We start from the raw sequence: 46031 nt of genomic DNA, 5'->3' as shown, positions 1-46031 counted from the left end.
CTCGAGCTTGGGTTACCGTCCGCCGGCACCTGCCGCCGTGCCGTGGCCGGCTGCGCCACCCCAACCCGCTTCGCCGGCCACCTCAAACGTCGCCAGCAAGCCCACCATGCATTAGATTTGAACCGGGCCACCTAATGGGGGCAGGCCAATTACTCCGCTGGGATATCGTGACCTTTGAACGCATGGGGCCAATCCATTTTGGGATGACCCCATCGGAAGTGAGCGGTCTGGTCGGTTCACCAGACCGGAGCAGACGAGGTTTGACGAGCGCCTCCTTCACGGAATTCAGGGAAAAGAAAGCTCCCATTGTTCGCTATCGGGATGGGCGCGTCAGCGAACTCGAAGGGTTCTACGATCTTCCGAAGGTGTCGTTTCGCGGCATCCGCATTTTCGAGGAGGACGGCGCTGACGTGCTGCGAAAACTTGAAGCGCTGAATGGGTCTGCGGAAATTTCCGTTGGCATCGTTCTGTTCGATACACTGGGCGTTACGACCGGACGCATGGACGAAGAGGCGAGAACGGATCATTCCATCACTGCTTTCGCTGGCGGGCTATGGGATGAAAAGAGATCGAAGTTTTCGAAGATATCGTTCTAGCATCACATTTGAGCGTTTTGCTTGATATGGGAGGCGTTGATGATGTTTGGGAAGCAGCAAAAGACAGCGATGGGAATGTATATTATCCTGATATCGGTGAGAAGCTAGAGTGGGATATGAGCAAATCTCGTCCGGACAATGGGGCACAAACCTAGAAATTAGTACCACACATCACACCGAGACTATATGAAGGATAGAATAAATAAACAGGAATCCTTGCAGCGATATCGCAGTCCTGATAACTATCAACCGGGATCGGTGAATGCGAACTGAGGTCATCGCTACGAGGCGGATTAATGAAAATGACTGATTTGTTTGCAGATTTACGCACCAATCCATCCTTTCATGTAGCATCAATCAACGATGCTGAGCAGATCAGCCAGGATAATCGTAGCTTTCTTCAAGAGTCTATTGCGTATAGGCCGGAGTTCGCAATGGAGATATTACGTCTCGATGTTGATATAAATCATCAAGACGATAATTTTCAGACCGTCCTACAATATGCAGTTTCGAGAGGGATGTATGAATTGGCCACCGCCATCATTGATCGCGAGGCTGATATCAATCTCATCGATCGCTATGGAAACGATGCGCTTTGGACTGCGGTACTTAATCCGCGCCCGAGCTTGGATTTGATCGCGCTTCTTATCCAGAAAGGCGCAGATCCCCATCGGAAAAACAAGGCGGGCCGTTCAGCCGCCGATATGGCTGTCACGAAAAACGCTACCGCAATGCAACAACTCTTCGGTCTGCAATAATTGAACTTGTCCTGATTTCCAGGCATTCGTGCTTCCAGAAGGGTAGCTCATGGTCTGGGAAATCCACCCATATATAGGGTTGAGCGATCTGACATTCGACTTGAATGTCAGTACCGTAGTGGCCAAACTTGGCCAGCCTTCGCAACAACGGCGCATGCCGAGCGGACGAATCCGGTTCATGTTTGGTTCCGATAAACCCGCAATCGTTTTCGAAGATGAGCGTCTGGTGGAGATTGCAACGGTTCCTGACTTGTCAGATCCGTTAATGCTCGGAACGACATCGATTTACGAGAAGTCTCCACGCGAGATAATTACAGAGATTTCCAAGTTGGATAAGGACGTTTATCAGAAGAATGGATTTCTGGTCTGCTTCAATCTTGGCATAGCGCTGACGGGATTTCACGACGACGATCCCAACCAGAAAGCAGTTGTGATGTTCAGAAAGGGCTTTCACTGGGCAAATCAAATCTCAGAAATGGAAAAATTTTCACCCGACTAGACTGAGTCGCGATTTCGTTCTTGGGATGACTACCGAGCGATTACTGGGCTGGGATATCGTGACATTCGAACGCATGGGGCCAATTCATTTTGGGATGACTTGGATGATGTAGGAGGCGGCCCGCTGGATCGCAGGCGCACGCCAAAGCCGCGCAGTTCGTTGTCCCAGGCGAACGCCTCGCGCTCGGGGTCAGCGCGAAGGGCATCGACGGCACGCCTGGTGAGTTTGGGCATCGCTCCCTCCCTACTTCCCGGAACGCAATGATACGCTACCGGTAAGCGAAAAGAACGCAGACAAGGGAAAGCTGTGGCGTGCCGTGGCGTGGACTGGCGTAGGCAAAACCCATACAATATCGGCCTTACACGCACCACAGCGCACCCGATCGCAAGGCCGCCGCAGCGGTGCTATCTCTTGCCAAGGTTGGGGTCGTGGTTTCGAATCCCATCGCCCGCTCTAAAAACTTCCCAATTCAGTAGTGTATTTGATGCGGTCCTGCGGGGACGTTTTCCTGTTTTCCTTCCGAAGTCCTTTCAATAGGTATCAACGGACGGCGCGCTTTGCCGATCCTTGGGCTTGGGATGCGGCACTCGGGCGGCATCGCCAATGGTGCCCCATCCCTTCCTGTCGGAAGATCGAGGGTTTCGAACGAGGCCGCGCCGCGTTTCCGACTGTCGTCAGCCAGCCATTCTGCGTTTCCCGCCAAGTCCGGCGGGATAACGACAACCAAGCGCAGGTGCTTGTGGTCGTCCAGGGTTAAGGACATGTGCTCGGCTCGTCGCCATTTCGAGGCGGCTGAAGGCGCTGATTCGTATTCCGGGATGAGCGCTCAGGATATCGCCGGCGCCGCCATTGACACCGCCCATGGGGCAAATCACTGGTGAGTTGATTTCAATCGGGGCGGGCATGCGAACGGCGAATACCGACTTGTCGATGCCAAGTGCGCTGAAGCCCGAAGTCGAAGGGATATATCGCGTTTTGGCTTGCGCGGTGACCGGTCCGGTTGAGCGGAGCCCCGTCGCACTTCGTTTCAGTGATGCCGGACGACCGAGAACCCCGACCATTGGGGCGCTTCGGGGGTTCGGGCATGCGCGTCGCGCCGAGGACTGCCCGGCCACGATGCCGTACAAGATCGGCGAGGAGACCTGACGACGATGGGCGGTCTTGCCACCGGTTCCCCTTTCTTTCTCTACCCGCTGGCGGCAGGCCTCCTGCTGGGGCTCCTTCAGATCGTGCTTTACTTCGTCGGGCACTTTCCGTTCTCGGACGCGATCGAGCAGGCCTTGGAGGGCACGGCGGTCGGGGAAGCCTTCGATTGGCTGAATTTCGGCAAGGTGCCCTTCGCGATCCTCCTGATGCTTCTTTGCGTGACGTTCGGGGCCGCCGGTATCGCTTTGACCCACCTCCTGCCGTTTCTGCCGGCCTGGAGCCTTTCCGTCGGCGCGGCCCCCGCCGCCATCGTTGTCACGAAACTCGCGGGCGACGCGATGGCCCGCCTTCTTCCCAAGGACGAGACCTACGCCGTTTCCGCCGAGGAGTTTGTCGGCTTGGAAGGTTCGGTCACGCTCGGCCCCCTCGACGACGGCCCCGCCGGCAATGTCGCGGTCCGGGATCGCCACGGGGAAGTGCATACGCTGCGGGCCCGTCCCGTCGATCCCGGAACGGTGATCGCGCAGGGAAGCCACGTCGTCGTCGTGGCCCGCGACGACACCCATAAAGGCCGCGTCTTTCTCGTCATGCCCTTCGCGACCTGACATCCCAATCGCATTCGACATCCCCGCGTCATCGAGTTCCCAAGGATCGAAGCCATGGAAAGCATCATCGGACTGGCCATCTGGGCGGGGATCGCCCTCCTCGTCCTGGCGGCGATCGGCTTCACCCTGGCGCGGCTTTATCGAAGGGCCGAGCGCGACGAAGCGTTCGTGCGCACGGGCGTCGGCGGCCGCAAGGTCGTGAAGGACGGGGGCGCGGTGGTGCTGCCGATCGTCCATGCCCTGGCGCGGGTGAAGCTCAACACCGTCAAGCTCGCCGTCGACCGCCGCCGCGAGGATGCGCTCATCACCAAGGACCGCATGCGCGTCGATATCCGCGCGGAGTTCTACGTTCGCGTCGACGGCAGCGACGAGGGCATCGCGCTCGCCGCGCAAACGCTCGGCGACAGGGTCAACGACCCTTCCGCCATTCAGGATCTCGTGGAAGCCAAGCTGGTGGACGCGCTGCGCTCGGTCGCCGCTCTCAATACGCTCGACGAATTGCACGAGAACCGCGCCGCCTTCGTGAAGGCGGTGCAGGACGCGGTGGAAACGGACCTGCGCTCCAACGGCCTCGAACTCGAAACCGTCAGCCTCACCGGGCTCGACCAGACGGCCAAGGAATATTTCAACGAAACGAATGCCTTCGACGCGGTGGGCCTCGCCCGCCTGACCGAAATCACCGAAGCGCGCCGCAAGCAGCGCAACGAGATCACGAGGCTCACCGAAGTCGCTATCGCCGAGCAGGATCTGGAAGCCTCGCGCAGGAGGTTCGCGCTCAACCAGCAGGAGGAGGAAGCGCGCCTGAACCAGGAGCGCGACATCGCCAACAAGGAAGCGGCGACGCGCGCCGAACGGGCAAGGGCCGAGGAAACGGCCAAGCAGGCCGAGCAGGAAGCGGCGATCGATCGCGAGCGCCAGATCTCCGAGCGCACCGCCGAGGCCAACAAGACCAAGGAGGAAGCGCGCATCGTTTCCGAGCGCCAGGTCGAGATCGCGCGGCAGGACAAGGCCGTCGCCATCGCCCGCAAGAGCGAGGAAACCTCGCGCGCCGAGGCCCAGGCCCGCGACGCCGAAGCCCTGGCGGTGGCGGCGACCGAAAAGGTTCAGACCGCCCGCGATCGCGAGATCGCCGATCGCGCCAGAACCATCGCCGTGATCAAGGCGCAGGAGCGGGCGGAAGCCGATGCCGTGTCCATCACGGTCGGCGCGGATGCCGAGAAGAAGGCCGCCGAGGACCGGGCCGAAGCGGTTCTGACGGCGGCGCGCGCCGATGCCGACGCCACGAAGATCCGCGCCGAAGCCATCCAGGCGGAAGGCGAAGCCGAGGCCGCCTCCATTCGCGCCAAGAACGAGGCGAACGCGATGATTCCGCAAGCCTTCGTGGAGTTCGAGCTGATGCAGGCCCGCATCCGCATGCTGCCCGAAGCCTTGAAGGCCTTGATGGAGCCGACGAGCCGCATCGAAAGCATCCGCGTCGTGGATACGTCCGGCTTTTCCGCGGGGCGGGGGGCGGCCGAGAACGGCAACCCGTCCGGGCCGGGAAACCTCGCCGATCAGCTCTTGAGCTTCTCGGGCAACAAGCCGCTGGTCGACGCCATCCTGAAGGAAGCAGGGCTTCCCGGCGCCGGCGGCAACCTCAAGGACTTGTTGAGCACCCCGGCTCCGACCGGCGTCGCCAAGCCGGCGGACGCGAACTGAAGCGACCGGGAGCGGCGATCCGCGCCGCTCACATGCCGTTGCGCATGGCGAGTTCCGGGCGGAAGAGGTTGGAGCCCCAGGCCCGGGCGCGCTGCATTTCCGGGAACGGATCGGCCGGCTCTTCCCAGCGCGACGGACCTGCCAGCATCGGCAGGATGCGCGACATGATCTTGCCGGTGGTCGGCACCGCGTTCCAGCCCGAGGTGCGGAAGCCGTAGGTTTCCTTCAAGGGCTTGGGCTCGTCCAGCACCGTCATGAAGAGGTAGCGCGGGTCGTGGGCCGGCGCGATGCCCATGAAGGCGGTGAGCACGGTCCCTGAGTCGTAGCGCCCGTTCACCACCTTTTCCGAGGTGCCGGTCTTTCCGCCGATGAAATAGCCGTCGATATTGGCTTTCGAGGCCGAGCCGACCTTGGCGTTGAGGCGCATCAGGTAGCGCAGCGCCTCGCTGGTGCGCGGCGTCACCACGCCTTCCGCGACCGTGCGTTCGGCGACCCTCGCGTCCTTCACGAAGGTCGGGCGCAGCACGCGCCCGCCGTTCACCACTGCCGCGATGCCCATCGAAGCCTGGAGCGGCGTTACCGCGATGCCGTGGCCGAAGGAGATGGTGGCGGTGTTCAGCTCAGCCCATTTGGCCGGAAAAAGCGGGCTGGCGGTTTCGGGAAGCTCGGTGTGGAGGCGGTCGAGCTGGCCGAGGCTTTTCAGAAACGCGCGATGGGCATCGGACCCGATCGACATCGCCATCTTGCCCATGGCGATGTTGGAGGAATGGATGAAGGATTCCGGTATGTTGAGCGGCCGGTTCTGGCCCCGGTAGTCGCGGATGGAGAAGCGCCCGAAGCGCAGGGGGCTGGAGGCGTCGATCACCGAGCCGATGCCGAACTTGCCGGAATCCAGCGCCATCGCCGTGGTCATCGCCTTGAAGGTCGAGCCCATCTCGTAGGTGCCGACCACGACGCGGTTGATGTGGTCGGGCTTCAAGGCGTCGGCCGGCACGTTCGGGTCGAAGTCCGGCAGGGAAGCCAGCGCGATCACCTCGCCGGTGCGGATATCCATCACGAGCCCCGCGCCGGCTTTGGCGGAGAATTTCTGGACGGCCTCGCCAAGCTCGCTCGCAAGCACGTGCTGCGCTCTCAAGTCCAGGCTGAGGCGCACCGGCTCCAGCGTTTCGCGCGTCGCTTCCATGCCCGACAGGCGCAGGGTCTGGAGCCCGTCGCTGTCGATCCACTTTTCCATGCCGGCGATGCCGATATTGTCGACATTCACCGCGCCCAAAACATGCGCGGCGGCGCGCCCGTTCGGATAAAGCCGGCGCAGCTCCTCGCGGAAACCGACGCCCGGAAGCCCGAGCGCCCAGACCGCGTCGCGCTCGGCCAGCGTCGTCGTGCGCCTGATCCAGGTGAAGGCGGCTTCGGTGGAAAGCTTCTTTCGGAGCGTCTTCGGGTCAAGATCGGGGAAAACGCGCGTCAACCCTTCCACCGCCTCGTCGAGGTCCACCATCTTGCGCGGTTCGGCGTAGATCGAGGCGCTGGGCAGGTCCATCGCCAGAACCACGCCGTTGCGGTCGAGAATGTCGGGCCGCGCCTTGGAGGGCGGCGAGGGCCAGGCGACGGATTCCTCCGGCGGCGTGACGCCGAAATAAACGAGCCGCACGCCGATCGCGCCATAGCAGAAAAGGAAGCAGCAAAGCGCGACGCGCTGACGGATGCGGCGCTGGCGCTGGACCTGCGTAGGGCTCGGCTCGCTGGCGCGGGAAAACAGGCGGTGAAGAAGGCCGGTCGGCATGGAAAGGTGTCATCCGCATCGGAACGGTTCCCGGCGGGAATGGCCGGGACGACAAAACCGGGGCGGGGACGCCTTGAAGCGGAAGCCTTAAGGCTTCAGCCCGAACGCCCGCCCCGCATGGCGGGGCGAGCGGGGCTCGGCGGGCGGTGGAGGGAGGCCAGACGGGATGGAAATTCCGGGTCGGTTCTCGCAATGGCGGGATGGTCCGGGCGGGGCCGCGAAAGAGCGGGCGCCTCGCAGAGAACCGCGTCGGTTGCGGCTTGCGGATCGGCTCCGGGCTCGTCGGGGCTGAGGTCGGCGGCCGTTTCGGGGGCGGATGCGTCCACGCCCGAGACATCGGCCGTTTCGACCACGGCGGGACCGAGACCGGCGGCAGCCAGCGAAGGCGTGCCGAAGCCGAGCGCCAGCGCCGTCGCCAGAACCGCGACGAGAAGGGGAAGCCGGCAAAGGGTGCGGATGAAACGGGCCACGATGCCGCCAGTCTCGCCGAACAGGGTTAATGGAAGGTTTCCCTTCGGGGCGAAAACCTCAGGGGCTTTCAAATGCGCCGAAACGTCGACTTTGGGCTGCGCGTCCCGGCGCTTCTTCCTTCGCGTTCGCAGCCGCGCCCTGTTCGTCGACGAGGGGCCGGCCGCAGAAGCCGTGCTTTCCGATCAACGGGGCGGAGCCTCCACGGCGAAGCGTCCCGAATAGCGGAAGAGTTCGCCGAACAAGGGGTGGACGAGGTTCATGCGCATGCTGAATCGGTCCTCGCCGGCCGGCCGCTCCTCGACATAGGCGCGTCCGAGAACGAGCTCGAGGGGGAGCGGCCAGTCCCGCCCCAAGACGCGCCAGACATAGCCTTTCCCCCGGAACACCAGGGCGCCCGCTTCCGCGGTGACGGCAAGCCGCATGCCGATGCCGAGACGCACGAACTCGATCACCTCGTTTCCTCCGGCAAGTTCCATATGCGAGCGGAAATGGAACGGGGACCTCCCTGGAAAGTGGAAGACCCGGTCCCAATGCAGCGTGCCATCCGCTTCGCGCGCGCTGTAATGCACCTCGATCGGCACGTCGCGTCCGCGATAGGGCACCAGGGCGCCGGCGAGCCGCGCCATCGGCAGAGGGAGTTTCGCGAGGTTCGAATGCCAGACCTCGTCCATCGCGCCGCGCACGGTGACGGCGTCGCGGCGGAAGGGGCGCAGACTGTAATGGCGGCGCACGATCGCTCCGAGCTCGAACCAATCCGCTCCCAGAACGCTCGCGAAGATCGGCGCATGCGCGTCCGGTTGTCCTGCCATCGGCTCTTCCTTCGATCGTCCGGTATGAAGGCACGGCGCCTTCCTATCCTGGCCGCGACAGATCCGCGATCGTTCGAGCCACTCCGCCGACTTGAGTCCTTGATCGCAGAAAGAGATGCCTTTGTCTCTTCGTGACGATCCGCTCCTCACCGCAAGCCCCGCCTGCGGCGGTTCGCAGCGTGTCGCCGTCGTGTCAGTTCCGGGTCGAGGCGATGCGCAGCCGTGTCAGGCTGTCGCCGAACACGGCGAGGCTGAGCCCGAGAAGTGCGATGTCCTTCAGGAGGAACTGGCCGGTCGCATTGATCCAGGGAAAGCCGCCGATCACGTCCTCCCAGATCGGAACGGCAAGCATGATGGAAACGGTGGTGGCGAAGGTCAAGGCAGCCAGCGCGCCGCCGATGATGCCGGCGCGTGGCGACCGGATCGAAAGAACGAGGAGCGCGGCAGTGACGATCTCGACCACGCCCAGAAGCGCCGTCGTGCCGGTCTCGCCGAAGACCGAGTAGAGCCAGGAAAGCCAGGGTGTCGCCGTGATGAGCGGACGCAGCGCCTCCAGCTCGAACTGCGTGAACTTCAGGAGACCGATCAGGAAAAGGGGAAGAACGACGCCGGCAAGTCCGATCGCTCGACCGACGGCCGCGATGCGCGGGCCTGACGCACGGCTCTCGATCGCCAGAAACGCGCGGTCAACGGGGGAAAGGGAACTGAATGTCATGGTTTCGCTCCTTTGTATGCGTGGAGCATATAATATCTCAGCTTTGATTTCCATGCGGCGCGCACATATATTTCGGCATGGATGATCGACGGACCGCGAACATCGTCGGAGCCTTGGCTCTGGCACTTGCCGATAGCTTTCTGAGCGCTGCCGCCGCCGCCGCGCCGGAGCCCGGCCAAGCCGCCGCGGCGATCGCGCTTCTGCGTCACGAGCCCGGCATGCCGATCGAGCGGATGCGGCACGCCTTGGCGCTGTCGCATCCGGGAACCGTCCGTTTGATCGATCGCCTCGTGGCAGACGGGTTGGTGGAGCGTCGTCCCGGCCTTCACGACCGCCGCTCTGTCGCGCTGCATCTGACGCAGGACGGGGAGCGAAGCTGCACGCGCATTCTCGGCGTGCGCCACGACCGCCTCGCGCGGGCGCTGGACGTGCTCGGCCCGGACGAGCGGGCAGCCTATGCCCGGCTGACCGAGAAGCTGCTTTCGGCCTTCGTGGAGAACGAGCGGCACGCCTATTCTGTCTGCCGCCTGTGCGACACCGGGGCTTGCACGGACTGTCCGGTGGAAGCGGCCCTCGACGACGCCTGACCGCATCGCCGGGACCGGGCCTTTGCTGTCAGGCCCGATCCCTTTCTTTTTCAGGCCTCGAGGATCGCGACGCCGGATGGCGGGAGGTCGTCGGAGCCGAGGCGGAAATTGCCCGCGATGCCGTGCTGCGACAGGCGGACGGCTTTTCCGCCATAGTTGAAGGCGTAGGTCAGGCCTCCGGCGCGGCGCAGGCGAAGGCCGGCGGGAAGATCGAGGACGGGAAAACCGACCTCCTCCGCCAGATCCTTCAGGAGGCCGAAGGCGAGCGCCTCGTCCGGCCAGCCGGCGAGATAGCGAAGCGAGCCGCCCCCGACCAGCGCCGCTTCACCGTCGGCCGAGCGCCGCAAAACGTGGGCGTCGGCGACTTCCAGCATCTCGCGCCAGATCTGGAACGCGCCGGCCTGACCCTCCATCGGCACCGTGAGGTTCGGCGGCAGGGTTTCCACCCGCGTCACCTTCAGGGCGTCCAAGGGGGCGGGAAGCCCCGGCGGCAGGGAGGGGGGAATCACGAAGTTCTCGTCGCGCGAACCCGAACGCGGGCCGACGAGCGCGATGCCGTCGAATGTCGCCAGCTTTTCGCGAAGGCTTTGGGGCCATGCGAAAAGACCGGGCGCGAGAACCAGGCGATAGGGCGAGGGATCGGCGCTTTTGGCGTTGAGGAAGTCCACCGACAGGCCGAGCCGGCGCAGCGCGCGGTAAAGGTCCACGACGAGCCGGAAATACTCGAATTCGCGCCCCTGCGGCTGCGTCGTCCAGGCCCAGGCCGAGGGGTAGTCGAAGAGGATCGCGACATCGGCGCGCTCCGGCATGGGCAGATCGAGCCCGGCGATCTCGCGCGCCACGGCCGCCGCTTCCCCGTGGCCGGGGGCGGGCACACTGTCGGGGCGCAAAAGCCCTGCATGCATCTGCTCCTGCGCGAAGGGCACCTGCCGCCAGCGGAAATAGCTCACCACCTCGGCCCCGTGCGCGAAGGCCTCCCAGGTCCAAAGGCGCACCATCCCATCCCGCGGCGCGGGGTTGTGGGGCGCCCAGTTCACCGGGCCCGGCTGCTGCTCCATGATCCACCAACGCCCGTTTGAGGTGGCGCGGTAGAGATCGTGATGCATGGCCTGGAGATCGGGGTCTCCGGCTCTGGCGAACTCGGCCTTGAAGTCGGGGTCGCGATGCGCCCACTGGTCGAGGAAGCCCAGCGGATAGGAGTCCCAGGACGACACGTCGAGATCGGCGCCGAGCGCGAAATGGTCGAAGGAAAGCGTGCGGCCCATGAAATTGTGGATCACGTCGCGGCCGGGCGAGAAGCGGCGGATGATGTCGCATTGCAGGCGGTTGAAGGACACGACCGAGTCGGAAGAATAACGGCGGAAATCCATGACATGGGCCGGGGCGGGCTCGGTCAGCGCCGCGTTCGGCAATTCGATCTCCTCGAAGCTTCCGTATTCCATCGACCAGAAGACGTTGCCCCAGGCGCGGTTCAAGGCGTCCGGCGACTGGTATTTGCGGCCAAGCCAGTCGCGAAAGCCATGAAGCGCGGCGGGGGAATAGGACAGGGCCGTCAGGTGGCAGGCATATTCGTTGTCGGTCTGCCAGGCAGCGATGCCGGGATGGGTGCCGAAGCGCCGGGCCAGCGCTTCCACGATGCGGGCGCATTCGGTGCGATAGCCCTCGTGCGAGAAGTCGTAATGGCGGCGCGAGCCGAAGCCACGCCCCCGCCCGTCCTCGCCAACGGGGAGCATGTCCGGCATCTCGTCCACCAGCCATTTCGGCGGGGTGGCGGTCGGCGTGCCGAGAACGACCTTGAGCCCCGCGCCGTGCAAGGTCTCCACCGCCCGTTCCAGCCAGTCGAACTCGAAGCGGCCCCGGACCGGCTCCAGCCGGCTCCAGGCGAATTCGCCGATGCGCACGAAGGAGATGCCGGTCTCCGCCATGCGGCGGGCGTCCTCGGCCCACCAGTCCTCCGGCCAGTGTTCGGGATAATAGCAGACGCCGAGCGCGCGAACGGGCATGGGTCGATCCTTCGGAAATGCTTGTTATTTCACGGCCCCGGCAGTGATGCCGGACACGAAATGGCGTTGCAGGAAGACGAAGAGCGCGACCATCGGCAGCGTCATCAGGCTGGCCCCGGCCATCAGCGCGCCCCAGGGCGGCACCGAATTGACGGTGAGAAGCGAGCCGAGCGCCACCGGGGCGGTGCGCGCGGAGGGCTGCGGGGCGACGAGGAGCGGCCAAAGGTAGTTGTTCCAGGACGCCAGGAACAGGATGATGAGAAGGGCGGCCAGCGACGGCCTGACGAGCGGCAGCGCGACGGAAAAGAAGATGCGGAACTCTCCCGCCCCGTCCATGCGCGCGGCGTCCACGATCTCCGCCGGCAGGCCGAGAAAGGTCTGGCGCATGAAAAGAACGCCGAGCGCGTTGAAGAGCGGGGGCACGATCACCGCGACCAGCGTGTTGGCGAGCGACAGGTCGCGCGCCACCAGCACGTATTGCGGGATGATGACCACGGCATAGGGCACGGTCAGCGTCGCCACGAGCAGCCCGAACAGAAGGCCCCGGCCCCGGAAGCGGTAGCGCGCGAAGGCGTAGCCGGCGAGGCTGCTCAAAGCCGCCGAAAGGAGCGCATAGGCGAGGGCCACCAGAACCGAGTTGAGAAGCGCGCGGTCGAAGGTGGCGATCGCGACGATGCGGCCGATATTGGCAAAAAGTTCGCCGCCCGGCAGAAGCGGCGTGTCGGCGGACAGGATCGCGGCGTCAGGTTGCGTGGCGAAGACGCCCATCAGGTAGAGCGGCGACAGCCAAAGAAGGGCGACGGGCAGGAGCGCCAGCGTCAGCCAGAGCCCGCGCCAGCGCTCGCGCGCCTTCACGCCCGGCAGGAGGGCGCTCATGCCCGCGCCTCCTTGGGTGTCAGGAGAAGGTTCAGCGCCGCGATCAGCGCGGCCATGGCCGCGATGGAATAGGCGATGGCGGAGGCATAGCCGAAATTGAGGTTCACGAAGCCCTGCTTGTAGAGATAGGTGCCGAGCGTTTCGGTGGCGTTTCCCGGCCCGCCGCGATCGGTGATGAGCCAGGGCTCGGCGAAGAGCTGCATCGTGCCGATCACCGACAGAACGAGGCAGAAGGCGAGAACCGGCGCGAGAAGCGGCAGCGTGACGTTGCGAAAGCGCGCCCAGGCGCCCGCGCCGTCCATGCGCGCGGCCTCGTAGAGTTCCTTCGGGATCGACTGAAGACCGGCGAGGAGGATGATCGCGTTGTAGCCGGTCCAGCGCCAGGTGAGGGCGAGGACGATCACGAACTTCGCCCACCCTCCCTGGTGCAGCCAGTTCGGGCCGTCGATGCCGAGGCTCGCCAGAAATCCGTTCACCGCGCCGAAATCGCCGTTGAAAAGGAGGCGGAAGACCACGGAATAGGCGACCTCGCTGACCACCACGGGGGCGAAGAAGGCGAAGCGGAAGAACGCCCGGAAGCGCAGGAAGGGCTGGTCGAGAGCGACCGCCAGCGCGGTGGCGAGCGCCAGCATCAAGGGCACCTGCACGACCAGAACCAGAAGCGTGTTCCAGAGCGCATTGCGAAAAGCGCGGTCCACGAGAAGGCGACGCCAGTTGATGCTCCAATCGAACACCCACGGCGAAACGCGCGTGTTCTGGAAGGACAGCATCACCGACTGGATCAGCGGCCAGCCCCAGAACAGGGCGAAAACCAGAAGAAAGGGCGCGAGAAAGGCGTAGGGCGCGCCGCGAACCGCACGCATGGGCATCCCCTCCAATGGGCCGCGACCGAGCGAATGGGGCCAAGCGGCCGCCACCCATGGGAAAGGCGGCCGCTCCGGCAGCGAAAGGCGGGTTTTATTCCTTGACGGGCAGGCCCGTCGCGCCGGAAATCTCGTCCGCGGCTTGAGTCAGGGCGGCCGATGCCTCGAGATTGCCGGCCATGAACTCGGCGAAGATGGGAATGAAGCTGTTGTCGGCTTCGGCAAAATACTGCGTGCCGCGCCAGGGCTTGATCTTGTCGAGCGTGCCGAGCACCGTCTGCCAGATCGGCTGGTTCCCCCAGAAGGGCTGGGGCTCCTTGACGTAAGGGTCTTGGATCGCTTCCGGCAGGGTCGGCACGAGGCCGCTCGCCTTCAACTGGATGATCTGCCCTTCCGGCGTGCCGACGGCAAAGCGGAGGAACGCGAGCGCGGCTTCCGGATTCTGCGAGGCGGTCGGAATCGCGAGCGCCGAGCCGCCGAGATTGGAGGCGCGCGAGCCGCCCTTCTCGAAGGCCGGCATCAGGGCGATGCCCCATTTGCCGCTTTGCTGAGGCGCTGCGCCGCGCAGCGATCCCTCGTACCAGCCGCCGTAGATGGAGGCCGCGAGCTTGTCGGCGTTGATCGCCTGAAGCGTCTCGCCCCAGTTGGCCTGCAGGAAGAGACCGGCTTTGGCCACCTTGCCGACCCCTTCCAGCGCCTGGACGCAAGCGGGCTGCGAGATGGTGACGTTCTGGGCTTCGGGGTCGAACATCGCGCAGCCCGTCTGGTTGGCGAGCATGCGGAACCAGGTCGTGTCGCCGTTGGTGGACACGAGTTTCGCGCCCTCGTTGGCGGCGACGATCTTCTTGCCGGCTTCCACGAAATCGTCCCAGGTCTCGATCGTCGCGACGTCGACGCCGGCCTTCTCGAACATGTCGCGCCGGTAGAAGAGAACGATCGGGCCGGAATCCCACGGCATGGCGTAGACCTTCTCGCCAACCGTCAGTTCGGCCAGCTTGAAGGCGGGAAACTTGCCCAAAAGCGCGTCGGCATCGGGGCCGAGCATCGCCTTCACGTCGCGGAAGCATTCGGGGAAGCGCGCCCAGAAGACTTCCGATTCCTGGTTTTCCACCGTGTAGATGTCGGGCATGCCGGTGCCGCCCGCCGCGCAGCCGGCGAGGCCCCGGTCGTAGGTCGGCTGGTTGCCGACATCCTCGATCTTGACCGTGACGTCCGGATATTTCTCGTTGAACTTCGGCACCACGGCTTCCAGCGCCTTGGCCGCCACGTCCCAGCTCCAGATCGTGACGGTGCCGGACAGCTTCTGTTCTTGCGCGCGCGCCGCGAGGGGGGCCATCAGCGCGGCCCCCGCCAAAGCCGCGACAACGAGCTTAACCATGCCTGTCATGACGATCCTCCCGATCGATCCGTTCCGGCAAACCCTCGAACCTTCTCCCGTCCGGGGCCGCTTGTCCAAGTGCGATACTAGCGAAGCGGGCTTGCGCGTCGTCGCTAGAAACGAGATAAATGTCGCAGATCCTAAGGTTTGACGCGGGAGAACCGAATGGATGCGGATGTGGCGGCGGTTCCGGCCCACCTGTCGATCGAAAGCTTCCTCGTTCGCGGCAACGACTTCCTGATCGCCGGCTGCGAGGAGGTCTTCGTGATGTCGGCCCCGCACACGCACAGCCAGGTCGAGATGAACTACGTGTTGGAAGGCACCATCGCCTACCGCCACGACGGGCGGCAGACGGTGGTGCGGGCGGGCGATCTCGTTCTCTTTTGGGGCGCGATCCCGCATCAAAGCGTCGAGGTGGCGCCCGGCACCCGCTATGTCTGCATCTACCTGCCGCTGGAGATGTTTCTCGGCGCGCCGGTGGGCGAAGCGCTGCGCTCGGCGGTCTTGGGCGGGGGCATGGTGGTGGCGCAAGAGCCCGGCCGCTTCGAGCCCGAACCCATCCTTCGCATGCGCGCCGAATGGCTGGCGAGCCGCGACATGCGCCTGCGCGATCTCGTCGCCTCGGAGGTCGTCCTGATCCTGCGTCGGCTCGACGTGACGGGCTGGCGCGACCTTCTGGCCGGCCAGCACGAGGAAGGGCGTGCCGTGGTGGGGGCGATGCCGGCGAAGGTGCTGCAGATGACGCGCTTCATCGCCGAGCACGGCCACGAGGCGATCACGGTCGCCGATGTCGCCCGATCGGCGGGGCTTCATCCGAACTACGCCATGACGCGCTTTCGCGCACTTCTCGGCATGACGGTCGCCCATTACATCCTGCGCCACCGCATGATGGCGGCGCAGACGCTGCTTCTATCGACGCGCAAGGATCTGGCGACGATCGCCTTCGAGACGGGTTTCGGCTCGGTGAGCCAGTTCCACCGCTCCTTCCGCAGCCATTTCGGCTCGACGCCGTCGAGCTTCCGGCGGCACATGCGCTATCCGAAGGCGGCTTGAGGCTCGATCAGTGCGCGAGCTTCAGCGTGACCACGCCGCCGAGGATCAAGGCGACGCCGACGAAGCGTGCGACGGATGTCGGGTCGCCGTAAACGGTGACGCCGATAAAGAAGGTGCCGGCCGCGCCGATGCCGGTCCAGATCGCATAAGCCGTGCCGATGGGGATCTGGCGCTGCGCCAGCCAGAGCATGACGCCGCTGACCAGCATGAAGAACACCGCGATGGCGATCCCGCTGAGGCGCGAGGCCGGGTTCTGCGCCATCTTCAGTCCGACGGGCCATCCGATCTCGAAAAGTCCCGCGAGAACGAGATAGAGCCAAGCCATGCCGTCACCTTCTTTGCAAGCTCCGAGGAGGCTTTCCCTCCTGCGGATGCCGGCATATAAATACGATCGTATTTCAAAAAGCAAGGGACAGTGCCCGTGGGACGCCGAAACTCCATCGACCGGAACATGGTGCTGGATGCCGCCGAAGAGATCGTCGCCTCGCGCGGCGCGGGCGCGCTGACGATCGGCACCGTGGCGGAGGCTGCCGGCATCACCAAGGGCGGCGTCCAATCGTGCTTCGGAACGAAGGAAGCGATGATCGCCGCGATGTTCGACCGGTGGATGGCCGAGGACGAGAAGCGCTTCCACGATTTTGCCGGAAAGGACCCGTCGCCGCTCGGCAAGATCAGGGCGCATATCGAAGCGACCCGCAGCTACGACGAGTTCGCGCAGGCGCGGGTGGCAAGCCTCCTCGCCATGCTGCTCCAGCAACCCGACGCCGCCGTCACCGCGCGTCGCTGGTATGAAGGACGCCTCGAAGGCTTGAAGCCCGACAGCGAAGAGGCGCGCCGGGCAAGGCTCGCGTTTCTCGCCAACGAGGGCGCGTTCTATCTGCGCTTTCTAGGGCTTCTCCCGATCGAATCCGACGAATGGCAGTCGATCTTCGCCGATCTCAAAGACCTCACCGATGGCCGGCTTTGACGGGAAAGGCGCTGCCTGCCTCAGGCGCCGATGCGGCCCGGCTGGAGCGGGGAGGCCGAGCTTAGCCCGCAGCTTTCCTCGATATCGTCGCACAGGATTTCCGCGAGGCGGCGAAGGGTCGAGGTCGCGGGGCCGGGCGGAAAGACATGCTGGCCCAGCGCCGACACCGGCGCGAGCAGGCGCAGGCTGTTGGTCAGGAAAAGAGCATCGGCCGCCCGGATATCGTCCGGCGACAAGGAGATTTCGCGGGGGCAAAGACCGATCCGAGGCGCGAGGCGCAGGATCGCGCCCCGCGCGATGCCGGGCAGGACGCCGTCGGACAAGGGCGGCGTCGCGAGACTGTTTCCCGTCAAGGCGAAGAGGTTGCCGGCTCCGCAGCAGGCGACATGGCCGGCGGTGTTCAAAAACAAGGTCTCGTCGCAATCGTGCCGGCGCGCTTCACCGAGCGCCAGAACCGCGTCGAGATAGTTCAGCGCCTTCACTCGCGAGGCGGGGGAGGTCTCGTTGCGGCGGATCGCGGTCGGCCAAAGGCGGATGGGCGCGAAGGCGAGGGCTGGCGAACCGGCCGCGTTTGCGGCCAGGATCGTCGGGCGCGGCTCGGGCGGGGGAAGAAGGCCGCGCGGCCCGCTCCCGCGGGTGACGGTGACGCGCACCGAGCCGGTTCCGGCGTCTTCTGCCGCCATGTCCATGCTGCGCGCGGCAAGGTCCGGGTCGAGGGGAATACCGAGGGTTCGGCAGGCGGCTTGGAGGCGTTCGAGATGGGCTTCCCGCCAGACGACGCGCCCGCCGAGAACGAGGCTCGTATCGAAGAGGCCGTCGCCGAGAAGAAGGCCCCGGTCGGCCGGATCGAAGGGAATGCGCGGGGTCTCACACCGCTCGCCGTCGAGCCAGACGGTCATGGTTTTACCCCGCCGAGGCGGAAGAAATTCGCCAGAAGCGCGTGGCCGTGTTCGGACAGAACGGATTCGGGATGGAACTGCACCCCGAATGTCGGGTGCCGGCGATGGGCGAGCGCCATGATCTCGCCTTCCGCCGAGCGCGCGGTGACGGTCAGATGCTCCTCCATGGCGGGTCCTCCTTCCACGATCAGCGAATGATAGCGCCCGACGCGCATCGGGCTCGGCAGGCCGGCGAAGAGCCCGGCACCGTCATGTCGAAGCACGCTCGCGCGCCCGTGCATCGGCTCGCGGGCGCGCACCGTCCGCCCCCCGAAGACCTCGCCGAGGCATTGATGCCCGAGGCAGATGCCGAGAATGGGTGTGCGGCCGGAAAAGGCGCGGATCGCGGCCAACGACACGCCCGCTTGCCCCGGCGTGGAAGGGCCGGGCGAGATCAGGATCGCGGACGGGGCCATCGCCTCGATCTCCGCGACCGTGATCTCGTCGTTGCGGCGGATGCGGCTTTCGTGCCCGAGCTCTGCGCAATAGCGCAGGATGTTGAAGACGAAGGAATCGTAGTTGTCGATCACGAGAAGGGTCATGGCGCCCCTTCCACGCCGAAGGCCTCGAAGATGCGCCGCGCTTTGAGAAGCGTTTCGGCATATTCGGCCTCGCCGTCCGAGAGAAGGGTGACGCCGCCGCCGGCCTGAAAGACCGCGCGCCCTTCCTCGATCGCGACGGTGCGGATCGCGATGTTGAGGTCCATGTCGCCGTCGAAGCCGAGAAAGCCGATCGCGCCGCAATAAACGCCGCGTGCCGTGCCTTCGATCGCGGTGACGATGTCCATGGCCTTCAGCTTCGGCGCGCCGGTGATCGAGCCGCCGGGAAAGGTGGCAGCGAGAAGATCCACCGCGTCGAAGCTGGGCTTCAAACAGCCGGTGACGACGGAGGTGAGGTGATGCAGGGAAGCGTAGGATTCCAGCCCGCACAGCACCGGCACCTCCACCGTGCCCGGCCGGCAGGCGCGCGACAGGTCGTTGCGCAGGAGATCGACGATCATCACGTTCTCCGCCCGGTCCTTTTCCGAGGCGACGAGGGCGGCGGCGCGGCGCGCGTCCTCGGCCGGGTCGGGCGAGCGGGGCGCGGTGCCCTTGATCGGCCGGGTTTCGACCTGCCCGTTGCGGCAGCGCAAAAAGAGTTCGGGCGAGGCGGAGGCGATCGCGAGGTCGTTGAAACGCAGAAAGGCGGCGAAGGGCGCGGGGTTCACCTGCGCCAGCCGCTGGAAGAAGGCGAAGGCGTCGAAGCGGGAGCCGAGCGGGGCTTCGAAGCGCTGCGAGATGTTCGCCTGATAGATGTCGCCGGCGCGGATATGCTCCTTCACGCGCTCCACGGCGGCGGCATAGGCTTCCGCCGTGAAGTTCGATACGAAGGGGCCGGCCGCGCCGGTCTCGGGCGTTTCAGCTCGCGCTCGTTTCGGGGCGCGGAGAAGCGCGAGGGCATGGGCCAGCCGTGCCTCGGCATGGGCATGGCTCGCCTTGCCGTCCACATCCATGCCGGAGGAGAAAAGGCTGCAGCGCCGTTCCTGCGCGTCGAAGGCGAGAACGAGATCGTGGAAGTCGAAGCATATCTCGTCGCCAAAGGCGGGCTGAGCGGGCTCGGCCAGCCGCTCCAGCCGGCGGCCGAAATCATAGGCGACATAGCCGATCGCACCCCCTTCGAAAGGAAAGGCGCTGCGTCGCTCGAAGCGAAAGCGGGCGAGAACGTCGCGCAAGGCGTCCAGGGGCGGTTCGGGCAGGTCTTCGCCGTTCCAGAAGGCGACCCCGTTTCGAACATGGAAGCGCGCGAAGGGCTCGATGCCGATGAATGAATAGCGCCCCAAACCGCCGGAACTCGCGGCGCTGTGGAGAAAGGCGAAGCCCGGCCGCTCGGCGAGATGCGCCGCGATCCTTGCCGGCTCCTCGAAATCGAGCTCGCGCTCCAGCATGCTTGCCGCTCGTTTGTCCGCCATTGGTCTGAAACCCCGGATTGCCATGCCAAGCGGGGGCGCGGCAAGGCGACGTCAGGTCGCCGGCCCGATGGCCTTGCCCCCTTTTCGCGAGGCGAGAATCTGCGCAAGCGTCACCGGGCGGAACGGAAAGGCGTCGACGCCGACATCGAACTGGCGCGGCATGGGCTTCAAGCGCGCATGGGAATGGCCGTGAAGGTTGATCGCGCCCCGGCCCATGCCGTTCCAAGTGCGAAAGGCGTAGTGGCAAAGAACGAGATGGCGCTCGTCCACCTCGATCTCGGCATAGGCTGCGACGCTCTGCCAGCCGGCAGCGCCATGCGTTTCCGCGTCGTCGTTGTTGCCGTGTATCAGGTGCTTCAGCCCATTGAGCCGGGACAGGAGCGCGGCCTTCGCTTCGCTTGTCCCGCGCGCGAAATCGCCGAGATGGAACACCGTATCCCCTGAACCCACGGCCTCGTTCCAGTTGGCGACCAGCGCCGCGTCGTGTTCTTCGAGGTTGGCGAAGGGGCGGCGGTCGAGACGAAGCACGCGCGGGTCGTTGAAATGCGTGTCGGCGGTGAAGAAGATCATGTCGACGAGATAGGGGAGGAGGGCCGAAGCGCCTCGGCGAAGGGACAACAATCGCCATGTCGACCGCGTCGACGTGGTGGATGGGTGGATCACCAAGGATAGATGTCTGGAACGACAGCGCCGAATGGATTCTCGATCCGAGCCTTCGCAAGGCTCGAAGGGGCAAGTTCCTGTAGCCGTCTACGCTATCGTAACGTGGATTTCGTTCGCCGCCTCGCCTGCCCAGGTTGAGATCATTCCAAACTAGGCCAGTTCCCCTTGTCGAAGGGGGAATGCCGATGTTGAATCAACGAACCTCGCTCGCCGTGCGCGGGCCGGGGCAGGCCGTCTGACCTCCCCCGCATGGCGCAGATTTTCCAGCCGGGAGCGACGACCTATGCCCGCATGGCGCTGGTTTCCCTGGCGCTCGGCCCCTTCGCGCTGGTGATCTTCGCCTATCTCCTGATGGGCTCGCCCTACATTACAGGCCAGCACGAAACGGTCGATCAGGTGCCGCCCTTCAGCCACGAGCATCACGTGCGCCAGCTCGGCATCGGCTGCGCCATGTGCCACAGCCAAGTCGAGAAGACGGCCTTCGCGGGGATGCCCGCGACGCAAACCTGCATGAGCTGCCATTCGCAGATCTGGACCAATGCCGCCATGCTGGCGCCGGTGCGCGAAAGCTTAGGGCAAAACAAGCCTTTGAGCTGGCACCGCGTCAACAACCTGCCGGACTACGTTTACTTCAACCATTCGGTCCATGTGAACAACGGCGTCGGCTGCTCCTCCTGCCACGGCGACGTGACCGCCATGCCGCTGATCCGCAAAGCCGCGCCGATGACCATGGGCTGGTGCCTCGACTGCCATAAGGCCCCGGAAAAGCAGCTTCGGCCAGCCGACGCGATCTACGACTTCCATTGGAAGCCGCCCTCCGATCAGGAGGAAAAGGGCCGCGCGCTCGTCGCCACGCACGGCATCGACAAGTCCCGCCTTCTCGACTGTTCGCTGTGCCACCGATGAACGCGCCCTTCTCACCCCTTGCCGATCCGCTCGACACGATGGCCTCGGCCCCCTTGAACCGCCGCGAGGCGCTGCGCCTCCTCGGGGTGGCGCTCGCGGCGGGCGTCGCAGGCTGCAAGCCGGCGGAAGACATCGTGCCGCTCGTCACCAATCCGACCGGCCTGCCCGCCGGCGAGCCCTTGGCCTTCGCCACTTCCCTGCCGCTCGGCGGCTATGGGCGCGGCGCTCTGGGAATTTCCGTGGAAGGGCGGCCGATCAAGGTTTCGGGCAATGCGCTCCATCCCGCGAGCTTAGGGGCGACCGACCTCTTCGCGGAAGCCGAAATCCTTGGGCTCTACGATCCCGACCGCTCGCGAACGTTGCTGAAAGACGGCGCCATCAGCAATTGGGAAGCACTTCTGGCCGAGCTTCGCCCGCGCCGTGCGGCCTTCGCCCGAAACGGCGGCGAAGGCTTGGGCGTCCTCACCGGCCGCATCACCTCGCCGACGCTGCTGCGCCAGATCGCGGAACTCCGTCAGGCCTTCCCGCAGCTTCGCCATTACCGGCACGAGCCGCTCGGTGACGACAATGCGCGGGCGGGTTCGCTTGCCGCCTTTGGTCGGCGTTTGGACGTGCTGCCGCATCTCACCCGCGCCGATGTGGTGCTCTGCCTCGGCGCCGATCCGTTAGGGCCGGGGCCGGCGCAGATCCGCAACGCCAAGGGCTTTTCGGCCCGGCGAAGGGTGCGGGGCGACAACCGCGCCATGCAGCGCCTTTACGTCGTCGAAAGCGCCTCGACGCTGACCGGCCATGCCGCCGACCATCGCTTGGCCCTGTCGCCCGCCCGCCTCCGCGACTTTGCCGCCTCGCTGGCCGCGCGCTTCGGAGCAGGCGAGGGCGAGCGACCGAATGTGGATGCCGGCTTTCTCGGTGCCGTCGAGGCCGATTTGAAGGCGGCGGGACGCCAAGCGCTCGTTCTCGTCGGCGAAGAACAGCCGCCCGAAATCCACGCCCTCGGGTTCTGGCTGAACCATCAACTCGGCAATTTCGGCACGACCCTCGATCTGATCGAGTCGGTCGACCCGGTGGAGGAAGGGCATGGCGCCAGCATCGGCGCACTCGCGGCCGATATCGAGAAGGGCCAAGTCGACACTCTTTTCGTTCTTGACTGCAACCCGGTTTATGACGGCCCCGGCGATCTCGACTTCTCCGGCCTTCTGCGCCGCGTGCCCTTCGCGCTGCATCTTGGGCTCTATCGCGACGAAACGGCCTACTCCTGCCGCTGGCATGTGCCCGAAAGCCATCCCCTCGAAGCCTGGGGCGACATTCGCGCCGTGGACGGGACGGCCGGCATCGTCCAACCGCTGATCCGCCCGCTTTACGCCACCCGCACCGCCTCCGAACTCCTCGCCGCGCTTGGCGGAAACGAGACGCCCGACCCGCGCGCGATCCTGCGCGAGACTTGGGCGCGCGCCCAAGTCTTGGCGCGGGACGACTTCGAGAACTGGTGGCTGCGCACCGTCGAGGCAGGCGTGGTGGAAGGCAGCGCCAGCCCGGCCGTTCCTCCACCCCGCGCACCAAGCGCGCCCGTCATTTCCGCCGGGGAGTCCGGCGAAGGGGTGGCGCTTCTGATCCACGCCGACCCGACGATCTACGACGGGCGTTTCAACAACAATGCCTGGCTGCAGGAATGCCCGAAGCCCGGCACGCATCTCACCTGGGGCAACGCGCTGCGGATCGGCGAGAAGGACGCCGCGCGTCTCGGGATCGCTGCCGGCGACGCCGTGCGGATCGAACATCAGGGTCGCCATCTCGAAGCGCCCGTTCTTCTGGATAAAGGCATGGCGGAAGGCGCGGTCGCTTTATCGCTCGGCTATGGGCGCGAGAAGACCGGGGCGATCGGCATCGGGCTCGGGTCCAACGCCTATGCGCTGCGCCGCGCCGATGCGCTCTGGGTGCTTTCCGGCGTTTCCTTGTCGCGCGTCGGTACCAGCGAGCCCCTGCCGCTGACGCAGTTCCATCTGACCGAGGAAGGCCGCGACCTCGCGCCCGAAATGACGCTCGCCGATCTGGCGGGCGGCAAGCGCCTTCGCCCGTCCGACGATCCGCCCCCGAGCTTCTACGGCGGGCAGGTCTACGAGAAGACCGACCCCGGCGAAACCGGCCGCCATGCCTGGGCCATGGTGATCGACACGGGCGCCTGCATCGGCTGCAATGCCTGCGTGATCGCCTGCCAGTCGGAAAACAACGTGCCCGTGGTCGGGCCGGACGAAATCCGCGCCAACCGCTCCATGCACTGGCTGCGGATCGATTCCTACGAGAAGCCGGAGGATGAAAACCGCACCGTCTTCCAGCCCGTCCCCTGCATGCATTGCGAGAAAGCCCCTTGCGAGCCGGTCTGCCCGGTCGGCGCTTCCGTCCACGACCACGAGGGCCTGAACGTCCAGGTCTACAACCGGTGCATCGGCACGCGGTTCTGCCAGGCGAACTGCCCCTACAAGGTGCGCCGCTTCAACTTTTTCGGCTATGCGGCCGGCCAGGAATACGCCAATCTGGGCGCCGAGCCGCTGCAGGCGCGCTTCAACCCGGACGTGACGGTGCGCGGGCGCGGCGTCATGGAAAAATGCACCTATTGCGTCCAGCGCATCGCGGGCGCGCGCCAGAAGGCGGAAGGCCAGGGGCGGCCGATGGCCGATGGCGAAGTGGTGACGGCCTGCGCCGCCGCCTGCCCGACGGAAGCGATCCGCTTCGGCGATCTGGCGGTGGAGGGCTCCGGGGTGCGCACCTTGCGCGGTGAGCCGCAGCACTACGCGCTTCTGGAGGAAGTCGGCACGCGCCCCCGCACGACCTATCTCGCGAAAGTCCGCAACACCAACCCGGCACTGGAGGGGGAGGGCGAGCTTTGAGCGACGCGGTTCTCCGGTCCCCGGACCGCTCCTATGCGGGCTTGACGCGCACCGTCGCCGACCCGGTTCTGGAACGCGCGCTGCCGCGCGGCTGGTGGTGGGCCTTCCTGATCGGCCTCGCTCTCACCGCCGTCATGGTCGGCACGATGACGTGGCTCTTTCTCCAGGGCATCGGCATCTTCGGCAACAATACCAGCGTCGTCTGGGGTTATCCGATCGCGAACTACGTCTGGTGGATCGGCATCGGCAATGCGGGAACGCTGATCTCCTGCATGTTGCTGCTGACGCGCCAGAAATGGCGGTCTTCCGTGAACCGCTTCGCCGAGGCGATGACGCTGTTTGCCGCCGCCATCGCGGGCCTTTTCCCGATCCTCCATCTCGGGCGACCCTTCTACGCTTACTGGCTGATGCCCTATCCCAACACGATGGGCGCGTGGCCGCAGTGGAAGAGCCCGCTCGTCTGGGACTTCTTCGCGATCCTGTCCTACCTGATCTTCTCGATCCTCTTCTGGTACACGGGCGCGATTCCGGATTTCGCGACGCTGCGCGACCGCGCGAAGACGAGGGGCGCGCAGGTCGCCTACGGTATTCTGGCGCTCGGCTGGCGGGGCTCGGCCCGCCATTGGGCAGCTTACGAGAAATTCTATCACACCATGGGTGCGCTTGGGCTTCCGCTCGTCGTGTCCGTTCACAGCGTCGTCGGCATGGATTTCGCCGCCGGCCCGATGCCGGGTTGGGCGGAGACGATCTTTCCGCCTTATTTCGTCGTCGGCGCGATGTTCTCGGGCTTCGCCATGGTGGTGCTCCTCGCCGTCGCGGTGCGCGGCTTCCTGCGCGATACCGGCCTCGTGACGATGACCCATTTCGACGCCATGGCGAAGATCATTCTCGCCGGCTCGGTGGTCATGACGCTGTCCTACGCGACGGAGGCCTATCAGGCCTGGGTGGCCGGCGACGAGGCGGATCGCACCGTCGCCGCTTTCGAGTTCACAGGGGCCTATGCCGCCTTCTACTGGGCGCAGATCGCCTGCAACTGCCTGATCCCGCAAGCCTTCTGGTGGCCTTGGGCGCGGCGCAGTATCCCCATGCTCGTGTTCGTCGCGCTCGCCATCAATGTCGGCATGTATCTCGAGCGCATCCTTCTCATCATCAACACCCTGTCGCGCTCGCACCTGCCGTCGCAGTGGAAGCTTTACGCCCCGACCGTCTGGGACTGGTTGCTTCTGTCCGGCTCGCTCGGCTTCTTCGTGTTCCTGTTCTGCCTGTTTCTGCGCTTCGTGCCGGCCGTTTCCATGCACGAGGTGCGCCAACTCGTGCCCGGCGGGGAGGGGCGATGACGAACCGCCTCCTCGCCGAGTTTTCCAATGCCGACCGCCTGCTTCTGGCCGCGCGGCAGACGCGGCAGGCAACGGCTTTCCGCGTTCTCGACGCCTATACGCCTTTTTCGGTGGAAGGCTTGGCCAAAGAGCTCGACCAGCCGCCGCGCCCGAGCGTGAAGACGGCCATGCTGATCGGCGGTGTTGTGGGCGGGCTTCTCGGGCTCGCGCTGCAATGGGTGTCGGTGACTGAAGTTTTGCCTATTCAGGCCGGCGGGCGGGCGCTGGCGAGCTGGCCGGACTTCTTCTTCGCCGTGTTCGAGCTGACGGTGCTGGGCGCGGCGCTCGCCGGCTTCGTGTCGCTTCTCGTGTCCTGCGGGCTGCCGCGCCTCCACCACCCGCTTTTCGCGGTGGAAGGCTTCGAGCGCGCCAGCCAGGATCGCTTCTTTCTCGAGGTCGAAGCCACCGAAACCGCTGCGGCGCGCGCCTATCTCAAGGGCCTCGGTGCCTTGCGGGTCGAGGAGGTGCCGGCATGAGGCGGGCCCTCCTTTTTGTTCTCTGCCTTGCCGGCTGCTCGGGCCAGGAAATGGCGGACCAGCCGTCCTTGAAGACCTATGAGGCGAGCGATCTTTGGGGCACGACGAGCTCCACCCGGTCGCTTCCCGAGGGCGTTGTTTCACGTGGAACAGCGGCGCGCATGGCGGCGATCGCGAACCCGCCGCCGATGACTGCGAAGCTCATGGACCGGGGCCGGCGCCTTTTCGGCGAAGTCTGCGCGCCGTGCCACGGCCTTGCCGGCGATGGCGACGGCATCGTCGTCCAGCGCGGCTTCTCGCCCCCGCCGTCCTATCATTCAGAGCGGCTTCTCGCCGCCGACGCCCGCCATTTCGTCGATGTGATCGGCAATGGCTATGGCGCGATGTATCCGTATGGCGACCGTGTTCAGCCGGAAGACCGCTGGGCCATCGCCGCCTATATCCGCGCGCTGCAACTCTCGCGCACCGCGACGCTTGCCCAAGCGCCCGAAGCGGCGGCGAGGCTGCGATGAGCGCCGTGTTTTCCTGCCTCGCCCGGCTCGACCGCCGTTATCTCGGCCTGATCGCCGCCGGCCTCGTGCTGGCGCTGGCGATCTTGGATCAAGCCGCCGTCATCCGCGGTTTGTTTGCCGGCTTCCTGGTGCTTCTCGCCGTTCCCACCGGCGCGACATTGCTTCTTTTGATCCACCGCCTGACGGGAGGCGAATGGGGCAAGGCTGCGCGCCCGGCGCTTGGGGGAGCAGCCCTTCTTCTGCCCGCCGTGTCGCTCCTGGCCCTGCCGGCGCTGCTTCTGCCGGGCGACGTTTTCCGCTGGATCGCCGATCCGTCGACGATCCGGCACGAGGATGTCGCGCACTGGTATCTGAACGCCCCCGGCCTCGTTCTGCGCTCGGCTCTGACGCTCGGGCTCTGGAACGTCCTGGCGCTTCTGGCGGCTCTCGCGCCCCATCGCCTGAGCAAGGCGCTGGCGGGCCTCGGCCTCTTGTTGTTCGGGCTGACGGTCAGCACCGCCGCCATGGACTGGGTGCTGCTTCTCGATCCGCGCTTCAAGTCCACCGCCTTTGCCATGAGCTGGTCGCTCGCCTTTCTCCTTGCGGGCGCGGGATGGGTGGCGGCATCGGGCGTCGGTGGAAAGGCGACGGGCGACATCGCCAAGCTTCTCGTCACCTTCGCCCTCGGCCTGCTTTACCTCGACCTCATGCAGTTCCTCGTCGCCTATGACGGCAACCTGCCCGATCAGGCCGCGTGGTACCTGCGCCGCGCAACGCCGTTTGGAGTGACGGCGATCGGCCTCGTGTTCGTGTCGGCCGCGCTTTTGCCCTTCGTGGCCTCGCTGAAAGGCGATTGGCGAAACAGCGCCCGCATTCAGCGCATCGTGGGGATCAGCGCGATCCTCGGCACGGCGCTCCGCACCCTTTGGTGGACCGCGCCGGAATGGCAGCCCGGCCCCGTCTTCTGGGCGAGCGTCCTCCTGTCGGGCGTCGTCGCGCTCGGGTTGGCGCAAGCTCTTGGTCGAGCGCGCATCAGGGGAGGGCGTCTCCATGCCGTCTGAACCGACCCCTCCCAGCCGTGCGCGCGGGTTCTTTGCCGGCCTCGGCCAATCGCTTGCCCATGCCGGCCGCACCCTTGTCGAGCGCCTCATACCCCGGCGCGGCCAGCCGGAATCGCCGGATGTGGCGACGGGCCACGTTCTTCTTCTTCTCGCAGGATGGGCGGGGTTCATGGCGCTCTCGCTCGCCGGCTTCGGCTGGTACACCGCCGCGCGCGTCAAGCTTTCCTCGCCCTCGCAGGACGTCCATGTGCTGCCCGCTCCGCGGCTTCAGGTCGACCCCGCCGCCGACTACGACCGGCTGACCGACATGCAGGCGAAACGCCTGTCGAGCTATGCCTGGGCCGATCGAACGCAGGGCCGGGTGCAGATCCCGGTGGAGCGCGCGATGGAAATCCTCGTCGGGCAAGGGGCGGGCGCCTTCGCGCCGCTGGCCGCTGCGGCTCCCGACGATGCGCGAAGCCGCGCCGTCAGGGCTGCGACCGGGCTCAAGGAGGGCGTGCGATGATGCGCTCTGGGCTTCTCGCCTTGGCCCTTCTCGTCGCCTCGCCGGCCATCGCCGCGCTCGGGCCCGGCACCTTGAACGCCGTGTCGCTCGAACCCGCGCCCGGCGCGCGGCTGTCACTCGACGCGAGGCTGTCCGAGAACGGCCGAAACACGACGCTTGGGTCCCTTCTTCGCCAGTACCCCGCCTCGCTGCTCGTTTTCGCCGACTACACCTGCAAGAGCGTCTGCGGGGCCGAACTGTCCATCGCCGCCGCCTCGCTCGCCTCACCGGAACTCGCCGACGTGAATGCCGGCCTTCTCGTGGTCGGGCTCGATCCGAAGGATGACGCCGGGGACGCTGCCCGAATGCGTGGGGAAACATTGGGCGGGACCTCGCCGGACCTCCAGGCGAAAGCGCATTTCCTCCAGTCGGACGCCGCGACGATCGCGCAACTGACGAGCGAAGCGGGCTACGGTTATCGGTACGATGCGGCGGAAGATCAGTTCGCCCATCCCGCCGCGCTTCTGGTTCTGCGATCCGACGGGCAGGTGGGCCGCGCGCTCGCCGGCCTTTCCCTGATGCCGGAGACGCTGCGCAGGGCGCTCGTGGAAACCGGCGACGGGCGCATCGGCACGCTTCTCGAACGCGTGGCCTTGCGCTGCTACGCCTTCGATCCGGCGACCGGCCTCTACACCGCCGACATCAAGGCGATCCTGCGCATCGCGGCGCTTGGCACCGTTTTGGCACTTGCCGGTCTCGTGCTTCTCCTCCTCCGCCGTCGGCCGCATGCGGGAGCCGCGCGATGAACGGCGAGTCGATCTTCTGGCTTCCCGCCGCGAGCGTTCAGGGCCGCGCCACGGACACGCTGTTCTTCGCGCTTCTGGCCCTATCGGCCTTCATCTTTTTCACCGTTCTTGTCCTCATCGTCACCTTCGCCGTGCGCTACCGCCATGGCTCCGGCGCGCCGCGCGGCGAGATGCCGGCCTTCGCCCGTCGCGAATTCGAGATTGGCTGGACGGCGGCGACCTTCTTTCTCTTCATCTTCCTGTTCTGGTGGGCGACGACGTCGCAGTTCGCCACCTACGACGCGCCGGCTGACGCGATGGAGGTACACGTCACCGCCAAGCAATGGATGTTCAAGACGCAAAGCCCTTCCGGCCCGCGCGAGATCAACGCGCTCCATGTTCCCGTCGACACGCCGGTGCGCCTCGTGATGACCTCGGAGGACGTGATCCATTCCTTCTGGGTGCCGGCCTTCCGCTTCAAGCGCGACATCATCCCCGGCCGCCTCACGCAGGACTGGTTCCAGGCGGATAAGGTCGGCAGCTATCACCTCTTCTGCGCCGAACTCTGCGGCACCGACCATTCGCAGATGATCGGGCAGGTCGTGGTGATGACGAAACCCGACTATGCCGACTGGATCGCGCGCCAGCCCCAAGGCGACGATCTGGCGACGGAAGGCGGCAAACTCTTCGTCCAGCTCGGCTGCGCCGGCTGCCACGGGGGCCGCGCCGCCGTGCGCGCCCCGAATCTCGCCGGCATCTTCAACCGCGAGATCCCACTCGCCGATGGCAACCATGTTCTCGCCGACGAGCGCTACATCCGCGACTCGATCCTCCAGCCCCGCCGCGAGGTGGCCGCCGGCTTCGAGCCGGTCATGCCGAGCTTTGCGGGCGTCGTTTCCGAAGACGAGCTGACCAGCCTCGTCGCTTATATCCGATCGCTCCGGGTCTCGGGCACCACAGGGGAGGCCGTGCGATGAGCGAGGCGATATTCGAGCCCGCCCGCCGGCAGGCGCCGCTCGGGGATACGAGCGAAGGCAGCTACCTGTCGGCCGGGCGGAGCCTCCGATCCTGGCTTCTCACCACCGACCACAAGCGCATCGCACTCCTTTACTTCGGCTCCATCACCTTTTTCTTCTTCGTCGGCGGCATCGCCGCGACGCTGATCCGGCTGGAACTGATCTCGCCGGAAGGCCGCTTCTTTTCCAACGACGCCTATAACCGCCTGTTCACGCTACACGGCGTGGTGATGGTGTGGTTCTTTCTCGTGCCTTCCATCCCGACGACCTTCGGCAACTTCCTCCTGCCCCTGATGATCGGGGCGAAGGACATGGCCTTCCCGAAGCTCAACCTCCTGTCGTGGTATCTCAACATGATCGGCGGGGTCTTCGTGATCGCCTGCCTGATCTTGGGGGGCGTCGACACGGGCTGGACCTTCTACGCGCCCTTCTCCTCGCTCTTCTCCAACGGCTATGTGGTCCTGGCGGCGGTCGCCGTCTTCGTGTCCGGCTTCTCGACCATCGCGACGGGCGTCAACTTCATCGTCACGATCCACGTTCTTCGCGCGCCCGGCATGACCTGGATGCGCCTGCCGCTCTTCGTTTGGACGATGTACGCGACCGCGCTCGTGATCGTGCTCGCGACCCCGGTTCTCGCCGTCTCGCTCCTTCTCATCATGGCCGAGCGCCTGTTCGGGCTGCCGATCTTCGATCCGGCCAATGGCGGCGATCCGGTGCTCTTCCAGCACCTCTTCTGGTTCTACAGCCACCCGGCCGTTTATATCATGGTGCTGCCGAGCTTCGGGGTGATCTCGGAACTCATCGCTTGCTTCGCGCGCCGCCGCGTCTTCGGCTACACGGCGATGATCTACGCCATCATGGCCATCGCTATCATCGGCTTCTTCGTCTGGGGCCATCATATGTTCGTGGCGGGCATGTCGCCCTTCGCCGCGATCATGTTCTCGTTCCTGTCCTTCGTGGTGGCCGTCCCTTCCGCCATTAAGACCTTCAACTGGACCTTCACCCTTTATCGCGGCCAGATCTATTTCGAAGCGCCGATGCTCTACGCCCTCGGCTTCATCGGGTTGTTCGTGATCGGGGGATTGAGCGGCCTCTTCACCGCCTCGCTGCCCGTGGATATCCACGTCACCGACAGTTACTTCGTGGTGGCCCATTTCCACTACATCATGGTGGGCGGCGCGGTGTCGGCCTTCTTCGGGGCGCTGCATTTCTGGTGGCCGAAGATCACCGGCCGCATGGCGCCGGACGGATGGGCGCGCTTTGCCGCTATCCTCATGTATTTCGGCTTCAACTTCACCTTCTTCCCGCAGTTCCTGATGGGCTATCTGGGGATGAACCGGCGCTATCATCACTACGCGCCGGAATTCCAGATCTACCACGTCACCTCCTCGGCGGGGGCGGCGGTGCTGGCGGCGGCCTATGCGCTGCCGATCTTCTATCTCACCTGGTCGCTGCGCTACGGCAAACGCGCCGAGCCGAACCCCTGGGGCGCGACGGGCCTCGAATGGCAGACGACCTCGCCGCCACCAAAGGACAATTTCACGAGGATTCCCGTCGTCACGCAGGAGCCCTACCGCTACCATCCCGAAAAGGAAGCCCCCGGCCACGAGGGCACTGAGCGCCGCCAGCCCCATGATCCGCAGGGGACGGTGGCATGAGCGCCGAGGCCGGTCTCAACGAGCCCTTCGAGGATATCGAGCGCCAGCGCTTGTCGGCGGCGTTCGGCATGTGGGTGTTTCTGGCGAGCGAGGTCCTGTTCTTCGGCAGCCTTTTCGCCGCCTTCACGATCTATCGCCACCTTCACCCGGACGAGATGCTCCAGGCCGCGCGCGAAACCAATGTCGTCTTCGGCAGCGTCAATACCGCGATCCTTCTCGTTTCCTCCGTCACGATGGCGGTGGCCGACAAGGCGGCGGAGAAGGGGCTGAAGCGTCAAACCGTCTCTTGCCTCGTCATGACCGCCCTTCTCGGCCTCGCCTTTCTCGTGGTGAAGGGCTTCGAGTATAAGGAAGACATCGAAAAGAACCTTCTGCCCGGCGCCGATTTCCGTCTGGGCCAAGGCCCGGCCGAGATCTTCTACGGCTTCTACTGGACGATGACGGGCGTCCACGCGGTGCATCTGACTATCGGCATCGTGACGGTGCTGCTCGTCGCCTGGCGCGTCCGGCGCGGGAGCCTCGCGTTCAAGGACAGCGCCACGCTTCCCGTTCTCGGCCTTTACTGGCACCTCGTGGATATCGTCTGGATCTTCCTTTACCCGCTGCTTTATCTCGGCGGTCGGGCGGGGCCGGCATGAGCGGGCGGGCGGAAGAAGGGGGCTTGGCGCTTTGGCGCCGCAGCGTCCTGATCGGCGCAATGCTGATCCTTCTCCTCGGCCTCACCCTCGTTCTCGCCTATGTGCCGATGGGCGCGTGGAACGGGCCGGTTTCCTACGGCATCGCGCTCGCCAAGGCGCTTCTCGTGGGTTTGATCTTCATGAAGCTGAAGAACTCGCCCGCGATCCTGTCGCTCGCAGCCCTCGCCGGCCTGTTCTGGCTGGCGGCGCTCTTCACCATGACCTTCACCGATTATCCGTTTCGGCAGGCCGGCGAGCGACCGAGGACATTTCCGGAAGCCGCCCCCGCCGATGCCCCGCCGACGGTGGGCAGCGGTTTGCCGCCGCGTTGAGGGCGCAGGTGACGCCGTCTTGAGACCGCGCCGCTTTTCTGGAACGCCAAGAGCCGGCCGGGACTCTCGCCTGGCACTCTAAGGCCGCTTCTTCCCCCGAAGGTGCTTCGGCGTGATGAGGCGGTTCTTGACCCGCCGGACGGCGAGATACGCGTCCCCCGCCATGCCGATCATGCCGGTGGGCTGCACGATCGCGGTGTCCATTCTCGTATAATGGCTTTTGAAGAAGACCCGATGATCCAGCGTTCCGAACGCATTGTATCGAAGGCCGATATCGTCGTGGGTGTTTATCTGGACATGCCGATGCATCGTCTTGATGGGCTCGATCGCTTTCGTATAGGCGATCGGCCCGGTGACGCGCAGCACGCCCGTGCGGCCGACGCCGCCCTTCCAGGCGCGATAGTTCAGGACGTTCCGGGTCACCGTGTCGATCACCGCGGCCAGATAGGGGTGCCGGGGCTCGCAAATGATGAACCATTGCTGCAACTCCCCACCCGGAAAAGCGGCGAGTTCCGGATGCATTCCCGAGCCTTCGAACTCCTCGCCCGGCTTGTTGCGCCATCGGCTGAGGACAAAGGACTCGTCCAGGGTCAGGACGTCGCCCAACGGCCTCGTCGCCATGCTTTTGATGTCGAGATAAACGCCGCCCCGCTCGTACATGAGGAGATATCGAAAGAAGTCGGCACGCGCGGCGCCATAGGCCGGGTCTATCTTGAGATAAACATCGAGCGTGTCGTTGCCATAAACGCTTCCGATGAAATCCAGAATATCCTGATCATCGTATAGCTGGTAGGACCACCCCGGATTTCTTTCCTGAAGCTGCGATGGATTATCGCTGAGATGGGGCGGTAGTTGCTTGGTGGGGAAGGTTTGATGGATGCTTTTCGGTATCTGCAGCACTGAAATATTCCATCAGCCTTGCGGCTTCTTTCCGACACTTGGACTTCGAACGATGCCTGCGATTTCGCGGCGATTATTCCCGCGCTGGCTAATAATGTAAAGATTGAGAGCGATTATTCGCCGGCGCATCGCAAGCCGCGCGTTCCTTCCGGCGGGTCGGCTCGCAGCCCGGAGCCGTCGCTTTTCCCCGCCTTTCATCCGGTTTCGCTCCTTCGCGACTCAGTCGCCCTTTTCATTGGCGATGGCTTCCTCGGCGGCTTCGCGAACGTTCGGGGGCAGGGGTTTGGGCGTCAGGTCGAGGCCTTCCGACAATTGCTCCACGATGTGACCGAGCGCCGTGACGCGCGAATATTTCTTGCTGTTGGAGGCGACGACGTTCCAGGGCGCGGCTTTGGTCGAGGTCTTGTCGATCATCTCCTCTGCCGCTTCCACATAGGCGTCCCACTTGCCGCGATTGCGGAAGTCGTCCACCGACAGCTTCCAGCGCTTCAGGGGATCGTCCATGCGCTTCACGAAGCGCTGCAACTGTTCTTCCCGGTCGATGGCGAGGAAGATCTTCACCACCCGCGTGCCCGAATCCACCAGAAGGCGCTCGAACTCCTCGATCTCGCGATAGCTACGCTTCCAGTCGGCCGGCGGGGCGAAGCCTTCGACGCGCTCCACAAGGACGCGGCCGTACCAGGACCGGTCGAAAACGGCGATCTCGCCCTTGGCCGGCAGGCGCTGCCAGAAGCGCGACAGGTAATGGCGCTTCAGCTCCTCCGGCGTCGGCGCGGCGATCGGCCAGACCTTGAAGCCGCGCGGATCGAGGACGTTGGAGATGCGGCGGATGGCGCCGCCCTTGCCGGCCGCGTCCCAGCCCTCGAAGACGATCACGGCCGAATGGTCGGAGCCGAGATAGGCCTGTTCGATCTCCACGAGCTTATGCTGGAGCTCGGCGAGGCTCGTGTCGTAGTCCTCGTCCTTGGGCAGTTTCCGATCCATGTCGCAATCGGCGAAGGAAAACCCCTTCGTTTTGCCGTGCTTGCTCATCACCCGCCACTCCACGCCTTCCAGTCTTGAGCGCTATCTGCATCAGGAAGGGCGCATGAGAAGTGTTCAGAGGCCGTTCAGAATGGGCGCGCTATCTCATGGATCATCGGGCAGGGAACGTTTCGGCTTGGGCCCTGCCGACCAAACGGAGACAAGATCGGGCATGGTCCGCCGCATCCTGAAATCACTGGCGCTCGGCCTCGGCCTCGCGCTGACGGCCGGGGCGGCATCCGCCGCGACCAGCGCCGTCGTCACCAACGATCTCAACATCCGCACCGGCCCTGCCGCCAACTATCAGCGCTACGGCACGATTCCGGCCGGCGACGAAGTGCGCGTCTATGGCTGCCTTCGCGGCTACAACTGGTGCGATGTCGGCTGGAACGGCGAGCGCGGCTGGGTGCACGGCGCTTATCTCGCCTATCTCGGCCGGCAATATTACCGCCAGACCATTCCGAGAGTCGCGGTGCGCGTCGGCGTGCCGGTCTACGGCTTCGACCCCTACGACTACCATCGCCGTTATTACACCGGTCGTTCCTGGTATCGCGACCGGTATCTCGACCGGGGCGGCTATGATCGCGACCGCTACGAGCGCCGCGATTTCGGGCGCGACGCCGATCGCCTTCGCCGCGAGCGCGACCGGCGCGAGGCCTTCCGCGACGGCCCGCCGCCCCCGCCGCCGGTGGTCTACGACGATGACGGCCGTGGGCCGCCGCCGCCCTATGGCGGACCGGGACGCTACGAGCGTGACGGCGACCGCTACGACAACGACCGCTTCGATCCGCGCCGGCGCTATCTCGACGAATGAGTTTCGATGGCCGGTCGGGCGTCAGCGCCCGGCCGGCTGCTGCGCATACCAGAGCGAAACCGCCTCGATCTGCTGGTCCGTCAGGTGGATGGCGATGTCGTCCATGAGATCGGCGGCCTTTGTCCCGCCGCGATGGCCTTCCTTCCACAAAACGAGATGGGTGGAGATGTACCAGGCCGGCTGTCCCGATAGGTAGGGATAAAGCGGGTTCCTCGCGCGCCCCGTTCCGCCATGGCAGCTTTCGCAGGCCGGCACCTTCTGCGGGGCCAAGCCTCGGGTCGCGACCATTTCCCCGAGTTCCAGAAGCCCGTCTCGGGTCCGCGGGGCGCCATGTCCGGCGGCCGGGTCCACGATCGCGTCGATGGCTTGGCGCGAGGCCGCGCTCGCCTCGGCATCGATCAGCCGGTTTTGCGGCACCGGCCCGGAAGCGGTGGATTTCGTCGGCGTTTCCGGCAATCCCGGCGAGGTGCCGGGCGTGTCGCCGCCCACCGGTCCGCCGGGCGGCTGGCCCGCGAAATGGCTGGCGAGGCGCGCGAGCACCTCGTCGGGATAGCGCGTCGCCGCCGGCTGCATGTAGCCGCTTTCCCGCCGTCCCGAGGCATAGGCGCGAAGCGTTTCGAGAAGATAGGCCTCCGGCTGTCCGGCAATGCTCGGGAAAGCGCCGCGCGTCGAGCCGTTCCCGAACTCCGTCACGCGCCCGCGCCCGTCCTCGCCATGGCAGCGCGCGCAGTCGGCGAGCGCGATCTCGTCCATCGCCGTCAAATCCACGCTCGCCTGCCCCACCGGCGCCGGTCGGCCATCCGCGCCGCCGAGCGCCAGCTCGCGATAGGTTTCCGGCGTCATGTCGGGCAGGGCGCGCAGAAAGGCCACCATCGCCCAGACCTCGTCGGGCCGCTCCTGCGTCGCCCAGGAAGGCATGCCGGAATATTTGATGCCATGCTGGCCGATCCAGAAAAGCTCGCGGTCCTTCCATTCGCCGCCCTGGGTTTCCAGGCGCGGCGGCGTCGGTGTCATGGACTTGTATTCGGCCGTCTGGTTCACGCCCGGCGCGCCGTGGCAGGTGGCGCAGCCGGTGGCGAAATGGCCGGCGGCCTTCTGGATCAGGACCGGGTCGCTGAGGTCGATATCGGCCGGCACGGCAATCGTCAGCGACTGCGTGTCGACGGCGTTCTTGAGCGTCCAGTGGAGAAACCATTCGACCGGCGCCAAATGGCCCGTATTGGCGGCGACCGACACGAGCCCCGACCAGCCGACCGCCAGCGCCCCGACGACACCCAAGGCACCGGCGGCGGCGATCTTCTTCCACGTGACGACGATGGGAATCCTCATGACCGCGCCTCCGTCCATCGATCCCTGACGACATCGGCGACGAGAACGAGGCCGCCGAGAAGATAGGCGAGCCCCCCGACGCTCAGCATGATCGCGCCGCCCGCCGCCTGATCTTCGAGCGGTGTCACGGCCACCAGCGGCGAGCAGAGATCGGCGCAGGCGTAAAGCGGGCGCGGCGCGAACAGGAGAAGCGCGCCGAGCAGCGTCATGTGCATGGAGGTGAGAAGCAGCGCGCCGGCTCCGCTCAGCTTTTCGGCCAGATTCTCGCCCTTTGCGCCCCCGAGCGCGGCGACCCAGACGAAAAGTCCGGCCAGCAGAAACGAGCCTTGTTCGGCGAGCGTCACCAGCGGATGAACGCGCGCCGCGTCGTGAAGCGCCGGCGCATGCCAGCCCCAGACCACGACGAGTTCGAAGAAGGCGGCAAGCACCGCGATGCCCACCGGCATGGCGGGCAGGCGGCCGAGCCTCGAAACCCCCAGCGCCAGAAGCGGCGCGGCCACGGCCACGATTCCCATATGCATCACCATATGCGCCGAGAACGAGCCGCGCGCGCGGCTTGGCAGAGGCCCGAGCCATAGAACCGCCAGAAGACCGAGGCCGAGCGCCAGCGGCCAAAGATGGGCAAGGGTGGGTGCCTCGATCCGCGTCATCGGCAATCCGCGATCAAGAACACCGGCAGCGCCACGAAGGCGACGCCGATAAAGGACAGGCCGGCCAGAAGCACGGAGGAAAATTCCATGAAGCGCTCGCGCTCTTCCTCCGTGTCTTCGGTGTGCGGTGGATCGCCGCCGTTGAAGCGCCATTCGCGATAGGTGCGAATGCCGATGAGGCCGATCGCGAGAAGGGCGAGAAGCGTGGCGATGCCGACCGCGACACGCACCTCGCCAATGGTCTGAAAGATCGCCTCGTTCGGCGCGCAGACGGACGCCGCGAAGACGTAGGAGAACAGGAAATGCAGCGCCCAGATGGTGGGCGTCGCAATCAGTGTCCAGAGCGTGTCGCGGGTCTGGCTCTTGGGGTTGAAACGGAACATCCTCGCCTCACACCGCCAGCGGGAACCAGGCGATCGTCGCGATCGTGACAAACGCCGTGAGCCCCATGAAGTGCCAGTAGAGCGCGACGTTAGACATATCGAGATCGTATCCTGGCGTCAGGCGCCCCGCCAAGGACCGCGCGAGGCAGTAGAACAGCATCAAGGCCCCGACCGCGGCATGCGCGACGGTCCAGATCACCAGCGTCCAGACGATGGCCGGATAAACATGGGAGGCGGGCTCGAGCCCCGTCGTATAGGGCGCGTAGGTCAGCGCCGCGCTGGCGGCGAGCGCGGCGAGGCCGCCGAGGCCCATGAGGCCCCTCGCCAAGCCGATCGACCCTTTTCGGTTCACCACCAGCGCCAGCCGTGCTGCGCCCCAGGCGAGGGCGAAAAGCACGAAGGAAACGTTCGGCCAAAGAAGGCCGGGGCCCGCGACGCCGGGGGGCGGGAAGTTCGTGTGGATGGTGAAGAAGAAGTAATAGCCGAAGACGAGGCCGAAAAAGGCCGTGGCGTCGCCCGTCATGGTGATGAACATCGCCCACCAACCGGACGAGGCCGGGCCGGAGCGGTAAAGCGGCAGGGAGAGGCCGAGGCCGACGTTCTTCTCGGTCTTTTCCGGGATGACGCTCGTGCCCCGCCACGTCCAGACGAGGATCGACACGGTGGCGAGCACCATCATCACGACGGTTTCCAGCCACATGTGGAAGGTCGCCAGAATGAACACGGCGCCGAGCGCGACGGCAGCCGCCATCGGCATGAAGCTCGGCCCCGGCACGCGCAAGACCTGTTCGGGCCGCCCGTCCAGAACCGAGGTGATCATGCATTCGCGAAGGCCTTCCTCGGCATCCGGCATGTAGAAGCGCCCTTCGTCGAACTTCTTCACGAAGTCCTTCTGGTCCCAGAGCGGGTAGCGCGAGGTGACGTGGGGCACGGTGCGAACGCCCCAGCTCTTGCCCGGCATCTCGGCCAGCCATTCCAGCGTGCCGGCATTCCAGGGATTGCGCTTTGCGTAGGGCTGCTTCTCGCGCGGGCGAAGGACGTCGAAGACGGTGACGAGGAAGCCGGCTGCGAAGACGAAGGCGCCGACCGTGGAGATCATGTTGGCGACCCCGAGGCCGAGCGCTTCCGGGTAGGTCCAGACGCGGCGCGGCATGCCGGCGAGGCCCGACCAGTGCATGGGGAAGAAGGCAACGTTGAAGCCGACGAACATCAGCCAGAAGGCCCATTTGCCGAGCTTCTCGGACAGCATCTTTCCCGAGACGATCGGGTAGTAGTAGTGGACCCCCGCGAGCAGCGGAAAGAGCATGCCGCCGAGCAGCACGTAATGAAGATGGGCGACGATGAAATAGGTGTCGTGGGCCTGCCAGTCGAAGGGTGCGACGGCGACCATCACGCCGGTCAAGCCGCCGAGAACGAAGATGGCGAGCGAGCCCGACACGAAGAGCATCGGCACGGAATAGATGACGCGGCCTGTCATCAGGGTCGCCAGGAACACGAAGATCTGGACGCCGGTCGGGATCGCTACGGCTTCGGACGCCGCCGAGAAGAAGGCGAGCGAGATCGCCGGCAGGCCGGTGGCGAACATATGGTGCGCCCAAAGGCCGAAGGAGATGAAGCCCGTGCCCACCGCCGCCAGCACGATCCAGGAATAGCCGAGAAGGGGCCGGCGCGCGAAGGTCGGCACGATCATGGCGATCAGCGCGATGGCCGGCAGGAAGACGATGTAGACTTCCGGGTGGCCGAAGATCCAGAAAAGGTGCTGCCAGAGCATCGGGTCGCCGCCGCGCGTCGGGTCGAAGAACGGCCAGTCGAACAGGCGCTCCAGCTCGAACAGGATGTCGCCGGCGATCAGCGGCGGAAAGGCGAAGAGGATCATGCCCGCGACGACAAGGACGTACCAGGCGTAGAGCGGCATGAGGTTGAGCCGCATGCCGGGCGGGCGGCATTTCAGCGTGCCGACGATGAGTTCCACGGCCGCCGCGATGGAGGCGACCTCGATGAAACTCAGGCCGAGCAGCCAGATATCGGCGCCGTAGCCGGGGGTGAAGCGCTCCTGCGTCGTCAGCGGGGGATACATGAACCAGCCGCTGTTCGGCGCCTGCCCGAAGAAGATCGAGCCGCACACGAAGATGCCGCCGATCAGGAAGCACCAGTAGCCGAAGGCCGAAAGCCGCGGAAACGGCAGGTCCCGCGCGCCGAGCATCTGCGGCAGGAGGATGATCGCCACCGCCTCGAAGATCGGCACGGCGAACAGGAACATCATCGCCGTGCCGTGCAGCGTGTACATCTGGTTGTACATCGTGGCGGTGAGGAAGTCGTTGTCCGGCACGGACAACTGGACGCGCATCAGGAGGCCGAGGACGCCGGCGAACAGCATGAAGGCAAACGAGGTGGCCGTGTACCAGACGCCGACCTCGGTGTTGTTCACGTCCGACCAGTAGCGCCAGCCCTTCGGCGATTCCCAGACCTTCTCCAGGCGCTCTTCCTGCGCGCGGCGGACTTCCGGGTCGGCCTGGGGGCTGTTGTCGAGATGCGCCCCGGCGGGCGGAAAGGCGATCTCGCTCATTGCAGCATTCCCAGCCATTCGGCGATCCGCGCGATGTCTTCCTGCGGCAAATGATCGAAGGCCGGCATTTCGGCGCCCTGCTTCACCTCGCCGGGATTCCTGACGAAGCGCGCGATCGTCTCGTGGTTCACCGGCAGGATGCCGGCGGCGAGTGTTCGGCGGCTCGCCAGATGCGTCAGGTCCGGCCCGACTTCGCCGCGCGCCTCGGTTCCGCGCACGGAATGGCAGGCGGCGCAGCCGTTCGCCATGAAGGCCTCAAACCCCGGATGGGCCGTCACGGCGGCGGGGGCGGCCTCGGCCGCGACCTTCGCCGCGTATTCGGCTTCCGGCAGGACGATGACGCGAAAGCCCATTTCGGCATGGGCCTCGCCGCAGAACTCGGCGCAGATGCCGTTATAGGTGCCTTCCTTGGTGGGGTGGAGAACGAGGCGGTTGACGCGGCCGGGGATCGTGTCCGTCTTGCCGGCGATGGCAGGCACCCAGAAGGAATGGATCACGTCCGGGGAGCCGAGCAGGATTTCGGTGCGTTTGCCCACCGGCAGGAAGAGTTCGTTGGCGCTTTCCACCCCGTCGCGGGTCAGTCCCTTGGCGACGCCCGGCGTCGATGTCGTATCGTAGTTGATCCGCCACCAGAAGCGCTCGCCCGACACGGCGATGCGCGGCCCGTCCGCCTCGGCCCTCAGCTCCGGCATCATCGCCGTTCCGAACCACACGAGGACGCCGAGGACCACCACGGGAAACACGCAGCCGCCCCAGACGATGAGGCGCAGGCCCGCTTTGTCGGAATAAGCGTTGGGCCGGATCTTGGTGACGAAGATCGAGAAGCCGATCACGAAGACCCAGATCAGCGCGCCGCCGATCGTCATGGCCCAGAACAGGATGTGGACGGCCTGTGCTTCCGTGCCGGCCGTGTCGAAGGTCGATTGGGGAGAGGAGCAGGCGAACAGAAAGGGAAGCGCGAGAAGCGAGGCGAGAACGGGGCGCACCGCGTTTCTCCTTGTTCCCCATGGCGCGTCGCCGGATATCGGCCGATGGCGCGTCGTTTTCAGCGTCCCGATCCCCTCGTTGCGGACGCTCGCGACCCCTCGCCCGTCCGGCATTCCAAGCATAGCTAAATAGAACGCTTCCAGGTGAAAGAAAGCATGGAAACGCCGGTTTCGCGGGCGCAATCACTGGAAGTTGCGCCCGCGCGGCAGAACGGCTCGCGTGTCGCGGTCGGGCGGCTCGAAATCGGGCGGATTCACCGGCACGGCGTCGAGCCGGCTCGCCAGGATCGCGTCGCGCCGGGCGCGGTCCATCCGCTGGCGTTTGAGGCGCCCGAGATCCACCGGGCGGCGCACCTCGTCGGCGCGCGACAGGATTTCGCCGATCGGCAGTTCCATCTCTCCTTCTGGCAGGGCGGCGGCCACGAGATCGCGCGGATGGCGGTGGTTGAGGGGCCGGCGCACGTGGTCGGCGGGGGCAAGCGCCCCTTCCAGCCCTTCCGTCCCGCTCGCGACCCGCATCAGGAGGCCGGACAGGTCGGCGATCTCGTCCGCCACGACATGGATGACGCCGTGGTCGGATTGCATCCGCCCCGTCACCTCCACGAAGCGCGCGCCGAGAACCACCGGGCGCAGGCGCTCGAAGAGTTTTGGCCAGACGATGATGTTGGCGACGCCGGTTTCGTCCTCGATCGTCATGAAGATCACGCCCTTGGCCGAGCCGGGCCGCTGGCGCACGAGAACGAGGCCGGACACGCGGACGCGGGCGCCGGAGCGCGTGTCTTCCAGGTTCGCGTTCGGGCGGATCCCGCGGGCCGTCAGGCCCCGGCGCACGAAGGACGCCGGATGGCCCTTCAGCGACAGGGCGAGGAAGCGGTAGTCGTTGATGACCTCCTCGCCCGGCGGCATTGGGGGCAGGGAGCTTTCCGCCTCGCGCTGAAGGTCCTGCGCCCCCGCGACTTCGAACAACGGCAGGTGCTCGCTGGCGCTCGCGCCATCCAGGGCCTCGGCCGCCCAAAGCGCGTCGCGGCGGGAAAGGCCGAGCGAGCCGAAGGCGTCGGCGTCGGCGAGCCGGGTGACCGCCGCCCGCGACAGGCCGGAGCGCCGCCAAAGATCGCGCACGGAATCGAAGGGCCCCGACGTGTCGCGCAGCCAGACGAGGCGGCGCAGTTCCTTTTCCGACAGACCCTTCACCCGGCGAAAGCCGAGGCGCACGGCATGGCGGCTCCGGATCGCCTCCGCCATCTCCCGGTGCCGGCGGGCGAGGCGTGCAGGGTCGAAACCGTATTCCTCCAGCGTCGAATCCCAGCGCGACAGGTTGACGTCCACGGGCCTGACCTCGATCCCGTGATCGGCCGCGTCGCGCACGATCTGGGCCGGCGCGTAGAAGCCCATGGGCTGCGCGTTGAGGAGCGCGGCGCAGAAGACATCCGGGTAATGGCACTTCATCCAGGCCGAAGCGTAGACCAGAAGCGCAAAGCTCGCGGCATGGCTTTCGGGAAAGCCGTATTCGCCGAACCCCTCGATCTGCTTGAAGCAGCGATCCGCAAAGCCGGGATCGTAGCGGTTGGCGATCATGCCGGCGATGAACTTCTCGCGATAATCGCGAAGCTTGCCGCTGCGCTTGAAGGTCGCCATGGCGCGGCGCAGGCCGTCGGCCTCGGCGGGCGTGAAGCCGGCGGCGTCGATGGCGATCTGCATCGCCTGTTCCTGAAACAGCGGGACGCCTTCCGTGCGCTCCAGGATCTTCCGCAAGGCGGGGCTCGGAAAGGTCACCTTCTCCACCCCCATCTTGCGGCGGAGATAGGGGTGGACCATGTCGCCCTGGATCGGGCCGGGGCGCACGATGGCGACCTCGATCACGAGATCGTAGAACTTGTCGGGCTTCAGCTTGGGCAGCATGGTCATCTGCGCGCGGCTCTCGATCTGGAAGACGCCGAGCGTGTCGGCCCGCCGCGCCATGGCGTAGGTCGGCTTGTCGTCGGGCGCTTCGGAGAGCCTCGCGAGCGTCATGTTGAGCCCGTAATGGGCGCGAAGGAACTCGAAGCCGCGTCGGAGGCACGACAGCATCCCGAGCGCCAGGACGTCGATCTTCAGGATGCCGAGCTCGTCGAGATCGTCCTTGTCCCATTCGACAATGGTGCGGCCCTTCATGCCCGTGTTGAGAAGCGGCACGACCTCGTCGATCCGCCCGCGCGTCAGAACGAAGCCGCCGACATGCTGCGACAGATGGCGGGGAAAGCCGGCCAGCTCGCTGGCGAAGGACAGGACGTTGGCCGTGGTGCGGTCGGTCGGCGACAGGCCGGCGGCTTTCGCTTCCCGCTCGCCGATATCGTGCGTCTCGTAGCCCCAGACCGAGCCCGCGACGGCCGAGACCGTGTCCTCCGACAGGCCGAAAGCGCGCCCGACCTCGCGAAGGGAGGAACGTGCGCGATAGGTGATGACGGTGGCGGCGAGCGCCGCGTTCCGCCGCCCGTAGCGCTCGAAGATCCATTGGATGATCTCGTCGCGCCGCTCGTGCTCGAAGTCGATGTCGATATCGGGCGGCTCGTCGCGCTCGGGCGAGATGAAGCGCTCGAACAGGAGGCCGGCGCGCTCCGGCGAAACCTCGGTGATGCCGAGGCAGAAGCAGACGATGGAGTTCGCCGCCGAACCGCGCCCCTGGCAAAGGATGCCGAACTCCTCGCGCGCCGCTTTCACGATGGTGCGCACGGTGAGGAAATAGGGCTCGTATTCCTTCTTCGCGATGATCGCGAGTTCGTGCTCGATCTTGGCGCTCACCTCGGCCGACACGCCCTGCGGATAGCGCCAGGCCGCGCCCTCGAAGGCGAAGCGGCGCAGCGCCTCGGCCGGCGGCATGCCGAGATGCGAAACCTCGTCGGGATACTCGTATTTGAGGCTCTTGAGGTCGAAGCCGAGCTCGTCGCGAAAGCGGATCGTCTCGCTCAAGGCTTCCAGATGGTCGCGAAAGAGCTGCGCCATGGCGGCCGGTCCGCGCAAGTATCGCTCGGCATTGGGCAGGAGGCGGCGTCCGGCCTCGGACACCGGCACATGCTCGCGGATCGCCGTCAGGATGTCCTGAAGCGGGCGGCGCTCGAGGGCGTGGTAAAGCGCGTCGCCGACCGCCATCAAGGGCACGCCGGCGCCAGTTGCGATCGCGCTAGCCCGCGCCATGCGGCGGCGGTCGAGGCCGTCGAGGCGCGGCGCGACGCCTAAACGCACCGCGCCGGGAAAGCGCTCGCGAAGGAGGCGCAGGCGCCGCTCCAGCGCCGCGCCCACCCGCACTGCCCCTTGCGTCGACGCGCCGAGGATGTCGGGCGCGAGAAGCGCGATCGACAGGTCCTCGCCCCATTCAACGAGATCGTCGAAATGCAGGCGGCATTCGCCCTTCGCGGCCCGAAGGTTGCCCCGGCTGAGAAGCCGGCAAAGCCGCCCCCAGCCCGCCCGGTCGCGCGGATAAACGAGTGCGTCCGGGCACTTGTCGGAAAAAACGAGCCGCGTTCCCGGCCGGAAAGGCAGCCCCATCTCCCGCGCCGCGCCATAGGCTCGCACCACGCCCGACAGCGTGTTGCGGTCGGCGATGCCGATGCCCGACAGGCCGAGGATTTTGGCCGCCGCGACCATCTCGGCCGGCTGCGAGGCTCCGCGCAGAAACGAGAAGTTGGACGCGGCGCAGAACTCGGCATAGGCGGGCTCGCGGCTCACGCGAAAAGGCCGTGCATGAACCAGTCCGGCCGCAGCGCGGACGGGTCCGCCTGCCGGAACATCCAGTAGCGCCGGCCGTGATCGTCCTCGACGCTGTAGTAATCGCGCGGCATCGCGCCTTCCGCTTCCCGCCACCATTCGGTGCCGATCCGCTCCGGTCCCTCGTAGCTTCGCACCACGTGAAGCGCCCGGCGCCAGCGGAAGTTGAGCGGCGGCCCGTCCGGCAAAGCCTGCATGGTTTCCACCGGTTCGGGCCGGTCGAGAAGCCGGGCGGGGCGGGGCGCGCTTGCCGTCAGGTCGAGCACCGCGCCGTTCTTGGCACCGAGAAAACCGGCCGCGGCCGGCCGGCGGATCTCGGCGCGTTCCGGCCAATGGCTTTCGGTCAGCATGGAAGCGGTAACGCTCGCTTCCCCCAGCCGCGCGCTCAAGCGGTCGAGAAGGGTGGACAGATCCTCGCGCGCTTCCCCGCGCTCGCGCGTCAGATCCTCCTGGCGCTCGGTCATGGCTTCCGTTCGAGGCACCGACAAGCGCACGAGATCGTAGCCGAAGCCGGCATCGGGCGCTTTCTCCATGCCGCTGAGGCGCTCCTGGAAAAGGCTCAGCACGCGGCCGGCTTCCCGCAAGGGCGCGGATGCGCCGACGCCGAGGCGCTCCACATGGCCGTCCACCCGGAAAAGCGTCAGTTCGAAGCGACGCCCACCTTCTCCCCGCCGCTCCAGATCGCGCGACAAGCGGTCGGCAAGAAGCAGCAGCACCCGCTCCACGTCCTCCAGAAGCGCGATCGGCTCGGCGAAGCGGCGCTCGGCAAGAAGGGAAGGCACGGGAAGGCGCGGGGAAATCGGCCGCGTCCGCCGCCCCGCCGCCTCGTCGAGGCGGTGAAGGAGGTCCTCGCCGAAGCGCCGCGCCAGCCCCTCGCGCGGCAGGGGAAGAAGATCGGCGACGCGCTTGAGGCCCAACCGGCGCAGCTTGGCGCAAAGCTCGGGCTCCAGCCGCAGCGCTTCGACGCCCAAGGGCGCCACGGCTTCCACCTCTTCCCCAGGCTCCACGAAGCGCGTTGTCCCGCGCCCGGCCAGCGCGGTCGCCGTGCCGGCAAAGGGCGCGACGGCGGCTTCAGCCTGAAATCCGAATCGCCCCAAGCGCGACAGGAGATCGGCGACCAGCCCCTTCTCGCCGCC

Annotated in this window: 43 protein-coding genes (1 of these 43 running past the window's edge); 21 read left to right on the top strand and 22 right to left on the bottom strand. The window is 65.9% G+C overall.

All coding sequences use genetic code 11. The features are described from left to right. Positions 1 to 260: 260 nt before the first annotated feature. From F9929_RS13575 to F9929_RS13555, 5 genes are all read left to right on the top strand, one after another. Complete coding sequence (locus F9929_RS13575) at positions 261 to 596, top strand: hypothetical protein (RefSeq protein ID WP_152047105.1); 336 nt, start codon at positions 261 to 263, stop codon at positions 594 to 596. A 302-nt stretch (positions 597 to 898) separates the two neighbouring features. Next, positions 899 to 1354, top strand: a complete 456-nt coding sequence (locus F9929_RS13570; RefSeq protein WP_193227755.1) for an ankyrin repeat domain-containing protein — start codon at positions 899 to 901, stop codon at positions 1352 to 1354. A gap of 49 nt (positions 1355 to 1403) precedes the next feature. Then, on the top strand, positions 1404 to 1853 hold the full coding sequence (locus F9929_RS13565; protein ID WP_152047103.1) for a hypothetical protein: 450 nt from the start codon (positions 1404 to 1406) through the stop codon (positions 1851 to 1853). 1151 nt (positions 1854 to 3004) lie between these two features. After that, entirely contained in the window at positions 3005 to 3604 is a 600-nt protein-coding gene (locus tag F9929_RS13560) for an OB-fold-containig protein (protein WP_152047102.1), read from the top strand. A 54-nt stretch (positions 3605 to 3658) separates the two neighbouring features. Next, positions 3659 to 5302, top strand: a complete 1644-nt coding sequence (locus F9929_RS13555; RefSeq protein WP_152047101.1) for a flotillin family protein — start codon at positions 3659 to 3661, stop codon at positions 5300 to 5302. Between the two features lie 28 nt (positions 5303 to 5330). On the opposite strand, the gene F9929_RS13550 is transcribed toward F9929_RS13555, so the two are convergent. The 4 genes from F9929_RS13550 to F9929_RS13535 form a co-directional block, all read right to left on the bottom strand. Next, complete coding sequence (locus tag F9929_RS13550; RefSeq protein WP_152047100.1) at positions 5331 to 7085, bottom strand: peptidoglycan D,D-transpeptidase FtsI family protein; 1755 nt, start codon at positions 7083 to 7085, stop codon at positions 5331 to 5333. A gap of 95 nt (positions 7086 to 7180) precedes the next feature. Further along, positions 7181 to 7555 (bottom strand): hypothetical protein, encoded by a 375-nt coding sequence (locus tag F9929_RS13545; RefSeq protein WP_152047099.1) that lies wholly within the window; start codon positions 7553 to 7555, stop codon positions 7181 to 7183. Between the two features lie 183 nt (positions 7556 to 7738). Beyond that, positions 7739 to 8365, bottom strand: a complete 627-nt coding sequence (locus F9929_RS13540) for a DUF4166 domain-containing protein (RefSeq protein WP_152047098.1) — start codon at positions 8363 to 8365, stop codon at positions 7739 to 7741. A gap of 193 nt (positions 8366 to 8558) precedes the next feature. Further along, a complete protein-coding gene (locus F9929_RS13535; RefSeq protein WP_152047097.1) occupies positions 8559 to 9080 on the bottom strand; it encodes a DUF417 family protein in 522 nt (173 codons plus the stop codon). 77 nt (positions 9081 to 9157) lie between these two features. Between F9929_RS13535 and F9929_RS13530 the strand changes: the two genes are divergently transcribed. After that, the gene (locus F9929_RS13530) at positions 9158 to 9667 is read left to right on the top strand and encodes a MarR family winged helix-turn-helix transcriptional regulator (RefSeq protein WP_152047096.1); all 510 of its coding nucleotides are present in this window, start codon (positions 9158 to 9160) and stop codon (positions 9665 to 9667) included. A gap of 50 nt (positions 9668 to 9717) precedes the next feature. Here the strand turns inward: F9929_RS13530 and F9929_RS13525 are convergent, their stop codons facing one another. From F9929_RS13525 to F9929_RS13510, 4 genes are all read right to left on the bottom strand, one after another. Continuing rightward, positions 9718 to 11670: a beta-galactosidase gene (locus F9929_RS13525; protein WP_152047095.1), complete on the bottom strand. Its 1953-nt coding sequence runs from the start codon at positions 11668 to 11670 to the stop codon at positions 9718 to 9720. Positions 11671 to 11694: 24 nt separating this feature from the next. Beyond that, the gene (locus F9929_RS13520; RefSeq protein ID WP_152047094.1) at positions 11695 to 12546 is read right to left on the bottom strand and encodes a carbohydrate ABC transporter permease; all 852 of its coding nucleotides are present in this window, start codon (positions 12544 to 12546) and stop codon (positions 11695 to 11697) included. Next, complete coding sequence (locus F9929_RS13515; RefSeq protein WP_193227754.1) at positions 12543 to 13415, bottom strand: carbohydrate ABC transporter permease; 873 nt, start codon at positions 13413 to 13415, stop codon at positions 12543 to 12545. The genes F9929_RS13520 and F9929_RS13515 overlap by 4 nt, the downstream gene beginning before the upstream one ends. A gap of 88 nt (positions 13416 to 13503) precedes the next feature. Then, on the bottom strand, positions 13504 to 14787 hold the full coding sequence (locus F9929_RS13510; RefSeq protein ID WP_152047135.1) for an extracellular solute-binding protein: 1284 nt from the start codon (positions 14785 to 14787) through the stop codon (positions 13504 to 13506). A gap of 165 nt (positions 14788 to 14952) precedes the next feature. On the opposite strand from F9929_RS13510, the gene F9929_RS13505 reads away from it, so the two are divergent. Further along, positions 14953 to 15840: a helix-turn-helix domain-containing protein gene (locus F9929_RS13505; protein WP_152047092.1), complete on the top strand. Its 888-nt coding sequence runs from the start codon at positions 14953 to 14955 to the stop codon at positions 15838 to 15840. A 7-nt stretch (positions 15841 to 15847) separates the two neighbouring features. On the opposite strand, the gene F9929_RS13500 is transcribed toward F9929_RS13505, so the two are convergent. Further along, a complete protein-coding gene (locus F9929_RS13500) occupies positions 15848 to 16165 on the bottom strand; it encodes a DMT family transporter (protein WP_152047091.1) in 318 nt (105 codons plus the stop codon). Positions 16166 to 16261: 96 nt separating this feature from the next. Between F9929_RS13500 and F9929_RS13495 the strand changes: the two genes are divergently transcribed. After that, positions 16262 to 16807, top strand: a complete 546-nt coding sequence (locus tag F9929_RS13495) for a TetR/AcrR family transcriptional regulator (protein WP_152047090.1) — start codon at positions 16262 to 16264, stop codon at positions 16805 to 16807. Between the two features lie 20 nt (positions 16808 to 16827). On the opposite strand, the gene F9929_RS13490 is transcribed toward F9929_RS13495, so the two are convergent. The 4 genes from F9929_RS13490 to F9929_RS13475 form a co-directional block, all read right to left on the bottom strand. Next, positions 16828 to 17706, bottom strand: a complete 879-nt coding sequence (locus F9929_RS13490; protein WP_152047089.1) for an aminotransferase class IV — start codon at positions 17704 to 17706, stop codon at positions 16828 to 16830. Continuing rightward, positions 17703 to 18287 (bottom strand): anthranilate synthase component II, encoded by a 585-nt coding sequence (locus F9929_RS13485; RefSeq protein WP_152047088.1) that lies wholly within the window; start codon positions 18285 to 18287, stop codon positions 17703 to 17705. Before F9929_RS13485 ends, F9929_RS13490 begins: the two co-directional genes overlap by 4 nt. Continuing rightward, on the bottom strand, positions 18284 to 19669 hold the full coding sequence (gene pabB / locus F9929_RS13480; RefSeq protein ID WP_152047087.1) for an aminodeoxychorismate synthase component I: 1386 nt from the start codon (positions 19667 to 19669) through the stop codon (positions 18284 to 18286). The genes F9929_RS13485 and pabB overlap by 4 nt, the downstream gene beginning before the upstream one ends. Positions 19670 to 19744: 75 nt before the next feature. Beyond that, positions 19745 to 20263, bottom strand: coding sequence for a metallophosphoesterase family protein (locus tag F9929_RS13475; RefSeq protein ID WP_152047134.1), 519 nt, complete (start codon positions 20261 to 20263; stop codon positions 19745 to 19747). A gap of 342 nt (positions 20264 to 20605) precedes the next feature. Here F9929_RS13475 and F9929_RS13470 point away from each other — a divergent pair, with 342 nt between their 5' ends. The 12 genes from F9929_RS13470 to F9929_RS13415 are packed head-to-tail and all read left to right on the top strand — an operon-like array spanning position 20606 to position 32503. Further along, positions 20606 to 21262 carry a cytochrome c3 family protein gene (locus F9929_RS13470; protein WP_152047086.1) on the top strand — a complete coding sequence of 219 codons (657 nt, stop codon included), beginning with the start codon at positions 20606 to 20608 and terminating at the stop codon, positions 21260 to 21262. Then, the gene (locus F9929_RS13465) at positions 21259 to 24147 is read left to right on the top strand and encodes a 4Fe-4S dicluster domain-containing protein (RefSeq protein ID WP_235919277.1); all 2889 of its coding nucleotides are present in this window, start codon (positions 21259 to 21261) and stop codon (positions 24145 to 24147) included. The genes F9929_RS13470 and F9929_RS13465 overlap by 4 nt, the downstream gene beginning before the upstream one ends. Next, entirely contained in the window at positions 24144 to 25484 is a 1341-nt protein-coding gene (nrfD, locus tag F9929_RS13460) for an NrfD/PsrC family molybdoenzyme membrane anchor subunit (protein WP_235919276.1), read from the top strand. The genes F9929_RS13465 and nrfD overlap by 4 nt, the downstream gene beginning before the upstream one ends. Beyond that, positions 25481 to 25999, top strand: coding sequence for a DUF3341 domain-containing protein (locus tag F9929_RS13455; RefSeq protein ID WP_152047085.1), 519 nt, complete (start codon positions 25481 to 25483; stop codon positions 25997 to 25999). Before nrfD ends, F9929_RS13455 begins: the two co-directional genes overlap by 4 nt. Continuing rightward, positions 25996 to 26511: a c-type cytochrome gene (locus F9929_RS13450; RefSeq protein WP_152047084.1), complete on the top strand. Its 516-nt coding sequence runs from the start codon at positions 25996 to 25998 to the stop codon at positions 26509 to 26511. The genes F9929_RS13455 and F9929_RS13450 overlap by 4 nt, the downstream gene beginning before the upstream one ends. Beyond that, positions 26508 to 27551: a hypothetical protein gene (locus tag F9929_RS13445; RefSeq protein WP_152047083.1), complete on the top strand. Its 1044-nt coding sequence runs from the start codon at positions 26508 to 26510 to the stop codon at positions 27549 to 27551. The genes F9929_RS13450 and F9929_RS13445 overlap by 4 nt, the downstream gene beginning before the upstream one ends. Continuing rightward, complete coding sequence (locus tag F9929_RS13440) at positions 27541 to 28056, top strand: hypothetical protein (RefSeq protein WP_152047082.1); 516 nt, start codon at positions 27541 to 27543, stop codon at positions 28054 to 28056. Before F9929_RS13445 ends, F9929_RS13440 begins: the two co-directional genes overlap by 11 nt. Then, a complete protein-coding gene (locus tag F9929_RS13435; RefSeq protein WP_152047081.1) occupies positions 28053 to 28841 on the top strand; it encodes a thioredoxin domain-containing protein in 789 nt (262 codons plus the stop codon). The genes F9929_RS13440 and F9929_RS13435 overlap by 4 nt, the downstream gene beginning before the upstream one ends. After that, entirely contained in the window at positions 28838 to 29797 is a 960-nt protein-coding gene (coxB, locus tag F9929_RS13430) for a cytochrome c oxidase subunit II (RefSeq protein ID WP_152047080.1), read from the top strand. Before F9929_RS13435 ends, coxB begins: the two co-directional genes overlap by 4 nt. Next, on the top strand, positions 29794 to 31494 hold the full coding sequence (locus tag F9929_RS13425; protein ID WP_152047079.1) for a cytochrome c oxidase subunit I: 1701 nt from the start codon (positions 29794 to 29796) through the stop codon (positions 31492 to 31494). The genes coxB and F9929_RS13425 overlap by 4 nt, the downstream gene beginning before the upstream one ends. Beyond that, on the top strand, positions 31491 to 32132 hold the full coding sequence (locus F9929_RS13420) for a cytochrome c oxidase subunit 3 family protein (RefSeq protein ID WP_152047078.1): 642 nt from the start codon (positions 31491 to 31493) through the stop codon (positions 32130 to 32132). The genes F9929_RS13425 and F9929_RS13420 overlap by 4 nt, the downstream gene beginning before the upstream one ends. After that, positions 32129 to 32503 (top strand): cytochrome C oxidase subunit IV family protein, encoded by a 375-nt coding sequence (locus tag F9929_RS13415; protein WP_152047077.1) that lies wholly within the window; start codon positions 32129 to 32131, stop codon positions 32501 to 32503. The genes F9929_RS13420 and F9929_RS13415 overlap by 4 nt, the downstream gene beginning before the upstream one ends. Positions 32504 to 32581: 78 nt before the next feature. On the opposite strand, the gene F9929_RS13410 is transcribed toward F9929_RS13415, so the two are convergent. Together F9929_RS13410 and F9929_RS13405 are read right to left on the bottom strand one after the other, a co-directional pair. Next, positions 32582 to 33403 (bottom strand): glycosyltransferase family 32 protein, encoded by an 822-nt coding sequence (locus tag F9929_RS13410; RefSeq protein ID WP_193227753.1) that lies wholly within the window; start codon positions 33401 to 33403, stop codon positions 32582 to 32584. A 219-nt stretch (positions 33404 to 33622) separates the two neighbouring features. Then, positions 33623 to 34435, bottom strand: coding sequence for a polyphosphate kinase 2 family protein (locus F9929_RS13405; RefSeq protein WP_152047075.1), 813 nt, complete (start codon positions 34433 to 34435; stop codon positions 33623 to 33625). Between the two features lie 163 nt (positions 34436 to 34598). On the opposite strand from F9929_RS13405, the gene F9929_RS13400 reads away from it, so the two are divergent. Beyond that, complete coding sequence (locus tag F9929_RS13400) at positions 34599 to 35240, top strand: SH3 domain-containing protein (RefSeq protein ID WP_193227752.1); 642 nt, start codon at positions 34599 to 34601, stop codon at positions 35238 to 35240. Between the two features lie 21 nt (positions 35241 to 35261). Here F9929_RS13400 and F9929_RS13395 read toward each other — a convergent pair whose 3' ends face one another. From F9929_RS13395 to F9929_RS24460, 7 genes are all read right to left on the bottom strand, one after another. Beyond that, positions 35262 to 36569 (bottom strand): c-type cytochrome, encoded by a 1308-nt coding sequence (locus tag F9929_RS13395; protein ID WP_152047073.1) that lies wholly within the window; start codon positions 36567 to 36569, stop codon positions 35262 to 35264. Next, positions 36566 to 37219, bottom strand: coding sequence for a cytochrome c oxidase assembly protein (locus F9929_RS13390; protein WP_152047072.1), 654 nt, complete (start codon positions 37217 to 37219; stop codon positions 36566 to 36568). Before F9929_RS13390 ends, F9929_RS13395 begins: the two co-directional genes overlap by 4 nt. Next, positions 37216 to 37602 (bottom strand): hypothetical protein, encoded by a 387-nt coding sequence (locus F9929_RS13385; protein WP_152047071.1) that lies wholly within the window; start codon positions 37600 to 37602, stop codon positions 37216 to 37218. The genes F9929_RS13390 and F9929_RS13385 overlap by 4 nt, the downstream gene beginning before the upstream one ends. 7 nt (positions 37603 to 37609) lie before the next feature. Further along, positions 37610 to 40168 carry a cytochrome c oxidase subunit I gene (gene ctaD / locus F9929_RS13380; RefSeq protein WP_152047070.1) on the bottom strand — a complete coding sequence of 853 codons (2559 nt, stop codon included), beginning with the start codon at positions 40166 to 40168 and terminating at the stop codon, positions 37610 to 37612. Continuing rightward, a complete protein-coding gene (locus F9929_RS13375; RefSeq protein ID WP_235919274.1) occupies positions 40165 to 41154 on the bottom strand; it encodes a c-type cytochrome in 990 nt (329 codons plus the stop codon). Before F9929_RS13375 ends, ctaD begins: the two co-directional genes overlap by 4 nt. Before the next feature lie 183 nt (positions 41155 to 41337). Continuing rightward, positions 41338 to 44856 carry an error-prone DNA polymerase gene (locus F9929_RS13370; RefSeq protein ID WP_235919271.1) on the bottom strand — a complete coding sequence of 1173 codons (3519 nt, stop codon included), beginning with the start codon at positions 44854 to 44856 and terminating at the stop codon, positions 41338 to 41340. Beyond that, positions 44853 to 46031, bottom strand: the 3' portion of a protein-coding gene (locus F9929_RS24460) for a Y-family DNA polymerase (RefSeq protein ID WP_235919285.1). It continues 372 nt past the right edge of the window; the window shows 1179 of its 1551 coding nt (coding positions 373-1551); its start codon lies off the right edge, out of view — the gene reads right to left on this strand; it ends in the stop codon at positions 44853 to 44855. Before F9929_RS24460 ends, F9929_RS13370 begins: the two co-directional genes overlap by 4 nt.

Origin of the sequence: Aureimonas psammosilenae, from assembly GCF_009176975.1 — a bacterium.
In the GTDB taxonomy this organism is placed as follows: domain Bacteria; phylum Pseudomonadota; class Alphaproteobacteria; order Rhizobiales; family Rhizobiaceae; genus Plantimonas; species Plantimonas psammosilenae.
The sequence above is the reverse complement of the archived record's forward strand: the minus strand, read 5'-3'. Positions and strand labels throughout refer to the sequence as shown.

Coding starts and splice junctions, on each gene's coding strand:
- F9929_RS13570 (WP_193227755.1), top strand. CDS start 899: ATGACTGATTTGTTTGCAGATTTACGCACCAATCCATCCTTTCATGTA.
- F9929_RS13565 (WP_152047103.1), top strand. CDS start 1,404: ATGGTCTGGGAAATCCACCCATATATAGGGTTGAGCGATCTGACATTC.
- F9929_RS13560 (WP_152047102.1), top strand. CDS start 3,005: ATGGGCGGTCTTGCCACCGGTTCCCCTTTCTTTCTCTACCCGCTGGCG.
- F9929_RS13555 (WP_152047101.1), top strand. CDS start 3,659: ATGGAAAGCATCATCGGACTGGCCATCTGGGCGGGGATCGCCCTCCTC.
- F9929_RS13550 (WP_152047100.1), bottom strand. CDS start 7,085: ATGCCGACCGGCCTTCTTCACCGCCTGTTTTCCCGCGCCAGCGAGCCG.
- F9929_RS13540 (WP_152047098.1), bottom strand. CDS start 8,365: ATGGCAGGACAACCGGACGCGCATGCGCCGATCTTCGCGAGCGTTCTG.
- F9929_RS13535 (WP_152047097.1), bottom strand. CDS start 9,080: ATGACATTCAGTTCCCTTTCCCCCGTTGACCGCGCGTTTCTGGCGATC.
- F9929_RS13530 (WP_152047096.1), top strand. CDS start 9,158: ATGGATGATCGACGGACCGCGAACATCGTCGGAGCCTTGGCTCTGGCA.
- F9929_RS13525 (WP_152047095.1), bottom strand. CDS start 11,670: ATGCCCGTTCGCGCGCTCGGCGTCTGCTATTATCCCGAACACTGGCCG.
- F9929_RS13520 (WP_152047094.1), bottom strand. CDS start 12,546: ATGAGCGCCCTCCTGCCGGGCGTGAAGGCGCGCGAGCGCTGGCGCGGG.
- F9929_RS13515 (WP_193227754.1), bottom strand. CDS start 13,415: ATGCCCATGCGTGCGGTTCGCGGCGCGCCCTACGCCTTTCTCGCGCCC.
- F9929_RS13510 (WP_152047135.1), bottom strand. CDS start 14,787: ATGGTTAAGCTCGTTGTCGCGGCTTTGGCGGGGGCCGCGCTGATGGCC.
- F9929_RS13505 (WP_152047092.1), top strand. CDS start 14,953: ATGGATGCGGATGTGGCGGCGGTTCCGGCCCACCTGTCGATCGAAAGC.
- F9929_RS13500 (WP_152047091.1), bottom strand. CDS start 16,165: ATGGCTTGGCTCTATCTCGTTCTCGCGGGACTTTTCGAGATCGGATGG.
- F9929_RS13490 (WP_152047089.1), bottom strand. CDS start 17,706: ATGACCGTCTGGCTCGACGGCGAGCGGTGTGAGACCCCGCGCATTCCC.
- F9929_RS13485 (WP_152047088.1), bottom strand. CDS start 18,287: ATGACCCTTCTCGTGATCGACAACTACGATTCCTTCGTCTTCAACATC.
- pabB (WP_152047087.1), bottom strand. CDS start 19,669: ATGCTGGAGCGCGAGCTCGATTTCGAGGAGCCGGCAAGGATCGCGGCG.
- F9929_RS13475 (WP_152047134.1), bottom strand. CDS start 20,263: ATGATCTTCTTCACCGCCGACACGCATTTCAACGACCCGCGCGTGCTT.
- F9929_RS13470 (WP_152047086.1), top strand. CDS start 20,606: ATGGCGCAGATTTTCCAGCCGGGAGCGACGACCTATGCCCGCATGGCG.
- F9929_RS13465 (WP_235919277.1), top strand. CDS start 21,259: ATGAACGCGCCCTTCTCACCCCTTGCCGATCCGCTCGACACGATGGCC.
- F9929_RS13455 (WP_152047085.1), top strand. CDS start 25,481: ATGACGAACCGCCTCCTCGCCGAGTTTTCCAATGCCGACCGCCTGCTT.
- F9929_RS13450 (WP_152047084.1), top strand. CDS start 25,996: ATGAGGCGGGCCCTCCTTTTTGTTCTCTGCCTTGCCGGCTGCTCGGGC.
- F9929_RS13445 (WP_152047083.1), top strand. CDS start 26,508: ATGAGCGCCGTGTTTTCCTGCCTCGCCCGGCTCGACCGCCGTTATCTC.
- F9929_RS13440 (WP_152047082.1), top strand. CDS start 27,541: ATGCCGTCTGAACCGACCCCTCCCAGCCGTGCGCGCGGGTTCTTTGCC.
- F9929_RS13435 (WP_152047081.1), top strand. CDS start 28,053: ATGATGCGCTCTGGGCTTCTCGCCTTGGCCCTTCTCGTCGCCTCGCCG.
- coxB (WP_152047080.1), top strand. CDS start 28,838: ATGAACGGCGAGTCGATCTTCTGGCTTCCCGCCGCGAGCGTTCAGGGC.
- F9929_RS13425 (WP_152047079.1), top strand. CDS start 29,794: ATGAGCGAGGCGATATTCGAGCCCGCCCGCCGGCAGGCGCCGCTCGGG.
- F9929_RS13420 (WP_152047078.1), top strand. CDS start 31,491: ATGAGCGCCGAGGCCGGTCTCAACGAGCCCTTCGAGGATATCGAGCGC.
- F9929_RS13415 (WP_152047077.1), top strand. CDS start 32,129: ATGAGCGGGCGGGCGGAAGAAGGGGGCTTGGCGCTTTGGCGCCGCAGC.
- F9929_RS13405 (WP_152047075.1), bottom strand. CDS start 34,435: ATGAGCAAGCACGGCAAAACGAAGGGGTTTTCCTTCGCCGATTGCGAC.
- F9929_RS13400 (WP_193227752.1), top strand. CDS start 34,599: ATGGTCCGCCGCATCCTGAAATCACTGGCGCTCGGCCTCGGCCTCGCG.
- F9929_RS13395 (WP_152047073.1), bottom strand. CDS start 36,569: ATGAGGATTCCCATCGTCGTCACGTGGAAGAAGATCGCCGCCGCCGGT.
- F9929_RS13390 (WP_152047072.1), bottom strand. CDS start 37,219: ATGACGCGGATCGAGGCACCCACCCTTGCCCATCTTTGGCCGCTGGCG.
- F9929_RS13385 (WP_152047071.1), bottom strand. CDS start 37,602: ATGTTCCGTTTCAACCCCAAGAGCCAGACCCGCGACACGCTCTGGACA.
- ctaD (WP_152047070.1), bottom strand. CDS start 40,168: ATGAGCGAGATCGCCTTTCCGCCCGCCGGGGCGCATCTCGACAACAGC.